We start from the raw sequence: 50,641 nt of genomic DNA, 5'->3' as shown, positions 1-50,641 counted from the left end.
CATGCACCGGCGACGCACCGATCGGCTTCTCGACCCGCCACCAGACAAACCCAGAAACCAAATCCAGATGGCCTTCCAATGGCCGCAAATTTAAACCGGACAGTAGTGGGCTTGTCCCGAGGATCCAACCACGTCGCGTTAAATCCGATCGGTTGCAGATGCTCGGGACAAGCACGAGCATGACGGGGGCGAGGTCTTGCGCCTTTCTCACCACTCTGATGGCCGGAGCCATCCGGCCATTCTCATGTCCATTCGCAGCAATCGAAAAAAGCCTGTTCCCGCCACCGTCCCGATCCGCTAGAGCTTGATCGATCATGATCATGCGGAGGGATCTATGCTGGAACTGATTTGGCGCGGCATTGCCATGGGCATCGGCGGCACCCTGTTTATGGATATATGGGCGATTGTGCTGCACCGGTTCTTCGGCCAGTCCGCGCCGAACTGGGCGCCGGTCGGCCGCTGGTTCTGGCATGTGCCGAAAGGTACGATGTTTCACGACAGCATCGCCACGGCTGAACCCTATGAACATGAACTGGCGCTCGGCTGGATTTCACATTACGCCGTCGGCATTCTTTATGGCATCGTTCTCGCGCTGGTAGTCCCGGCCGCATGGTTTGCCAATCCTTCGTTCATTGAGCCGTGGATCGTCGGCATCGTCACGGTCGGCGCGGGCTGGTTCCTGTTGCAGCCGGGGCTCGGCATTGGCTGGGCGGCGTCGAAAACACCGAACCCCACGAAGGTTCGCGTCCTCAACCTCGTGGCCCATACCATCTTCGCCCTCGGAATGTATGTGGTGGCGCTCTTGATGCGCTAAACGAAAAGGGGGCTGAAAAGCCCCCTCTCCTCAGATATTCGCCGAGAACGTATCGCAATCTTCGACACGGCCGCTCTGGAAACCGCGCTTGAACCATTCCGCGCGCTGTGCCGAGGTGCCGTGGTTGAAACTGTCAGGCACCACATAGCCCTGTGTCTGCTTCTGCAGCGTATCGTCGCCAATCTGGTGGGCGGCGTTCAGCGCTTCCTCGAGGTCGCCCGTTTCGAGAATACCCTTCTGCTCGGTGAATTTGCCCCAGATGCCGGCATAACAATCCGCCTGGAGCTCGACGCGCACCGACATCTTGTTGGCATCCACCTGGCTCATCGACTGACGGCGGCGGTTGAACTCCGGCAGAACGCCGGTCAGGTTCTGGATGTGGTGGCCGACCTCATGCGCAATCACGTAAGCCTGCGCGAAATCGCCGGCCGCGCCGAAACGCTGGTCGAGTTCCTTGAAGAAGCTGGTGTCGAGATAGACCTTACGGTCGCCCGGGCAATAGAACGGACCGCTGGCAGCGGAAGCATAACCACAGGCGGAAGACACCTGTCCGGAGAACAGAACCAGCGTCGGCTTCTGATAGGTCTCCCCGGCCGACTGGAAAATGCCGCTCCACGTATCTTCCGTCTCGGCAAGGACGGTGCGGACGAAGGCGGTCGTCTCGTCGGACGATTGTCCCTGTGGTCGCGTGCCGGACTGCTGGGTCCCCGATTGCGTCGTACCGCCGCCATCCATCGACAGGTCGCCGCCGGTCAGCAGCGTCAGCGGGTTGATGCCGAGCACCCAGCTGATCAATAGAATGACCAGAAGACCGCCAATGCCGATGCCGCCGCCGCGACGTCCGATCGGCACCCGCATACCGCCGCGGGAAAAAGGATCACCCGATCCCGCCGACATGCCGCGCCGATCCTCGATATTGTCCGACTGGCGACGCCCTCTCCATTCCATGCTCTTCTCCCGGCGGTTCCGCCTCAACAAGCTGCCTTATAACGGCACTATAATACATCTTGTTCCGGAAGAAAGCAGAGGTGGCAAACGGAGAGCCTCATGCGGCTCTGCGTCTTTGTTTCAGCACGGTCAGAAACAGGACGACAAACAGGAGAGCGCCGGCGGAAAGGACCACAAAACCGGCTTTTCCATCACCAAAAGCGACCTCATGCATGATGCGGCCGGGAACGAAGGTGAAACCTCCGGCAATCACGATGCCGCCGAGATAAACGCTCTGCATGATCCGCATATGGCGTCTGATATCGCCGCGGCGGGCGAAATAGATCGATTGCAGACACCCGTAGATGGTGAAGACGGAAAGAAGATGGATCGGGCTGAAACCATAAAACACCTTCAATTCATGGATGAAGAAGGTAGACGCCGCAGTCGCGACCATCAGCACCACCCAGATCTTGCCGAGCAGCCGGTGAATGGCGGTGCCCTTTGGGCGCAGGAAAATGAAGGCCCCAAGAAGGGCTGCGGGCACGACGGTGGCGACATGGAACTGCACGGCAAGCGGTGCATCTAACAAAGGCTGGAATGACATGGGCGCTGTTTCGGTTCGGTTGAAATCGAAGCCAATTTCGGCAAAACATGCGGAGAAGAAAAACGGATTGGCGCCATCAGCAGGAAAACTTCGTGGATCACCCGTATCTGCAATCCACGCTTCGTGAAATGCACGCCATGCTGCAATCGCGCAGGCTATGGCTGACATTTCTTGCCGTGCTGGCGATCTTCATCTTGACCGGGCCTTTCGGAACGAGCGAAACCATGAGCTTCGCCGACCGGTTGCTTTACTGGACTATCATTCAGGCGGGTGCCTGGATGCTCGCCATCACCTTTTCGGTCATCGCCAAGACGATCCTTTCAGGCCACATCGACAACATGCTGACACGCATGATGATCGGCTCGCTGACGGCGGCACTGCCGATCGGGCTGCTGCTCACCATCACCAATCAGATTTTCTACGGCAAGGAGATGGGTCTCACGCCGGTTCTGAAGAGCAGCCTCTCATCCCTGCCGCTCTGCGCGATCTTCTGCCTGTTGAGTTACCTTACGACCCGCCAGTCCTTCGAAAAGGTGGCGGACGCCGAAACGGACACAAAGGCAAATGCAGATAGGGACGTGAAAGGCATCATCCCCTTGCTGGAACGATTGCCGCCGCAAAAGCGCGGAGAATTGCTGCGGCTGTCGGTGCAGGATCATTACACGCAAATCGTCACCACGCGCGGGCAGCAGCTGGTTCTGCTACGTTTTGCCGATGCGCTGAAAGAACTCGGCCAGACGGCGGGTTTACAGGTGCATCGTTCCCACTGGATTGCCGATGCCGACTTTGTCTCCCTGCGCAAACAGGCCGGCCGTCTGCATGTCATGACCAGAGACGGCAGTGAAATCCCCGTCAGCCGCTCTTACAGTGCTGCGGTACAGGCCCGTTTCACCGCACACGCCCCTGCCCGTTAAGAGTTTCTGTCGATTCCGGAATTTATGGGGTTCCGTTCTCAAAAACATTTGCCTATAAGCCGCTTCTAGCCTGAAAACATTTGAATTGCGCCCCCCGACCGGTGATCCTTCACCCTGGCCGGTGTTTTGCGCAACCGAAAAGCGGAACGAGAGAGCCATGCCGAAGCGCCAAGATATCAAGTCCATCCTCATCATCGGCGCGGGACCGATCGTCATCGGTCAGGCATGTGAATTCGACTATTCCGGCACCCAGGCCTGCAAGGCGCTGAAGGAAGAGGGTTACCGGGTCATCCTGGTCAACTCCAACCCGGCGACGATCATGACCGATCCGGGCCTTGCCGACGCCACTTACGTCGAGCCGATCACGCCCGAAGTCGTGGCAAAGATCATCGCCAAGGAACGTCCGGATGCGCTTCTTCCGACCATGGGCGGTCAGACCGCGCTCAACACCGCGCTCTCTCTCAAGCGCATGGGCGTTCTCGACCGTTACAATGTGGAAATGATCGGCGCAAAGCCGGAAGCCATCGACATGGCCGAAGACCGCGCTCTCTTCCGCGAAGCCATGGCCCGCATCGGCCTTGAAACCCCGCGCTCCATGCTGGCCAACGCCACCGAAATCAAGGATGCCGACCGCAAGAAGCATGAAGCCGCCCGCACCGAGCTGAAGGGCAAGCTTTCCGGTCCCGATCTCGACAAGGCGCTGGACGATCTCGAAAACCAGTGGAACCTTGGCGAAACCGACCGCAAGCAGCGCTACATGGCCCATGCCATGGCGATTGCCGCTCAGGCCATCGATCATGTCGGCCTGCCGGCCATCATCCGCCCGTCGTTTACGCTTGGCGGAACCGGCGGCGGCATTGCCTATAACCGCTCGGAATTCTTCGATATCGTCTCGGGCGGTCTCGACGCCTCGCCGACGACGGAAGTTCTGGTCGAAGAATCGGTTCTCGGCTGGAAGGAATATGAGATGGAAGTCGTCCGCGACAAGGCGGACAATTGCATCATCATCTGCTCCATCGAAAACATCGATCCGATGGGCGTCCACACGGGCGACTCGATCACCGTTGCGCCGGCGTTGACCTTGACCGACAAGGAATACCAGATCATGCGCAACGCCTCGATTGCGGTGCTGCGCGAGATCGGCGTGGAAACCGGCGGCTCGAACGTGCAGTTCGCCGTCAACCCGAAGGACGGCCGCCTCGTCGTCATCGAAATGAACCCGCGCGTCTCGCGCTCGTCTGCTCTCGCCTCCAAGGCAACCGGCTTCCCGATTGCCAAGATCGCCGCCAAGCTCGCCATCGGTTATACGCTGGATGAGCTGGAAAACGACATCACCGGCGGCGCGACCCCTGCTTCGTTCGAACCTTCCATCGACTATGTCGTCACCAAGATCCCGCGTTTCGCCTTCGAGAAATTCCCCGGCGCTTCGCCGATCCTCACCACCGCCATGAAGTCGGTCGGCGAAGTCATGGCCATCGGCCGCACCTTCGCAGAATCGCTGCAGAAGGCGCTGCGCGGCATGGAAACCGGCCTCACCGGTCTCGATGAAATCGAAATCCCCGGTTACGAGGAAGGCGAAGGCTCCAAGAACGCCATCCGCGCCGCCATCGGCACGCCGACGCCGGACCGCCTGCGCATGGTCGCCCAAGCGCTGCGCATGGGCATGAGCGAAGAGGAAGTCCACGAGAACTCAAAGATCGACCCGTGGTTCATCGCCCAGTTCAAGGCCATCGTCGACATGGAAGCCCGCATTCGCGAGCACGGCCTGCCGCAGGATGCGGAAAACCTGCGCATGCTGAAGGCCATGGGCTTCTCCGACGCCCGCCTCGCCAGCCTGACGTCCAAGCGTCCGAAGGAAGTGGCCGAACTGCGCAACAGCCTGAATGTTCGTCCGGTCTTCAAGCGCATCGACACCTGCGCCGCCGAATTCGCCTCGCCGACCGCTTACATGTATTCGACCTATGAAATCCCGTTCGTCGGCGCCGCCCGTTCGGAAGCGCAGGTCTCCGACCGCAAGAAGGTCGTCATCCTCGGTGGCGGCCCGAACCGTATCGGCCAGGGCATCGAGTTCGATTATTGCTGCTGCCACGCCGCCTTCGCGCTGAAGGATGCCGGTTTCGAAGCGATCATGATCAACTGCAACCCGGAAACCGTTTCCACCGACTACGACACCTCCGACCGCCTCTATTTCGAGCCGCTGACGGCCGAAGACGTGATCGAGATCATGCGCGCCGAACAGGAAAAGGGCGAGCTGGTCGGCGTCATCGTGCAGTTCGGCGGCCAGACCCCGCTGAAGCTCGCAGAAGCGCTGGAAAAGAACGGTATCCCGATCCTCGGCACCGCGCCCGACATGATCGACCTTGCAGAAGACCGCGACCGCTTCCAGAAGCTCTTGATGAAGCTCGATCTGGCCCAGCCGAACAACGGCATTGCCTATTCGGTCGAGCAGGCTCGCCTCGTCGCTTCGGAAATCGGCTTTCCGCTGGTCGTTCGCCCGTCCTACGTTCTGGGTGGCCGCGCCATGCAGATCATCCATTCGGAAGGCCAGCTCCAGACCTATCTGCTCGACACGGTTCCGGGCCTCGTACCCGAGGACATCAAGCAGCGTTACCCGAACGACAAGACCGGCCAGATCAACACCCTGCTCGGCAAGAACCCGCTGCTGTTCGACAGCTACCTGACCAACGCCGTGGAAGTGGATGTCGATGCGCTGTGCGACGGCGAAAGCGTCTTCGTCTCGGGCATCATGGAGCACATCGAAGAAGCCGGCATCCATTCGGGCGACTCGGCCTGCTCGCTGCCGGTCCGTTCGCTGTCGAAGGAAATCGTCGACGAGCTGGAACGCCAGACGACGGCGCTTGCCAAGGCGCTCAATGTCGGCGGCCTGATGAACGTGCAATATGCCATCAAGGACGGCACGATCTACGTTCTCGAAGTCAATCCGCGCGCCTCGCGCACCGTGCCTTTCGTGGCGAAGACCATCGGCGCGCCGATCACCAAGATCGCCGCCCGCGTCATGGCCGGCGAGAAGCTCGATCCGGCGATTGCCGCTTACGGCGAAAAGCCCGATCCGCGCAACCTGAAGCACATCGCCGTCAAGGAGGCCGTCTTCCCCTTCGCCCGCTTCCCCGGCGTCGACATTCTGCTCGGACCGGAAATGCGCTCGACCGGCGAAGTCATCGGTCTCGACACCGATTTCGCGCTGGCCTTCGCCAAGAGCCAGCTCGGCGCCGGCGTCGACCTGCCCCGCTCCGGTGCGGTCTTCGTCTCGGTGCGTGACGAGGACAAGGAAGGCGTTCTGCCCGCCATCCGCATTCTCGTGGAAAGCGGTTTCAAGGTGCTGGCCACCGGCGGCACCCAGCGTTTCCTCGCCGAAAAGGGCATCAACGCCGAAAAGATCAACAAGGTGCAGGAAGGCCGTCCGCATATCGAAGACGCCATCCGCAATCGTCAGGTCCAGCTCGTCATCAACACCACCGACAGCAACAAGGCGATTTCTGACTCGAAGTCACTGCGCCGCGCGACGCTGATGCAGAAGGTGCCTTACTACACGACGATGGCCGGCGCGGAAGCGGCAGCGCTTGCCATCAAGGCGCTGAAGGCCGGCAATCTGGAAGTGAAGCCGCTGCAGAGCTACTTCCAGTAAGCTGCGGGTACCGCAGGTTCCAGCGTTGAATGAAAACAAGACGCCGCGGGTCACCATGTCCGCGGCGTTTTGCATCGCGTAATCCTGCTGCAATTCATTGCCGATATCAAAACATCAGGTTCGAACGAGGCCCATGATGTCCCTATTGCTCAATGACGGATCGCCCGCATCCATTCGCCACGCCGTTGCCAAAGCTCCGGTCAAACGCTCCATGAAGATGCTGAAGCGACGCGTCATCGGATCCCTGCTATGGGAACACCTGGCCCCGATACGCCAAACCACTGCCTTGAAGGACTGACCATGGCTGGACGTCCACCGGGACCGGAGCGGGTGGCTTTTCCGCTGCGGATCGAACCCGCAATATTGAACATGATCCGGCACACCGCGAGCGGCGAGTTGCGCAGCGTCAATGCCCAGATCGAGGTTCTTCTGAAAGAGGCCCTGTCCCGCCGCGCCACGGCGGATGAATCAGACAAGCCGCCCTTTTAGACCGAAGGGCAACAACGACGCTACACGACACGACGATGCGGTGCCGCCCTGCGGAAAGATCGACAGCCCGCAGCCCCGCCTATGCCGCCTGCGCCTCCCGAACGCAATTGCGCCCGTCCATCTTCGCGCGGTAAAGTGCGCGATCTGCCATTTCCGCGAGCGTCTGGAGATCGCAGCGCATCTCGCCAGTGGCGGCAACGCCGATGCTGATGGTGACGCCGACACGCAAACCGCCGCAATCGACCTCGGTTACCGCAATCGCATCGCGAATGCGCTCGCCGATCATGCAGGCTTTGCGAACGCCGGCGCCCGGCAGGTAGATGATGAATTCCTCTCCGCCGTAACGCGCCAGCACGTCCCCGCTGCGGACGCTGCCGCCGATGCGCTTCGCCACTTCCTGCAGCACACTATCGCCGACGGCATGGCCGAAACGGTCGTTGATCGACTTGAAGTGATCGATATCCAGCAACATGGCCGCATCGGTGGGATCGGGCGTCGCAGGCATGGTCTGGAAAAAGAAGCGCCGGTTCTTCACGCCCGTCAGCGGGTCGGTATTCGCAAGAACAAGCAGTTTTCGCTCCGACCGCTCGGCCACGAACATCATCACGAACAGGGCAATGGCGAAGTTCAGCATGATGATCAAGAAAAACGCATTGACCAGATTGATAGTGGCATAATCGGGCAAAAGCACGCTTTTCACCACCGATAGCGAAATGAGACTGGAGACGCCGGTGATGCCACCCAGCGCCAGGCGAGACAGCAGCGGCTCCCTGCGCCATCTGGCCAAAAGCACCGATGCCCCGGCGAGATAGGCAAGCGATGCGCAGCCATTGAAGAGCGCCGCGCGATACGCATTATTGTCCGCCACCTGCTGGGCGACAACCATCGCCAGCACGGAGATGACGCAGACAATGGATACCGTCCGTCGGTCGACGGAACGCCCGTCGCTCAACGCCTTCAAGCCGAGCCAGATCAGCGCGTAACCCACAATACCGAAAGCGACACTGCCGAGCCGCCACAGGGCCGGCGACAATATTCCCCATTCGCCATAACCAGCAAGCGTGGAACCAATCGTCATCGAGGCGAAACCCGCCGCAAGGGGGATGGGACCGCGCAAGCCGCGATTGGTCATTTTCAGATAGATAAAACTCAAAAGCCCAACGATATAAGAACACTTTTGCATCAGTATGACTGTCGCAAGGTCGAGTTCACCCAACATGATTTGTCCATACGGTAAATAAATTCGGAGGACTTAATTATAGTATTAAGTATAAAGTTTCAATAAAAATAACAGATAAATAATCAGTAAATGATACTACTGCAAGTTATGGCTCAAATATTGAATAAATCTCCAGCGCCCAAATGGAAATTTATTCGAATATTCTAATAAAACTTATATCCTTCTTGAACCGCATCATTTCCGCCTCTTTCACCTGCGCATCGGCAAGGCGCAGGAGGTAGGACGGATGCATGGTGACAAAAAGCGTTCGGCCTTCCTCCATCGGCAGAGGACGGCTCCGAATCTCCGAGAGCTTTTCCTTACCGCCGGTCAGCGCATAAAGCGCCGTCGCGCCCATGGCAACGATCAACTTCGGCCGAATAAGCGCGATTTCCTGATTGAGCCACCAGCGGCATTGCTCCACTTCGCCCGCATTCGGCCGCTGATGGATGCGCCGTTTGCCGCGCGTTTCATATTTGAAGTGTTTGACGGCATTGGTGACATAAAGCTTTTTGCGCTCGATACCGGCATCGGCAAGAGTCCGGTCGAAAAGCTGGCCGGCCGGACCGACAAAAGGCTTGCCGGCGAGATCCTCGTGATCGCCCGGCTGTTCGCCAACGATCATGATTTCCGCATCCTCCGGCCCCGAACCGAAAACCGTTTGCGTGGCGCTGCAATGCAGAGTACAGCGGGTACAGTGGGCAGCCTCCCGCGCCAGCGACGCGAGCGTGCCATCCGGCACGGGTTGCGTCGTCTCCCGGGCAGCGGCCGCAGCCTGCAGGCGATGGTGAAAGGGCCGCGGCTGGCTTGCCGCCCTGGCGGCCATCTCCAGCACCCGCGCCTCGGCACCGAGAACGAGACCGGGAATGAGATCAGCTTCCGGCAGGTTCTTCCAGTATTTCTTCGGCATCTCCGCCGTCATGGCTTTGATCTTGAGGCGCGCCGGATTGAATATATTGGCATAATAGGTCCGCCAGAGTTCATCCGTCTCGTCCGTCAGATCAGGCTTCGCCGCCGCCTCCCGTGAGCTTTGCAGCTCGCTTCCGTCCCATCGGGCGGACCCTTTCGGCGTGGCGATCAGCCAGTCCATATCGGTAAACCGTCGCTGGAAAAACGCTGCCGTTCGCTCGACGATGAAATGATCCGGCTCGAACCAGGCCATGAACCGCCGTCGCCCGCCCTGCCCCTGCGGCAAGGGCAATTCCTTGAAACGGACGAAGGCCGTCATCTTGTGACAATCCCGGCGCACCGATTTCTCGAGCAAGCGGGCCTCTGCAACATCCGGATCGGACTTGAACTGCAACAGGGCGCGATCCCGCTTCAGCCGCCACAATAACCGGTAAAGCAACGCAAACCGGCCGGGATCGCCATGGCAGATGACGGCCTGCGCCAGCGCCACGAACGAGGCCGGAACGGAAACCTGCCCATTGCCGGCATCGACGGTCGGCAATGGCTCGCCGGCGAAATCCAGCAGCCCCGCCCCGTCATCCCGCAACCGCCAGTCAATCGTCTCCGGCGGAATATCGGCGGCAAGGGCCGCACGCGCGACATCGCGCCACTCGCCGAAATCGCCCCGCCCTTCGAGAACCGGGCCATACATCACAACAGCGACAATTGTTCGGGCTGCGGCGCAAACATCGCCCGCAAATCCGGCCGCTCGGTCAGCTTGCCCGGCGTCCAGCCCTCGGCGACGATGAAAGCCTTCACCTTTTTCAGGGAAACGCCGAAACGCGCGATATCCTCCAGCCGCAGCCGCCGGAACCGCCGCGACGATAGAACGGAGGCCACCGTCTTGGTGCCGAAACCGGGCACACGCAGCAGCATTTCCCGCTCCGCCGCATTGACGTCCACCGGGAAACGGTCGCGATGTTTCAGCGCCCAGGCGAGTTTCGGGTCGATATCGAGATCGAGCATGCCGTCACCCCCGATCGCCGTTATCTCGCTGATATCGAAGCCATAAAAGCGATACAGCCAGTCGGCCTGATAAAGCCGGTGCTCCCGCATCAGCGGCGGCTTGATGAGCGGCAGGTTTTTCGACGAATCGGGAATGGGGCTAAAGGCCGAATAATAGACGCGCCGCAAACCGTAGCTGCCATAAAGCCGGGCGCTGGTGGAGAGAATGGTGCTATCGTCAGCGCCATCCGCCCCCACGATCATCTGCGTGCTCTGCCCGGCCGGTGCGAAGCGCCTGGTCTTGCGTGTCCGGACGGTAGGCTCTCCGGCCTCTTCGATCTTCAGGCGGATATCGGCCATGGAGCGGCGAATATTGACGGGCTGCTTTTCCGGCGCGAAACGGCCAATGCCGCTATCGGTCGGCAATTCGATATTGATCGAGAGACGATCCGCGTAAAGCCCTGCCTCCTCAATGAGCCTGGGCGATGCTTCGGGAATGGATTTCAGGTGAATATACCCGCGAAAACCATGGGTAACCCGCAACTCCCGCGCCACGCGCACCATCTCCTCCATCGTATGATCGGAGGAGCGGATGATGCCGGAGGACAGGAACAGCCCCTCGATATAGTTGCGCCTGTAAAACTCCAGCGTCAGCCAAACCACCTCTTCCGGCGTGAACCGTGCCCGCTCGACATTGCTGGAGGAGCGGTTGATGCAATAGGCGCAATCATAGATACAGAAATTGGTGAGCAGGATTTTCAAAAGCGAAATGCATCGCCCGTCCGGCGCATAGGCATGGCAGATGCCCGACCCTTCCGTGGAGCCCAGACCGCCCGATGCTGCGGAGTTGCGTTTTGTCGTGCCGCTGGATGCGCAGGAAGCATCGTATTTCGCCGCGTCGGAGAGAATGGCCAGCCGTTGCCTGATGGACTTCTTCATGGGTATGTTCACTATATGTTCCACAGACAAATGTCAATGACATAAGGTAACGCATTGATTACGTGAGAAAATATGTACGCCTCAAATTTGCTGGCATTTCGCTGTCGTCTTCTGATATAGTCGGCTCAGTTATGATTTTGGCATGGTTCCGGAGTTCCCCTCCGGAACCTGTTTCTTTTTGTGTCTGCAAGTAAAGCGACCGGAATGCGAAGGATAAAAAAATGGTAGAAAAAGTACCGATGACTCAGGGTGGATTCGTCAAGCTGCAGGAGGAGCTGCGCTGGCGCCAGCAGGAGGAACGCCCCCGTATCATCGAGGCGATTGCGGAAGCGCGCGCCCATGGCGACCTTTCGGAAAACGCCGAGTACCATGCTGCCAAGGAAGCACAGAGCCACAATGAAGGCCGCATCACCGAACTCGAAGACCTGACCGCACGTGCGGAAGTCATCGATCTTTCCAAGATGTCGGGCTCGAAGATCAAGTTCGGCGCCACCGTCAAGCTGGTGGATGAGGATAGCGACGAGGAAAAGACCTATCAGATCGTCGGCGATCAGGAAGCCGATGTGAAGGCGGGCCGCATCTCCATTTCCTCGCCCATCGCCCGCGCGCTCATCGGCAAGGAAGTCGGCGACAGCATCGAAGTCAACGCGCCTGGCGGTGCCAAGGGCTACGAGATTCTCGCGGTTCAGTGGGGCTGATGCCCTCACATGCAATGCGCCCCATGCGGGCGCATTGCTTTTTTGACGTCTTCATTCCCCGAATTAGCCGCAAAGACGGAAGCCCATCTTGTCCCACGTCAGTCTGAAAGATGTGCAGGTGCTTGCGCCGAACTTCAAACGCAGGCTCTCCGGCGTCACCTCCACCATTGTTCAGCTTATTCCGGTGCAGAACCGGCTGGGACAGAAGGTGGCCGTCATCGGCCCCGGCCTGCCGCCGCATCTGCCGCATGTGCGCTTCCGCGATCTCTGGCGGCTCTGGCAAAACGGCCCGCAGGGCGGCCCGCGTATCTGGCATGCCCGTCGCAACCTCGAAATGTTGCCGGGTCTTTTCATGCGTGACGTGCTGCGCATGAAGGTGAAGCTGCTTTTTACTTCGGCCGCACAGAGGCGGCATTCCGCCTATACACGGTTTCTGATTTCCAAGATGGACGCCGTGGTCGCGACCAGCACCCGCTCCGGCTCGTTTCTGGAAGTACCCAATCGCGTTGTCATGCATGGCGTCGATACCGACCTGTTCCATCCGGCAACCGGCCCGGAAGACACAATCGCGGCAACCGGCCTGCCGGGCCAATATCTCATCGGCTGCTTTGGACGGGTGCGCCACCAGAAGGGCACCGATCTTTTCGTGCGCGCCATGATCGAGCTTTTGCCCGCCCATCCGCAATGGACAGCCATTGTTTCCGGCCGGGTAACGGCGGAACACAAGGCTTTTGCCGAGGCACTTGAGGCCGATGTCAAGGCTGCCGGCCTTTCGGATCGCATCGTGTTTCAGGGTGAGGTGGACGACATCAAGCCGTGGTACCGGCGGCTGACGCTCTATGTCGCCCCATCCCGCAACGAAGGTTTCGGCTTGACGCCGCTCGAGGCCATGGCATCGGAGACGGCCGTCGTCACAAGCACTGCCGGCGCCTATGAGGAAATGATCGTCAGGGGTGAAACCGGCGCAGTCGTCGAGGCGGGTGACTACGCATCGCTCATGGATGCGATAAGGACCTATCTTGCTGACCCGGCTCTGGCCGAGAGCCATGCCCGTGCCGGTCTCGCGCATGTGCGCAGCACATTCCCGCTTGATAAAGAGGCCACGAGTCTCGGCGAAGTCTATGAGGCTTTGCGGCGCGGGTAACGCGTCTTAAGGCAGTAACGAAGCCTGCCGCTCAGATTTCCACGAGACCGACGCGCTTGACCTGCCGGATGGTGAGCATGGTGCGCACCGTATCGACATTTTCGTCCGCCGTCAGAACCTCGATGACGAAATCCTGAAATTCCGTCAGGTTTTTGGCCACGCAATGTAGCAGAAAGTCGCTTTCGCCCGACACCATCCAGGCCTGACGCACCAGCGACCAGCCGGCCGTTGCCGCCGCAAAAGCCTTCAGATTGCTGTCCGACTGGCGCTTGAGACCAACCATGCAGAAGGCGACGAGATCGAAACCGAGCTTCGGCGCGTTCAACATGGCGTGATACCCCTCGATCACGCCCGCCTCTTCCAGCTTGCGGACGCGCCGGAGGCAGGGCGGCGCGGAAATACCGACCCTTTCGGCCAGTTCCACATTGGTCATGCGCCCGTCGCGCTGCAATTCGCGCAGGATTTTCAGATCGATGGCATCGAGTTCGACGCTGGTCACGGAGGAGTACCTCGTTAAGCTGTGGAACTTCCTTGTACTATTCAGCGCGGGATTCGCAACATTATGCCACCGCCCGGTCACAAAATTGCGCGCGCATCCACAACTGCCTTGTTGGTAACGCAAGGCTGCCCTTGAATAAAGACACTAGACAACCTTAAATACCGGGCAACGAAGGGGTTGCGGCCTGTCCGCCGTCTTGCGGCCGGAGGGTTCTGGTGCCGAAAGTCACTGCTACCGAGAGGCCCCGCTATTGAAAGGAACGTTTCCATGTCTGCCCGCCACACCAAGGTATTGATCATCGGCTCCGGCCCCGCCGGTTATACCGCGGCGATCTACGCGGCCCGCGCAATGCTGAAACCCGTGCTGATCGCCGGCATGGAACAGGGCGGCCAGCTGATGATCACCACCGATGTCGAGAACTATCCGGGCTTTGCCGATCCGATCCAGGGTCCGTGGCTGATGGACCAGATGCTGAAGCAGGCGACGCATGTGGGCGCGGAAATCGTCAGCGACCTCGTCACCGAGGTTGAAACCAATGTTCGGCCTTTCGTGGTCAAGACCGATTCCGGTCAGGTCTGGACCGCCGATACGCTGATCATCGCCACCGGCGCCAAGGCCAAGTGGCTCGGCATTGAGAGCGAGCAGCATTTTCAGGGCTTCGGCGTTTCCGCCTGCGCCACCTGCGACGGTTTCTTCTATCGCAACAAGGATGTGATCGTGGTCGGCGGCGGCAACTCCGCCGTGGAAGAAGCGCTGTACCTCGCCCATATCGCCAAATCGGTCACCGTCGTTCACCGTCGCGATAGCTTCCGCTCGGAAAAAATCCTGCAGGAACGGCTGTTCGCCAAGGAAAACGTCAAGATTCTCTGGAACACGGAAATCGCCGAAATTACCGGTGCACCCGCAAAGCCGCCAATGCCGCCTTCCGTCTCCGGTGTGAAGCTGCGTGATACCAAGACCGGCACGATCAGCGAATTCCCCATCGACGGCGTCTTTGTCGCCATCGGCCATGCGCCGGCAGTCGAGCTGTTCAAGGGCAAGGTGAAGCTGAAAGACAACGGCTACATGTGGACCGCCCCCGATTCCACGGCGACCGACGTGGAAGGCATTTTCGCGGCTGGCGACGTCACCGACGACATCTACCGTCAGGCGATCACCGCCGCCGGCATGGGCTGCATGGCCGCGCTGGAAGCGGAACGTTATCTCACCGCGCATCAACCGCTTGCTGTCGCAGCGGAATAACCGAAAGGCAGGATAGGCATGGCAATGCCATTGGACTGGGATAAACTGCGCATTTTTCATGCCGCAGCCGAAGCAGGGTCTTTCACCCATGCTGCCGACAAGCTGCATTTGTCCCAGTCGGCCATTAGCCGTCAGGTCAGCGCGCTGGAGCAGGATGTCGGCGTCAAGCTGTTCCATCGCCACGCCCGCGGTCTCATCCTCACGGAACAGGGCGAGTTGCTGTACCGCACCGCCCATGACGTGCTGCTGAAGCTCGAAACGGTGAAGATGCAGCTCACCGAAACGACGGAGAAGCCGAGCGGCAAGCTGCGCGTGACGACGACCGTCGGTCTCGGCCAGGGCTGGCTGACGGACAAGGTGCAGGAATTCCTGCAGCTCTATCCGGAAATGTCGATACAGCTCATCCTCGACAATGAGGAGCTGGACGTGAACATGCGTCACGCCGATTGCGCCATCCGCCTGCGCCAGCCGCAGCAGTCGGACCTCATTCAGCGCAAGCTGTTCACGGTGCACATGCACGTCTACGCCGCGCCGTCCTATATCAACCGCCATGGTGAGCCGCAGTCGATAGAGGATCTGGACAATCACCGCATCATCTCCTTCGGCGAACCGGCGCCTAACTATCTGCTGGACGTCAACTGGCTGGAGAATGCTGGGCGGTCCTCCGACAATACGCGCACGCCGCATCTGCAGATCAACAGCCAGACCTCGATCAAGCGCGCCTGCCTGCTGGGAATCGGCATCGCCTGCCTGCCGGATTATATCGTCGGCCGCGATCCGGGCCTTATCCAGCTATCGCTCGCCGCAGATATTCCGTCCTTCGATACCTATTTCTGCTATCCCGACGAGATGAAAAACGCTGCAAAGCTGAAAGCCTTCCGCGACTTCATCGTGGCAAAGGCGCGGAACTGGAACTTCTGACGTTAAAATAATCGGCGCTCGGTTATAGTCTTTAAATTTCAATCACTTATCTTACGAAATACTCGAGCGGCGCGCCTGCGCCGCCCGGGAGCATTGCACATAAAATATACCGGAAATATCGAGGGCTGCGTGTTGCGCATGCCTGACCTGCACAAAAAAGAGTTGTTTCGTGCACAAAAAAGCACCATATCGCTCTCAGCTGATGCACACGGTGGCTTTTCCTCCCAGTTCCACCGCATCAGCTGTTCCCCTCTGGAGGTTTTTGACCTTCACACTTAAAGGGCCCTGGATCCATCCGGCGGCCCTCTTTTTTTACCCGCAAGAATTTTCTCCGAATTGGCGAAATATCACATGATGCAACCTTGTTTTGCATTATTCCCACACCCATATTTTAGTCAGCTGTCACGCTCGCTCAAGGCACGCGACAGCTGTTCCCCTCTGGAGGTTTTGACCTTCAAACTTATCAGGCCGCGGAGATATCCAGCGGCCTTCTTTTTTGGAAATGCCTGCCCGCCCCCTTGATCCTCACAGACGATCCTCACAGAGACGTGACTTGTATATCGATGATGACCGATATAAATATCGGACATGCCAGATATTGAAGAAGCACCGATGAACCCGGAGGAAATCCTCAAAGCCCTTTCGCACCCCGCAAGGCTGAAATTCCTGGAATGGCTGAAGTCTCCTGAAAGTCACTTCTGCCAGGAGCATCCCCTCAGCATGGGTGTATGCGCCAACCAGTTTCAGATCAGCGGCCTGTCGCAATCCACCGTCTCGTCGCATCTGGCGGTGTTGCAGGCAGCCGGCCTGATAAGGTCGAAAAAGGTCGGGCAATGGGTGTTTTTCGAACGCAACGAGGAAACCATCGACGCCTTCCGCAATTATCTGCAAGCCAATCTCTGAGCCTCCCAAGCTTTGAGCCTCGGGGTGTCGGACCGGAAACCGCAAGACGGTTTTCATTCCGGCACCCAGACAGAAAGACAGCGCGTCCCCCGCGCAATTTCGCCAACCGACCAGAAAGTGAAGTCGCATGACCAGTCTTTTCGAACCGGCACAGGCCGGCGATATCGCACTCGCCAACCGTATCGTCATGGCCCCCCTCACCCGCAACCGTTCGCCGGGCGCCATTCCCAACAATCTCAACGCCACCTATTACGAGCAGCGCGCCACGGCCGGGCTCATCGTCACGGAAGGCACGCCGATTTCCCAGCAGGGTCAGGGTTACGCTGACGTTCCCGGCCTCTACAAGCGGGAAGCAATCGCGGGCTGGAAACAGGTGACGGACAGCGTGCATTCTGCCGGTGGCAAGATCGTCGCGCAGATCTGGCATGTGGGCCGCATTTCCCACACCTCGCTGCAGCCGCATGGCGGCCAGCCGGTCGCGCCTTCCGCCATTCCGGCCAAGTCGAAGACCTATATCATCAATGATGACGGCACCGGCGCCTTTGCCGAAACCTCCGAGCCCCGTGCGCTCACCATCGACGATATCGGCCTCATTCTTGAGGATTACCGCAGCGGCGCGCGCGCAGCACTGGAAGCCGGTTTCGACGGTGTCGAAATCCATGCCGCCAATGGCTACCTGATCGAGCAGTTCCTGAAATCCAGCACTAACCAGCGCACGGATGATTATGGGGGCTCCATCGAAAACCGGGCCCGCTTCCTGCTCGAAGTTGTCGATGCCGTGGCGGAAGAGATCGGCGCAGGCCGCACCGGCATTCGCCTCTCGCCCGTCACGCCCGCCAACGACATTTTCGAAGCCGATCCGCAGCCGCTTTATAATTACGTGGTGGAACAGCTCGGCAAGCGCAATCTCGCCTTCATCCATGTCGTTGAAGGTGCAACCGGCGGCCCGCGCGATTTCAAGCAGGGCGACAAGCCTTTCGATTATGCCGCCTTCAAGGCCGCTTATCGCAATGCCGGCGGCAAGGGTCTGTGGATCGCCAATAATGGCTACGACCGTGAGAGCGCCATCGAGGCGGTTGAAAGCGGTAAAGTCGATGCCGTGGCTTTCGGCAAGGCCTTCATCGCCAATCCGGATCTGGTCCGCCGCCTGAAAAACGACGCGCCGCTCAACGAGCCGAACCAGCCGACCTTCTATGGCGGCGGAGCCGAAGGTTACACCGACTATCCGGCGCTTGCCTGATAATGGATAAAGCAAAGACGCCGCACTGCCCGAAAGCAGTGCGGCGTTTTCTTTCAGCGCAGGCTTCGCGCCTGCCGCGCGGCAAAATCGGAAAACGCGCCCATGACGAAGGCGTTAGGCACATGCAGCGCCTGCAGGAAGCCATTGCCCGTTTCCCGGCCGATGCTCATCAGGGCCACCTGAAGACAGTAAAGACCAAGCAGGGCCAGCGTGCGGGCAAGATTCGGCCGCAGATCGTCATATAGAGAAGCGAGAACCGCCAGCGACAGGATCGGAACGGCGATCAGAAAGCCGAGCCCCTTGTGCAGCGAAAGCAGCGATCCATCGTAATAGATCGACAGCCCGGCCAGCAGCACCTGCGCGAAGATCAGCACCGGCACGCTTGCCGAAATCACGGCAAACACGCGACGCCTCGCCGACATCCCATTCGCAATCGTGGCCATCACACCCTGCCCCCGGCATCGGCCGGATGAGAAAGGCTCGACGGCTGCGGCCTCTGCTCAAGGCAGTCGAGGCTCGCCAGTGTCGTCGCTACCGCAATGTCGATCGGTGTCCTGGGTTCCGTTCCGAGAAAATCCGTCAGCCTGCGATTGCTCATCCGGATCGGCATCTGCCAGAGATATTGCATTTCCAGCACTTCGCGGAACAGGGGAACGAAGGGAGCGGTCAATTTGATGCCCGACCAGGACAGCTGCCGCCTCTTGACCGGATGCCCGACAACCCGCTCGATGGCTTCAACCAGTTGCAGCCCGTCGAAATCCCAGAAACCTTCCATGTGATAGACGGCGAAAGCCGGAAGCTCGTCTGCGCGGTCCAGCAGCCGGCCAATGGTCTCGGCGACATCCGGCAGATAGGCCCATTGATGCCCGGCATATGGCGCGGCGGGATTCTGGACACTCCGGACCGGCTTTCCGGGTTTCACCAGCATCTGCGAAAACCAGTTGTTTCTCGCGTCCGGCCCAAAGAAATCCCCGGCGCGGACGATCAGTACCGGCACGCCGCGCATCGACGCCATTTTCAGCCGCCGCTCCATCTCCACACGCAATGCGCCCTTGCGGGTAAAAGGCTTTTGCGGACTGTCTTCCGTCAGAAGCGGAAAGGCGTCCGGGCCGAAATTATAGACGCTGCCCGGAAAGACGATCCGCGCCCCGCAGGCTTCGGCGGCGGCAATGGTATTGTCGAGCATCGGCAGCACCTGGCTTTCCCAGTTGCGATAGCCGGGAGGATTGACCGCATGGACGATGAGGCTCGCGCCTTTTGCCGCATCCATCACATCCTGCCGGTTCATGGCGTCCCCGGTCACACGTTCGACGCCATCCGTAGCGCCCGTTGACGTCCGCTGGCGCGTCATCGCCCTTACCTGCCATCCCCGTTGCTGCAGCATTCTGGAGACCTGACTGCCGACACCGCCATTCACCCCCAAAATCAGGGCCAGAGGCCGTTCATTCTGCGCTGTATTTGCGTTGTTTTCATATATCATCGCCGTACTCCTTGTTGTGGACTGGAGTATCGCCCCATTCCGCGGTATACGAAATTATCGAAATGAGTGGAGCGGCTATACAAAATCTTATGACACGAAACCGCGACATCAGCTGGGATTTCTATCGCACCTTCCTCAGCGTGCTGAGCGACGGTTCGCTGTCCGCCGCCGCCCGCGAGCTTGGCATCACCCAGCCGACGGCGGGACGTCATATCGGCGCGCTGGAAGAGGCCGTCGGCTTTCCGCTGTTCATCCGCTCGCCGCACGGGCTGATGCCGACGGAAGCAGCCCTTGCGCTCCGCCCCTATGCGGAAAATCTCGCGGCGACGACCGCCGCCCTCATGCGCGCGGCCTCCGGCGAAGTCGGTAAGATCGAAGGCACGGTGCGCATCAGCGCAAGTGATATCATCGGCGTGGAAATGCTGCCGCCGATCATCACGGCCATGCAGGAGGTTCACCCGCGGCTTGAAATCGAGCTTTCGCTTTCCGATACGCTGGAAGACCTTTTAAGACGCGAGGCGGATATCGCCATTCGCATGACCGAACCGCAGCAGGATGCGATCGTCATGCGTTATATCGGCAATTTCCGTCTGGGATTTCATGCGACGCGCGACTATCTGGCAAGAGCTGGCACCCCGAAGAGCATGGAAGATCTGAACCATCACCGAATGGTCGGTTTCGACCGCAAGACGCCTTTCATCCGGGCGGCCATCCAGCGGATGCGCTCGCTCGATCCGGACATACCCGATATTGAGGAAATTTCCTTTGAAATCCGCGCCGACAGCAATCTCGCCCAGCTTGCCATGATCCGCGCCAGCGCAGGCATCGGCGTCTGTCAGATAGGCCTGGCGCGCAAGGACCCCCGGCTCGTTCAGGTTCTTCCGAAAATCGACATCCCGCTCCACACCTGGGTCGCGATGCATGAAAATCTCAAGACCTCGCCGCGATGTCGTGCCGTGTTCAGCGCCCTCGTCGAAGGCCTCAAGGGTCATCTTAAAGAAACCGATCCGGGCGCACCGCCGAAACGGCGCTAATGCCGAACAACTCCCGGCAACGTGATCCCGGCTTTGCTGGAAATCCACGGATCGGTGATCAAAACGGTCTGGCCTGCTGCGTCGTCTTGTCGACCACCTCGGCTTCCGGCCGGTCGCCGCCCTGGCTGTATTCTTCATGCCAGTGGCCGCTCTCATCCTGATAGCTGATTTCCTCGTCATCGCCCCCCACCTGCTGTTCGGCGGCAACGATGCGCGCAGCCTCGACGGCATCCGCATAAGAAGGGAATGTTTCGGAATAAGCGCCGTTCATGCGGTAGGCAAAGCCTCCGTCATGTTCGACAATTTCATATACCACTTTGGTCATGCATGGTCCTCCTGCTTCGGTAGGCGACATGGCAACCACAACCGCGTTTCAAGCATTGCACCCGATGGGACACCGCGGCATGAGCAGCATGTCCTGCAACACCACTATCCTACCAAAAGCATTCAAGCGCAAATCCTGCTTGATCTGGGGGACGATACGTCACAGCCTGAGCCGATCAGGGGGAAGGGAAATCGATGGCGGGTTCTATTCTGAAACAGGAGCGCATGCTGCTGCTGGCGATACCGGCGGCAATCGCCGCCTATCTGGCCGAACATGCAATTTTCGAAGCCGGAAAAACAGCGGCGCTTATCGCCGCAGTCGTGCTGATAGGGCTCATCGTCCTCGTATCGATGCGGGTTGCCCATCACGCCGAAATCCTTGCCACCAAGGTCGGCGACCCTTACGGCACCATGATCCTGACGCTGTCGGCCGTTGCGGTGGAAGTGCTGATCCTCGCCATCATCATGAGCGAATCCAGTTCTCCCACTCTGGTGCGCGATACGATCTATTCCGCCGTGATGATCGACATCAACGGCATTCTCGGTCTCGCGGCGCTGCTCGGCGGTCTTCGCCACGGCGAGCAGCCCTATAATGACGATTCCGGCAAGACCTATGGCGTGATGATCCTCACCGCCATGGGTATTTCGATGATCGTGCCGGAATTCATCCCCAATGAAAGCTGGCATGTCTACTCCGCCTTCACCATCGTCGCGATGATCGCGCTTTACGCCCTGTTCCTCAAAATGCAGGTCGGCCCGCACAGCTATTTCTTCAGCTATGCCTATCCCCGCAAGGCGCATCCGGCCGGACAGGCATCGGACGGCCATGCGGAAGAGGAGGACGAAGGCAGCGTACCGCTCTCCATCGGCCTCATCATCGCCGGCGTGGTGCTGATCGGCGTGCTGGCGGAATTCATGTCGGCCTTCTTAAGCGAAAGCCTCGAGGGCACCAGCGCGCCGCCAGCGCTGATGGCGGTAGTGGTGGCGACGATCTCGGCATCGCCGGAAATCCTCACCGCGCTTCGGTCCGCCTTGCGAAACCGCATGCAGGCGGTGGTCAATATCGCCATGGGCGCATCGCTGTCGACGGTCATCCTCACCGTGCCCGTCATGGAGGGTATCGCGCTCTATACCGGCCAGCCCTTCATCATGGCAATGACCCCGGTTCAGACCGTCATGGTCTTCATCACCCTCATCGCCGCCGCCATCAATCTCAATGACGGCGAGACCAACGCGATTGAAGGAATGACGCATTTCATTCTCTTCGCCACCTTCATCATGCTGCTGTTTCTGGGGCTTTGACCAAAACGAAAAAAGCCCGGCATCGCTGCCGGGCTTCTTCATTTGAGATCACAACCGATCAGCGGCAATCGGCGCAGAAGCGCTGGATGCGCTTGCAGGCTTCTTCCAGCAGCGCTTCCGACGTGGCGTAGGAAATGCGGAAGTTCGGGCCGAGGCCGAAAGCCGATCCCTGCACGACGGCGACGCCTTCGGCTTCCAGAAGCTCGGAAACGAAATCCGTATCCGTCTCGATGACCTTGCCCGACGGCGCGGTCTTGCCGATCAGGCCGGCGCAGGACGGATAAACGTAGAATGCGCCTTCCGGAGCCGGGCAGCTGATGCCCTTCGCCTGGTTGAGCATGGAAACGACGAGGTCACGACGGCCTTCGAAGATTTTCTTGTTCGCCGGAATGAAATCCTGCGTGCCGTTCAAGGCTTCGACAGCGGCCCATTGCGCAATCGAGCTTGCGCCCGAGGTCTGCTGGCCCTGGATCATGTCCATGGCCTTGATCAGCGGCAGCGGGCCGGCAGCGTAACCGATACGCCAGCCGGTCATGGCATAGGCCTTGGAGACGCCGTTCATCGTCAGCGTGCGGTCATAGAGCGAAGGCTCCACTTCGACCGGCGTGACGAATTTGAAATCGCCATAGGTCAGGTGCTCATACATGTCGTCAGTCAGCACCCAGACATGCGGATGCTTGACCAGCACATCGGTCAGCGCCTTCAGCTCGTCGTGCGAATAGGCGGCGCCCGACGGGTTGGACGGCGAGTTGAACACGAACCACTTGGTCTTCGGCGTGATCGCCTTTTCCAGCGCTTCCGGCTTCAGCTTGAAATTGTCTTCCAGCGTGGCGTCGACGAAAACCGGCGTGCCGCCGCAGATCGCCACCATTTCCGGATAGCTGACCCAGTAGGGCGCCGGAATGATGACTTCATCGCCTGGGTTCAGGGTGGCCATGAAGGCGTTGAAGAGGATCTGCTTGCCGCCCGTGCCGACAATCGTCTGCTCCGGCTTGTAGTCCAGCCCGTTTTCACGCTTGAACTTGTCGGCAATCGCCTTGCGCAGTTCCGGAATACCCGAAACCGGCGTGTATTTCGTTTCGCCGCGCTTGATGGCGTCGATGGCCGCTTCCTTGATATTTTCGGGCGTATCGAAATCCGGCTCGCCGGCGCCAAGGCTGATCACATCGCGGCCCTTCGCTTTCAGCTCACGGGCTTTCTGGGTAACGGCGATGGTGGCGGATGGCTTTACGCGGGAGAGAATGTCGGCAAGGAAGGCCATTTTTAATCGGTCCTATTGGGGTTGACATCGGCAGAGGTTGGAAAACTCGTCATCTGCGGCATTTTCTATGTCGAAAGACAGGCCTTCTTTCAAGGTCAAAAGCCGGCTTATGTGCTGCATCGCAGAATTTAAACCTTCCTTAACCCGGAAGTAACGCTTGATACGCTACATTCGCGAGCCTAGAGGTCGTGTCTCTATAGCTGGTTGAAAAATGGCGCTCAAAAGCATCTTTTCCAGTCTTGTCCGCGAGGTCGATGGCACATGGTCCACGGCCTATAGCACCTTCAACCTGAAATCGGCCCTGCAGCCCATTTTCCGCCGCACGGCGAGCGGTATTCTCGACATCGATTCCTTTGAGGGTCTGGTGCGTCCCCATCGCAATGGCGAGCCGGTGACGCCGGGCGAATTCTTCTCGCTGGTCGCGCCGGAAGATATCGAAAATATCGACAGCATCCTGCGCACGATCCACATTCTCAACACCGGCCGGCTCAACCGGTCCCGCGCCCGCATCTTCGTCAATTTCCATCCGGGGCTGTTCCAGACTCCGGCCAAGATGCGCCAGGAAGTGGAGCGCATGCGTCTTGCCGCCCACGAAGCCGGCATGACGGCGGATCGCATCGTCTGCGAAATATCCGAGAAAAAAGCCTCCGATACGCAGATGGTCGCCGACTTCGCGTACCACATGCACGATATCGGCTTTCGCGTGGCGCTCGATGATTATGGCGCGGGCGATTCCGACATCGACCGGGTGAAGCTCATCAAGCCGGACTATGTGAAATTCGAAGCCGGCTGGGTGCGCGATTTCATGCAGAATTCGGCGGGCGCTGCCCTTCTGCGCGTCATCGTCAGCCAGTTTCGCGCCGATGGCATAGAGCCGGTCTTCGAAGGACTGGAAGCTGCATGGCAGGTCGATCTGTGCGAAGAACTCGGCGTCTTCTTGATGCAGGGCTACGTGCTGGCAAAGCCAGAACTTGCCCCGACTAGTTTCGACACACGTTTCCCGGAACTCGGCAGTGAATATTTCGCCTCGTCAAGGGTGGAAAGAGGCCCTGCGCCACCGGCATTTTTCCGGGAAGAACGCCCCGCCGATCCGCACCCGCTGCGCCAGACCCGGACCTTCGGAAAACGCGGCCTCTGACGCCAAATCCGCCCAAACGGCTCTCCTAACCGGCTTTGCCACAATATTGCCGCAATAAATGCCGCGGAACGCCAGAATTCGGTCTCCAAGCCGTCCATTTCGAAGCCTCTTTTATCCTTTAAGAACAGGGACAAGAGGCGACAGCCATGTTTACCAACGATCGGACTTCCGTTGAAAGGTTAAGGGCGCAGAGAACGCTGTTTTCCCTCTGGATGGCCGTTGCGGCGTTTCTTGTCATCGTCACCATGGCCGCCGGCATCGCAACCTCGGCCAATGCGGCTGCCCAGGCGGTCGATACCCTGCATACTTCCGCCATTCCGCAGGTGGCAGCGACGACGAAAGCGAGTCCCCACATCCTGCTCATCGTCCTTTCGGCCGCGGCCTTCATTGGCCTCGGCATTGGCGGCCTGACGCTCACCCGGCGCAGCCTGAAGGACGAGGCCCGCCGCTACAAATAAGCGGCCCTCCCCTCGACTTGCGGCATCGGCAGCTTGCTGCTAAAGCACCCGGAAACAGTCATCCGCATCGCGGATCGATATTTCAAAAATCCCCGAATTGCCGCGGCCGCGACTGAATGATCTTCCGGCCCTGCCGTGCTGGTGCCAACAATGACGCGTATTCAGGCCAATATGCTGCTTCTGCTCGCCGCAGCAATCTGGGGAGGCGGCTTCGTCGCGCAATCCTCCGCCATGGCGTCTATTGGCCCATTCTGGTTCGTCGGCCTGCGTTTCGCCATTGCCGCCATCGCCGTGCTGCCCTTCGCGTTCATGGAAACACGGTCGCTGAAATCGCCGCCGCGCCGGCGCGAAATCGGCAGCTTCATCCTCGTGGGTCTGGCCCTGTTCGGCGGCGCCACCACCCAGCAGGTCGGGCTCCTGACCACGACCGTCACCAATTCCAGCTTCCTGACCGGGCTCTACGTCATCTTCGTACCGGTGATCGCCGTCGTGCTTTACCGCCGTCATCCCCACTGGATCGTCTGGCCATGCGCGCTGATGATGCTGGGCGGCATATTCCTGCTCTCCGGAGGCGCATTCGAGGCGCTGACCACCGGCGATATTCTCAGCATCATCTGCGCCTTTTTCTGGGCGATCCAGATCACGCTTGCCGGGCGCTTCGTCTCTGAAAGCGGAAGGCCGCTGGCGCTTTCCTGCACCCAGTTCGCCGTTTGCTCCCTTCTTAGTTGCATGATCGGCGTCGTGTTCGAGCCGATCAGCATGGCCTCCATCGAGGCGTCGCTGGCGGAAATCCTCTATGTCGGCCTCGTCTCCTCCGGCCTCGCCTTCGTTTTGCAGGTCATCGGCCAGCGTTACACCACCGCCCCGCAGGCCGCGATATTCCTGTCCTCGGAAGCGCTTTTCGGCGCTTTGCTGGCTTCGGTCTTCCTGAAGGAAACCATTTCAAGCGCCGGCTACATCGGCTGCCTGATCATATTCGTCGCGATCCTGATCGTGGAACTGGTGCCGGAATTGACGCGCAAACGGCAAAAAACCATGGCTGGAACAGCCTGACGCAAAAAGAACTTATTTTTCTCTTTCCGCCATAAATCCAGATAGGGCATTCAAATTTTGCCGTGAAATCCTGCGGTAAACGGCAATTATTTCATCAACTGTCGCTTCTGCGGAAAAAATATGCGATTGCGCAATCTTATTCTACCGCAGGTTTTTTATCTGACAAAAAGCCCGTGAAAACTTTTGCTTGCCAATTTTCGATAAACGCATCACTCTACCGCGGTTCGGGCAATTTGCGAGCATGGGAAGGCCTATAATTTTGCGCACTGGGGACGCTATAAACCTCGGGCGGTGGGACGAAAAACGTTGGATGAGAACGCCATTACTTCCCGCTGCGAAGGTCCATTTTCTCAATAGTCAAAAACTGCCTGCCAACGCCCACGCGGGGCAAAACTGTAATGCTGCCTGTAGCTGAACGCGGGCAGAGCGAAAAGGACCTGATGCATGGCCGAAACTGGCACCGTAAAATTCTTCAATACAGACAAAGGCTTCGGCTTCATCAAGCCAGACAATGGTGGCGCTGATATCTTTGTTCACATCTCTGCCGTACAGGCTTCTGGCCTGTCCGGACTTTCAGAAAATCAGAAAGTGAGCTTCGACACGGAACCGGATCGTCGCGGCAAAGGGCCGAAGGCAGTCAATCTGCAGATTGCTGGCTGACCCTAAAACGGCTTTCTTTTCTAGTTGAAGCCCGGCAGGAATGCCGGGTTTTTTTGTGCGGTCCCGCAGGCCTTAGGGCATTTCCAGGAAAAGTGGAATCCGGTTTTCCGTCTGGAAATGCGGAAAAACTCTAATGGGCCGGCGCTCAGAGCCCCTTGAGATAGGGGTTGGTGAGCCGTTCCTCGCCCAGCCGTCCACCCGGACCATGGCCGCAGATGAAACCGACATCGTCACCCAGCGGCAAAAGCTTGTCGCGGATGGACGCCATCAATTGCTCGTGGTTTCCGCCCGGCAGGTCCGTGCGCCCAACCGATCCCGAAAACAGCACGTCGCCGACATGGGCGAAGTTCTGGTCGCGGTTGTAATATATCACGTGGCCGGGCGCATGACCTGGGCAATGATAGACCTCGAAGACGTGGTCTCCAAATGAGACCTTGTCGCCTTCCTTCAACCATGTATCAGGCACCACATTCTTCAGACCGCTGATGCCGTATTTATCCGCCTGCACCTCGATCCTCTCCAGCAGAGGCCGGTCGTCCTCATGCGGCCCGATAACCGGCAGCGACAGCTTTTCACGCAGTTCATCGGCACCGCCGGCATGATCGAGATGCCCGTGCGTCAGCCAGATTTCCTTCAGCGTGATGCCGTTTTCAGACACGACCTGGAGAATGACGTCAACATCCCCACCGGGATCGACGACGACGCCCTCTTTGGTGTCCTGATCGAACAGGATGGTGCAATTCTGCTCGAATGGCGTGACCGGAATAATGCCCGCCTGCAATTTTCCCATATCCTGTATCTCCTGTCTGAAAGCTCCAGCCTCCTATAGCCTGCGACCGGGTGCGGCACAATGGCGGCGGAAAAGACGGCGACTTCCGGCGACTGAAGCAGTCTAAAATATAATTGGAAACAGTGAGATAGCAATAAATCCTCGGCTGATGGCGGGAATTGCCGGCAAAAAATGTGGAACGCCCCGATGGTTGCGACGTTGTAGCTCCAGTCTTGAAAGGAGTGAGACACATGGACAAGACGCTTAAAATGCTCATGGCTGGCGGCGCCTTCGCCTTGATGGCCGGTTTCGCGAACGCCGCCATGGTCGCCACCACCGCATCGGATATTTCCGTTCGCTCAGGCCCCGGTGAAGACTATCCCGAAGTGGGACTGGCCACCCGCGGCAGCAATGCGGTTCTGGATGGCTGCATGGAAGGCAGCAGCTGGTGCCGGATCGAAGTCAACGGTCTGCGCGGCTGGGCCCACGCCGATTATCTGAATGTCATGTATGAGGGCTCTCCGGTCATTCTCGAACAGCGCCGCTCGGAACTCAGCGTGCCGGTTGTGACCTACGAAACGACCTCGAGCGTGCAGGCAGAGCCCAATCCCGGCGATCCGAACCTCGGCCGCGTCGGTGAGGTCGATCCGCCGCAATCGGTGATCACCTACATTGACGAACATCCCGCAGACACCGTCACCTATGACGGCGACATAGCCGTCGGCAGTGTGTTGCCGTCGGATACGCGTCTCGTCGAAATTCCGGACTATCAATATCGTTATGTCCGGGTGAACGACGTGCCGGTTCTGGTAGAACCTTCGACGCGACGGATCGTTTACGTCTATCAGTAAACGCACGGCGGACATCAAGAGACGGATGAAGAGCGCGGAGTTTCCGCGCTCTTTTCTATTTCCGGTAAAGGTCACTCAGGATTCCAGTTGCACCCGCACCCGCGCCATATTATCCACCGCAACAGAAAATGATCGCGGCATTCTCCCGAGCGGACGCATTTTCGGCTATGTTTACAGAATATTGGCGCATCGACGCCTGTCAGCCTATGATCAGACAGCCGCAGAATATGAAGGAACCGTAGTGCCACCGCAATCGCTTAAAACCGCAGCCGCCAGGCAGACACCGGCACTCCCGAAGGTTGACGACGGCAAGATCGACTTCGACACGATCGAGGCGCTGTTTTTCGCCTATCGCGATTTCGTCTCCGATCCAGATGTCATTCTGTCGAAGCTAGAATATGGGCGGGCGCATCACCGGGTGGTCTATTTCGTCAGCCGTCAGCCGGGCATGACGGTGGCGGATCTGCTCGATACGCTGCAGATTACAAAGCAGAGCCTTGCCCGTGTGCTGAAGCAATTGATCGACGACGGTTACATCCGCCAGATGGCGGGCCCGGAAGACCGCCGCCAGCGCAGGCTTTACCCCACGCTGACGGGCCGTGAACTGGCGCTGGCGCTGAGCGAGCCGCAATCGCGCCGCATCGACCGCGCGCTGGAAGGTCTCGGGCCGGACGCCCGCGCCTGCGTGCGCAAATTCCTGGCGCAGATGCGCAGCCCGACGACGACCACCACCGTGGAGGACGAGTGACGATGGCGACAGCACCGACAAAACGTCCACCGGCGGATGACGATGCGGCCCATCTCCTGATCGTCGACGACGATGCCCGCATTCGCGATCTCCTGCAGCGCTTTCTGGGCGACAAGGGCTATCGCATCTCCGTGGCGGCAGATGCCGCCGAAGCACGGCGCAAAATGGTGGGCATCCGTTTCGACCTGCTCATCCTCGACGTGATGATGCCGGGCGAAAACGGACTTTCGCTGACCCGTTCGCTGAACGAGGACAAATCCGTGCCGGTCATCCTTCTGACCGCCCGGTCGGAAGCGGATTCGCGCATCGCCGGGCTGGAAGCCGGAGCGGACGATTATCTCGCCAAACCCTTCGACCCGCGCGAGCTCGTCCTTCGCATCAACAACATCCTGCGGCGCAATACCTCGCCCGATACGCCCAAGATCGAACAGATCATGTTCGGCCCCTACAGCTTCTCCATCCCCAAAAAGGAATTGCGGCGCGGCCCCGAAACGATCCGCCTGACGGATCGCGAGCAGGAGATCATGCTGCTTTTTGCGCTGCGCGCCGGCGATACCATTCCCCGCCACGAGCTGGTGGAAGCGGAATCGGAAGTGGGCGAAAGAACCATCGACGTGCAGATCAACCGTCTTCGCCGAAAGATCGAGGACGACCCTGCCAATCCTGTCTATCTGCAAACGGTGCGCGGCATCGGTTACCGCCTGAGCGTGGACTGACGAGCACCCAACGAAGGGCGAACGCACGGCCATGGCGAGCCTCGATTTTCTCAGCACGGTCAGAAACAGCGGCGTGGCCAAGGCCTGGCGCATGTCGGGCAGATGGCTGCGCCACTGGCTGCCGACCGGCCTCTACACCCGTTCGCTGCTCATCATCATCCTGCCGATGATCCTGCTTCAGGCCGTGGTCGCGGCCGTTTTCATGGAACGTCATTGGCAGCTCGTGACAGAGCGCCTCTCCTCCGCCGTGACGCGCGATATCGCCGCGATCATCGAGCTTCTGCAGACGGACCCGGAGGAAGACGACTATCAACGCGTCATCCGCATCGCCCGCGACAAGCTGGGTTTGAGCGTCTATATCGAACCGAAGGCGGATCTGCCTGCTCCAAGACCTGAGCCGCTGTTTTCGATCCTCGACAGGATTCTGGCGGATCAGTTAACGCAGCAGATCGGCCGACCGTTCTGGATCGACACCTATGGCAATGGTTCATTGGTCGAAATCCGCGTCCAGCTGGAAGACAAGACCCTGCGCGTCTTCACCAGCCGCAGCGCGGCCTATGCCTCCAACACCCATATCTTCCTTGTCTGGATGGTCGGGGCATCGCTGGTGCTGATCGCCATCTCCATCCTCTTCCTGCGCGGGCAGATCAAACCCATCGAAGCGCTCGCCAAGGCGGCGGAAAACTTCGGCAAGGGCCAGAAGATCAGCGGCTATTCCCCGCGCGGTGCGGATGAGGTGCGGCGCGCCGGCCTCGCCTTCATATTGATGCGCGAGCGTATCGAGCGGCAGATGGAGCAGCGCACCGCCATGCTGAACGGCGTCAGCCACGACCTGCGCACCATCCTCACCCGCTTCAAGCTGCAATTGGCGCTCGCGGGCGACAATCCCGACCTCGAAGGGCTCGACAAGGATGTCGAGGACATGCAGTCGATGCTGGAGGCCTATCTGACCTTTGCCCGTACCGATGTCGAAGAGGATGTCGGCACGCTGGAGCTTCCGGCCCTTCTCGAAAAAATCAGCCATGATTTCGAGCTGCACGGCAAGAAATTCAGCTACGAACTCTATAATATCGAGCGGATCATCGCGCGGCCGAACGCGCTGTCCCGGCTCGTCGCCAATCTTGCCGAAAATGCACGGCGCTACGCCGGCAATCTCCACATCGATATCCGCAAGGCGCCGCGTTCCATCATCATGACCTTTGACGATGACGGGCCGGGCATTCCGGAGAACTCACGCGAGGACGTGTTCAAGCCGTTCTTCCGGCTGGACGAGGCGCGCAACCTCAATGCTTCGGGCACCGGCCTTGGCCTTTCCATCGTTCGCGATATCGCCCGCAGCCACGGCGGCGATGTGACGCTCGATGAAAGCCCGATGGGTGGATTGCGGGTAATCGTCAAAATTCCGGCTTAAAGCACCGGATCGGAAAGTGTGACCCGGACTTGCCGTTTCCATTTACTCCGGCACTGAGCCGTCGTGTTCCATCAGCACATTTTCTCGCCGTTCGGTACTGGCCGTTCAACGGCGGCAAGCACGATATCGCCATTGGCATCGGCAAAACCGAGCGTCAGAACCTCGGACCGGAAAGGGCCGATCTGGCGCGGCGGAAAATTCACCACGCCCAGAACCTGCCGGCCGACAAGGCTTTCCAGCGTATAATGCACCGTGATCTGCGCCGAGGATTTCTTGACGCCGATCTCCGGCCCGAAATCGATCTTCACCTTGAAGGCAGGCTTGCGCGCCTCGGGAAAAGGCTCGGCTTCGATGATGGTGCCGACGCGGATATCGACCTTCTCGAAATCGGCATAGGAAATTTCACCGCTCATGGCCCGCCCCTTCAGCCCGCCAGCTCTTCGGCGCGCGTTTTCGCGGCAGCGACCGCCCTGTCGAACAGGGGCTGCATGCCGTCTTCGGCCATCAAAACGGACAGCGCCGCAGCCGTGGTGCCGCCCGGCGAGGTGACGTTCTGGCGCAGGCGCGCCGCTTCGTCGGAGGATTGATGCAGAAGCTCACCGGCGCCGGCCACGGTCTCGCGCGCCAGACGCATGGCCACATCCGCGGGCAGACCGGCCTTGCGACCGGCTTCGGCCATGCATTCCACCAGGTAGAAGACATAGGCCGGGCCGCTTCCCGAAACCGCGGTCACTGCGTCGATATCGCTTTCGGCATCCACCCATTCAACCGGGCCGCTGACTTTCAGCAGCCCGTCCACCACCGTTTTAAACTCCGGCGTCACCAGCTCGTTGGCATAGGCCCCCGTGACGCCGCGGCCGACCATGGCCGGTGTGTTGGGCATGGCACGCACGGCGGCAACCTTGCCGAAATGCGAAACGAACGTGCCGATGGTGGTGCCCGCCGCAATGGAAACGACGACCGTATGCGGGCCCAGCAGGGGTTTCAGTGAGGGCAGTACGGCTTCCATCATCTGCGGCTTCACCGCCACGAAAAGAATTCCGGCCTTTACACCCTCGGGCACGCCTTCGCTATGGGTGGCTCCGGCTTCCGCAATCGTCGTCCGCATCGCGTCGGAAGGGCGCGGATCGATCACGATGACCTGCGATCCCGGCACGCCCTTTTTCAGCCAGCCTGAAAGCAGAGCGCCGCCCATATTGCCGGCGCCCACCAGGACGAGCGGCCCGGAAGCCTTATATACCATCTTACGCTTCTCCGACGGTCTCGAACATGACCGCTTCGATTGCACTTTTCGCATCCAGCCCCGACCAGACGACGAACTGGAATGCCTGATAATATTGTTCGCAGGCTTCCAGAGCGCTGGAAAGCAGCACTTCCACCTGCTGGTTGTTCGGTTCGGCGCCGCCCGCCAGAAGCAGGGACTGGCGGAAGATAACCACATCTTCCTGCCGCCACAGATCGAAATGCCCCATCAGCACCTGACCGTTGACCTGGGAGAGCAGACGAATGACTTCGTTGACGCGCTGGTCCGGCACCTTGATGTCGAAGGCGCAGGCAAGATGCAGCGCCTCGAACTCTTCCATCCATGAAAAGGAAACGTGATAGTCGGCCCAGTGACCGGCGACTGTCATGGCGATCTCATCTTCGCCCGAACGTTCGAACGACCAGTCGTTCGAGGCCGCGACGATCTCGATCATGTCCACGGGATTGGACTGACGCTCAATTTCAAATTCTATCAGACTCATGCGGCACCTTCTCAGCCGGTAGGAATGTCCTGTTTTGAACGCCGGGCACAAAACGCACATACAAACCGGGATAAACATTTGAGACGATTGCCCGACACCACCAGAATTACGCATTCACCCTGTCTGGAGCTTACCAGGTCTTTTCGAATCATCATTTAAAATCAGTGTATAATGGCCGAGTCCTGCTGCCACCCCTTCCCCGCCATTTTTGCTTTTTGAACAGTGGATATCTCCTCCCCCATCACCTCAGGCGAGATACATAAGCGACTCTGCCGATTGCGTTTTTTGGAAGTGTCCACAGGCCCAAAAAATTCGCGCCGGAGGGATGTTTTTAACAACCGGGAGTCATTTCGGGCGGAATGGGCCGAAAACAAAAAGTCCCGGAATCGCAAGCGATCCGGGACCCGTCGAAAAAAGCGTTAAAAAATCAGTCCTTGGCGGCGGAAAGCTTCGCTTCCAGAGCCTCGATACGGGCGCGCAGCGCGTCGTTTTCATCACGCGCCTGAATGGCCATTTCGCGAACGGCATCGAATTCCTCGCGCCGGACGACGTCCAGACTGTTCAGCCAGCGATCCGCCTGGGCGTGAAAAGCGGCTTCGGCTTCCTTGCGCACACCCTGCGCCGCGCCGGCCGCATCGGTCATTAGCTTGGCGAATTCATCCAGAAAGCGGTTGGTGCCTGTCGTGCTCATGGCGCTCATCCTTCGTCGGTTCAGGGGCATCGTCTTGCCCGCTGTTGCTAGCCTTCAGGTAGGCACTCCATCGCCGCCTTGCAAGCGAAATCGAAAAATCGCAAGAGCTTGCATGGCCTTTGCTATCTTAAGCCGCAGCTTGAAGAATAACCTTGACCGCCGCCATCGCAATCGCCATTTTCCTTGGCGTCAGGGAGACCGGTGAGCATCATCGCCCGGCCCCTTGAGGCAATGGCTCGTTCCGTTGTCCGCCCCGCAACGATGACGGAATATACGGATTGTTAGCCGCTCCCACCCAACTCGCCATCATGCCCTTCCCCAATATCGATCCGGTAGCGCTGTCCCTCGGCCCGCTCTCGATCCACTGGTACGGTATCGCCTATGTCGCCGGCATCATGCTCGGCTGGTTTTATGCCCGTCGCCTCGCCCGCACGGATCGCCTGTGGCCGAACGAGACGTCGCCGATTTCGGCGCAGCATCTTGACGATTTCATCCTCTGGGCAGCCGGCGGCATCGTGCTCGGCGGGCGCATCGGCTACATCCTGTTTTACGATCTCGCCGCCGTCGCCGCCAATCCCATCAGGGCAATCGAGATATGGAATGGCGGCATGTCGTTCCATGGCGGCCTGATCGGCACCACCATCGCCATGATCCTTTTCGCCCGCAAGAACAGCATTCCGGTCTGGAGCATGTTCGACATCGTCGCGGCCGTAGCACCCATCGGCCTGCTGTTGGGGCGCATCGCCAATTTCATCAATGGCGAATTGTGGGGGCGCATCGCCGACGTGCCGTGGGCGGTCGTCTTCCCGACCGGCGGCCCCTTCGCGCGGCACCCGAGCCAGCTTTATGAAGCGGGCCTCGAAGGCCTTGTGCTCGTCATCGTTCTTGCAATCGCCATCTATGCCCTCAGGGCGCTGAAGACGCCCGGCGTCGTCACCGGCATCTTCGTCTGCGGTTACGCGCTGTCGCGCATCTTCGTGGAGTTCTTCCGCGAACCGGACGCCCAGATCGGTTATCTCGCCGGCAACTGGCTGACCATGGGCATGGTGCTCTCCACGCCGATGTTCGCCCTCGGCCTCTGGGCGGTTCTGCGGGCGCGCAGCGCGGCAAAAAGCGCCTGAACGGTATGACCCGCCATGACGACACCGCTCGCGCAACGCATCAAATCACTTATCCGGCTCAACGGTCCGCTTAGCGTTACCGACTTCTTCTCGCTCTGCCTCGCCGACCCGGAGCACGGTTATTACAGGAGCCGCGAGCCCTTCGGCCGTTCGGGCGATTTCATCACCGCACCTGAAGTCAGCCAGCTTTTCGGCGAAATGCTCGGCGTTTTCGTGGTCCATGCCTGGCAGAGGCACGGCGCGCCCATGGAAACCCAGCTGGTGGAAATCGGCCCCGGCCGCGGCACCATGATGTCGGACATGCTGCGCGTCATCCGCCGCATCGCACCGCCGCTTTACGAGACGATGCGGGTGCATCTGGTCGAAACCAGCCCCCGCCTTTCCGCCATCCAGAAGGAAACACTGGCCGCACATGCGGGCAGACTGACCTGGCATGACAGTTTCGACGACGTGCCGGAAGGTTTCCTGCTCCTCGTCGCCAACGAGCTTTTCGACGCCATTCCGATCCGGCAATTCATAAAGACGCCGCAGGGTTTCCGCGAAAGGGTCGTCAGCCTCGACGCCAATGACGAACTTGTGTTCTCGACCGGGCTTGCCGGCATAGACCCGGCTTTGCTGCCGCCGCAGCCGGAACGGCAGCCGATTGGAGCCATAGTCGAGATTTCGCCTGCCCGCGAAGCCGTGATGACCGCGATCTGCCAGCGCCTCTCCGCCCATGGCGGCACGGCGCTCGCCATCGATTACGGCCATCTGGTCGCCGGTTATGGCGATACGTTGCAGGCCATGCGCAACCATACCTTCGACCCGGCGCTTGCGCATCCCGGCGAAGCCGATCTCACCAGCCATGTCGATTTCGAAAGCCTCGTGAAAACGGCCGAAGCAACCGGCGTACACGTCAACGGCACCCTGAGACAGGGCGACTTTCTCTATGGTCTCGGTCTCAAGGAGCGTGCGGCCGCACTTGCCGCCAAGGCCACGCCCGACCAGACGCTGGAAATCGCCGAAGCGGTCAACCGCCTCGCCGGCGAAGGGGCCGGCAAGATGGGGGAACTTTTCAAGGTCATCGCCGTTTCAAGTCCCGCGCTTCATCTCCTGCCGTTTCGCGCGGTGGATTGACAGCGCAATCACCTCTGGGCCAACATCGCCGCGACACACGAAGCAGGCACACTGCATCACACACGCCGCGCAACGCCGCGGCAACCGGAAACATCTCGCTTAACCGTATCTCACTGGCCAACAGCGATATTCTCCAAGGAACTCCCGCACCATGCAGAACGCAACGCTGCCGCTCCCCATCCAGAGTCCCCTGCTCGCCGACTACAGCAAAAACCGTATCCGCCACGGTTTTTTCACCCGACAGGGCGGGGTGTCGGAAGGGCTTTATCAGGGCCTCAATGTCGGCCTCGGCTCGCATGACGAACCGGAACGGGTGCAGGAAAATCGTCGGCGCGTAACGCAATGGTTCGGCCTGTCGGCGGAGCGCCTCGCCACCGTGCACCAGATCCATTCCCCCGATGTTCTCGTGGTCGATGAAACCTATGACGGCAGCCGCCCGCAGGCCGACGCCATGGTAACCGCGACACCGGGTTTCGTGCTTGGCGTGCTGAGCGCCGATTGCGGCCCGATCCTGTTTGCCGATGCGGAAGCCGGCGTCGTGGGTGCGGCCCATGCCGGCTGGAAAGGCGCGCTGTTCGGCGTGCTCGAAAACACCATCGAGACCATGACGACGCTCGGCGCCAGCCGGGAGCGCATCGCCGCCTCGCTCGGCCCTTCCATCAGCCAGAACAATTATGAGGTCGGTCCGGAATATGTGGCGCGTTTCACCGATATCGATCCGGCCTATGCGGATTATTTCGCCGCGACGGAGAAGGAAGGCCACGCATTGTTCGACCTCAAGCAATTCACCATCGACCGGCTGACGAAAGCCGGTGTGAGGGCGGAAAATCTCGGCCTCTGCACCTATCCCGACGAACATCGCTTCTATTCCTACCGCCGCACCACCCACCGCGCCGAACCCGATTATGGCCGGCAGATTTCCGCAATCGCAATTCTGGAGGACTGACATGGCCCTGCATTTCGAGCTTTCGGAATTCGATGCCCGCCGCGAGCGTCTGCTCGCCAAAATGGCCGAGGAGAAGCTGGACGCCCTGCTGCTTTTCGCGCAGGAAAGCATGTATTGGCTGACCGGCTATGACACGTTCGGCTACTGCTTCTTCCAGACGCTGGTGGTCAAATCGGACGGCTCCATGACGCTTCTGACCCGCTCGGCGGATCTGCGCCAGGCCCGCAATACCTCCATCATCGAGAATATCCTGATCTGGGTCGACCGGCCCAATGCCGACCCGACGCTCGATCTGAAGAACCTGCTGAGCGATCTCGACCTGCTGGGTGCAAAGATTGGCGTCGAATACGACACGCACGGCATGACAGGCCGCGTCGCCCGTCTGCTGGACAACCAGCTCGCCAGCTTCTGCCAGATGAGCGACGCTTCCTATCTCGTCAGCACACTGCGGCTGGTCAAAAGCCCGGCCGAGATCGCCTATGCGCGCAAGGCGGGCCAACTGGCCGATGCGGCTCTGGACGCGGCGCTGCCGCTCATCAGGCCCGGCGCGGACGAGGCCGCAATTCTCGCGGCAATGCAGGGAGCGGTTCTGGCCGGCGGCGGCGATTACCCCGCCAATGAATTCATCGTCGGTTCCGGCGCGGATGCGCTGCTGTGCCGTTACAAGGCCGGCCGCCGCAGGCTCGACGACAAGGATCAGCTGACGCTGGAATGGGCCGGCGTCAGCGCGCATTACCATGCCGCCATGATGCGCACGGTGGTGATCGGCGAACAGGACTTCCGCCAGAAGGAGCTTTACAGCGCCTGCCTGCAAAACCTCACCGCCATCGAAGAGGTGCTGCGACCGGGCAAGACCTTTGGCGATGTCTTCGACGTGCATGCCCGCGTGATGGACGAACGCGGCTTGACCCGCCACCGGCTGAACTCCTGCGGTTATTCGCTGGGCGCGCGCTTCTCGCCGTCCTGGATGGAGCATCAGATGTTCCACGCCGGCAATCCGCAGGAGATTACCGCCGACATGACGCTTTTCGTGCATATGATCGTGATGGATTCCGATTCCGGCACGGCCATGACGCTCGGCCAGACCTATCTGACCACCGACGGCGCACCGGAGCCGCTCTCGCGCCACAACCTCGATCTTCTCACAGCTTAAATCGCTGCCGGGTTTGACAGAGCGGGAAAACCGCCCTTACATTGCGCCACCTTGGGCAAGAAGGAGCGGAACATGAGAGGGAAAATCGCATGAGCCGGACGGGGTTCACCCCCCTTTTTCCGGCCATCATTGTTCCAGCGATGATGCTGGCCCTGTCAGGCTGCAACACGACGGAAGCGCTTACACCGCAGGTGGATGTCGGCCACAATGCCTCGCAGTCGACACCCGTGACCCAGGGCGATCTCGACCAGATGGCCGCCGCCGCCGACCGCGCGCCCACGGGCGCTCCGGCAACCGCAACATCCGTTCCCGCCTATGCGCCGCAAAACTCGTTGCAGGCGCAGGCACAGGCGCTGTCCAACGGCAGCCAGTATGGCGAGCCGCTTCGCCAGAACCAGACCGCAACCCAGCCACCGGCGGCCGCTCAACCCGCTCCCGCGCAGCAGACGGCATCGCTTGCGCCTGCCTCTTCCGCAAACTCCATCCGCTTCCTGCCGATCATCGGAGCGCCGGTTCAGGCGGTGACGCCGCTGTCGCGCCAGCTCGGGGCCGAAGCGCGGGCGAAGGGGCTGACCATCCGGGCCTCAAACGACAATTCGGCCGAAAACATCCTGAAGGGATATTTCTCCGCCTTTGCCGATGGCGCCAAGGTCAATGTCGTCTACGTCTGGGACATTCTGGACGCCAATGGCGTGCGGCTTCACCGCCTGCAGGGGCAGGAAACGGTGGCGGCAAAAGGCAGCGATCCATGGGCCGCCGTGACCGACAGGGTCATGCAGGATATCGCTGCAAAAACGCTCAACGACTATTCGTCATGGAAGCAGTCTCAACAGGGATGAGGTGAAAACGGCGGGAGAAGTCACAGAGATTTCACGAAAATCATTGCGAAAGCGCGGAGTCCTCTTGCAATCGGAAGCAACAGCGCTATTAAGGCGCGCATGGCAACAAGGCGTATCCGGCAAAGGCTTTTCAGCCGGATGTTCCTCCCCTTGAACGACGCTTGGTTACGGTGGATTGAGCCCCGTGATGCAAGGCGATGGCATGGAAACAGGCGGCCGCAATGAAGGTTTTCGCAGGCAATTCGAACCGGCACCTTGCCGAAGCGATCTGCAAGTATCTTAACGTTCCTCTCGGAAATGCCACTGTAAAGCGGTTTGCTGACCAGGAAATATTCGTAGAAATCAGCGAGAACGTGCGCGGCGAAGACGTTTTCATCGTCCAGTCCACCTCCTTCCCGGCAAATGATCATCTGATGGAACTGCTCATCATGATCGACGCCATGCGCCGCTCCTCTGCCAAGCGCATCACCGCGGTGCTGCCTTATTTCGGTTACGCCCGCCAGGACCGCAAGGCCGGCCCCCGCACCCCGATTTCCGCCAAGCTCGTCGCCAATCTGATCACCGAAGCCGGCGCCGACCGCGTTCTCACCCTCGATCTCCATGCCGGCCAGATCCAGGGCTTCTTCGATATCCCCACCGACAATCTCTTCGCAGCGCCCATTCTCGCCCGCGACGTGAAGGACCATTACGACACCAACAATGTCATGGTGGTTTCGCCCGACGTTGGCGGCGTGGTTCGCGCCCGTGCACTCGCCAAGCGTCTCGACTGTCTTCTGGCCATCGTCGACAAGCGTCGTGACCGTCCGGGCGAATCCGAAGTCATGAACGTCATCGGCGATGTCTCCGGCAAGGACTGCATCCTCATCGACGACATCGTCGATTCCGGCGGCACGCTCTGCAACGCCGCTGAAGCGCTGCTGAAAAAGGGCGCCACCAGCGTTACCGCCTATATCACCCACGGTGTGCTTTCCGGCGGCGCGGTTGCCCGTGTTGCTTCCTCGAAGCTGCGCGAACTCGTTATCACCGACAGCATACAGCCGACCACCGGTGTCCAGTCCGCGCATAATATCCGCGTGGTCAGCACCGCAGGCCTGCTCGGCGAAGCGATCAACCGCACCGCACAGGAACAGTCGGTTTCCGGCCTGTTCGACTGAGCAGCTGCGGCAAACCTCGACAACCGTTCTACGGATTTCCGGGCAGTTTGCGTTCCATGTTGAAATCGCTGGTTGCCTCGACGTCGTCCTCGGCCCTGCGCCGAGGACCTAGTCACGTTGAATAAGATCAACAGGTCGCAGATCCTCGGAGACCCGAGGATGACGCAGGAGCGTCTGGCGCGCTTCGCCATTCACCTCATCGAAGCGAACCTTCGAAGTTCCTCTTAAGACGATGCCGCACCCGCATCCGGCGGCCGTTGCAGGCGTGAGGCTGCGGCCTTGATTTTCGGCCACCAGCGCCGAACCCGGGCCAGGACAGCATGGCGACCGTTACGCCAGATACTGACCGTATCGGCCGTGACCGCATCGCCGGTAAACAGATGGCGATGACGCCCGATCACCAGCGCCCGGTAGAGAAACAGGGTCGTGAGGGCGGAAAACAGGATGGACATCACCACATCGCTGAGGAAATGCCCGCCGGCCGCGATGCGCAAGCCGGACATGAGGACGATCATGCCGGCGGCGATGCTTCCCATCGCCAACCGTCCGCGCCGTTGCAGCCGGGGCCAGACGAGCACGCAGAGCGGCAGGAAGAAACTGGCGATCAGCGCGGTTTCGCCGGAAGAAAACGAGCAGTTCGAATAACATTGCGCACTGTACTGAAAAGGCGGCGTGAAAAGCTGCTGCCCGCCGAATTCGGTGACGCTGAATGGGCGCGCGCGACCGATGGTCGCCTTCAGCACACCATTGACCAGAAGCCCGGCACAGAGGATCACCGGCCCACACAGGAAGGCCCAGACCCGCCAGCCGGTTCTCTGCAGCGTGCCCAGCCGAAGATTACCGACAAGGATCACGAAAGCCAGAAGGGTGGCAAGCTCCGTACCTTCGCGCAGCGTATCCCGCAACCATTCGGGAAACGGCTCACGGCCGGACCATGGCTGCTCGACGGGCGAGAAAAACAGGGCGGAGAATCTGAGATCGATCGAGGGAAAGGTCGCGAACAGGATGACGAGCGCCAATGTGGCGAGTGTCACCCAGATCGTGATCCGCATATGCGAAAGATCATTGTCCATTGCTGCCCTCCGGCATGCATCGTGGCAGCAGGCGCCAGAGTCCGATTTCCCTGCCCTCGAGGAAACCCGGCCCGGCGGTCCAGCGGGCGACCGGAGCTTCGCCGGCAAGGCAGGCCGGCAGGCCGTCCGCACTTGCCAGAAACAGGGGATTTTTCGCCTCGCCGGGTTTCAGCGGGTAAAGAAGCGCATAGTGACTGGAAGGCACGCCGGTTTCAGGCAGCGCGCGCGTCATCACCTGCTTCTCATCCCGAAGCTGATAAAAAAGCTCGGCAAGTATCGAACGGTCGGTAGCGACGATGGCGTCCGCACTCGCCTCGCGCGCCCGTAACAGACCGGTCGACACCAGCTCGGCGCGCCCGAGATACCGCGCCATCGCCAGTTCACCTTTCGGCAGGCGCAATTGCGTTCCGGCAATGGTCATCAGCGGCAGCGCGATGGCCACGATGCTACCAAGTACAAGGGTGGACACGGTGAGCCAACGCCGCGACGCCAGGACCGGCACCGCCAGAAGCACGCCGGCCGCATAGGCCCCGACCGCCCAGTTGGCGAGCGCCCGTGACATCAAACCCTGCGCGGTGATCAGCAGAACGATCGGAACCGAAAGAGCGACCAGCGCCCGGGTTTCGGCATTCTTCGCACGAATTGTTGCGACGATCATGCCGACGAAAACGAATGGTCCGACCACACCCGCCTGCGAAAAGAAGAACTCCAGCGCGGAGCCGATCTTCAGCTGGACGCCATGCCAGTTCGCATTATCCGCCGTATGACGTGCGGTCATGAAATCATGCGCCGCGTTCCACCACAGATTGGGCGCGATGACGGCGACGCAGACGAGCGCAGCAATCGCCGCGTCACGCAGCCGGATGCGCCATGCCTCACAGAGCCAGCCGGCGGCGATGAAGCAGGGTAGAAAATAGATCATCGCATATTTCGACATCAGCCCGAGGCCGAAGCAGAGACCGAGGGCGATGCTCCAGCCCAACGCCGCCCTGCCCTCGCGGCGGGCGAGCGCAAGCTTCCGCACGGAGATCATCGACAGCACGATGAACAGCATCATCGGCGTATCGGTCGAGATCAGCAGGCTGCCGAGCGTTACGGCCGGCAAGGTCAGATAGATAAGGGCGGCCAGGGATGCCAGCCTGACATCATAGATCATGCGGCCGAGCGCAAGGATGGCCGCCGCCGCGACGCCATGCACCACGGGCGCGGCCAGCCGAACCTGAAACGTGCCCTCGCCGCCACCCAGAATGGTTGCCGCGCGAATGAGCCAGCCGATCAGGGGCGGCTTGGAATAGGCGCCGAGCGCCATCTCCCTACCCCATAGCCAATATTGCGCCTCATCGACGAAAAGGTCTGTGCGGTTGAAGGCCAGCCCAAGGATGCGCAGTGCGGTGACGAGGACGATCGCCACGAATGCAAATGTCAGCCATCGGCGCTCATCGCCTGCCTGCGCATAAGGCAGGGTCGCCGCCTCATGCATGCTGGCGGCGTTCTGCATGAATCAACCAGAGATTTCGGGCATAGATGAAAAGGCCGGACGCCTGGCCCAGAATGAAGACCGGATCGCGCCGCCAGATGGCGTAGGAAAGCAGCACCAGACCGCCAAGAACGGAAAAATACCAGAAAGCCACCGGAATGACCGAGCGGTTCGCCCGTTCCGAAGAAATCCATTGAACCAGAAAACGCATGGTAAACAGCATCTGGCCCATGAAGCCGGTGCAAACCCACAGAAATTCCTTCCAGCTGTTCACATGCAGCATGGACCATAAAGCCGGTGCATTCACGGCGATGTCTCCGTTTTGAAAGTTTCAGCCCAGCTTGACCGCTTTCGCCGGCGCAGTAGCCAGGCGACGCCGATCAGGTCGTGGATGCCGACAAGCGCGCGGCCGATATTGGTGTAATGGGAATTTCCGTGCAGCCGCGCCCGGTGTGTGACGTCGACATGGGTGACCTGCCAGCCGTCGCGATTGAACAGCGCCGGGAAATAGCGGTGGTGATGATCGAAATAGGGCAAGGCGAGATAGGCGTCGCGGCGGAAGGCCTTGAGCCCGCAGCCGGTGTCGCGCGTGCCGTCCTTTAAGATCCGCGCCCGAAGCCCATTGGCGAAGCGGGAGGAAAGACGTTTTCCAAGCGTATCGCGCCGACCGACACGCTGGCCGGCCACAAGACCGAGCCGGCTGGGAGCGCTGGCGGAGAGAAGCGGCGCGAGAAGAGCCGGCAGATTGTCCGGCGGGTTCTGCCCGTCTCCATCCAGCATGCAGATGACAGGCGCACGCGCCGCCTGCACACCGCTGTGGATCGCCGCAGACTGTCCGCCCTGACGATCATGCCGGACGAGCCGCAGCATCGGGTAACGATCGCCAAGCGCAAGCACCGCATCGACCGTGCCGTCGGAAGATGCGTCGTCCACCACCACGATCTCGAAGGCGCCGACGGGCTGGCAGGCGGCAAAAATCTCCGCCACGAGCGTTTCCACACTCGCTTGCTCATTGTGCATGGGCACGACAACGGCGAAATCCGGCCTCGGTTTCACGCTGGCTCCGTCATATCCGTCCGCACTCAGTCCGCAGACATCATTGATATTGGCGAGAGAAGGAGCGCGGAAAGCTTGCATGAACATGAACAGCCGTTGAACTTCACTCGATATGCGCCCGTTCTATTGCAGTTTTATTACGGGAAACGCGTCAGTGGCGGCCGGCTATTTTTTCACGGCATGCGGGAAACAATCGTACAATTCCCAGCACTTTTAACGCGGCCGTAAACAATTTTTGCCACGGTATGGCCACGTTTTTTGGGGGGAGGAAACAGGATGCCGGGTGTAAATCCGACTGCTGTCAAAGCTAAATCATTGTCGATAAAGGCCAAATTCGCAGCGCTCGTCACGGGCGCAACGCTGGTTTCATGTCTTTCCGTGGGGCTGTTGTCCTACGAGATGGGGAAGTCGGGACTGATCGACGCCAGCGAAATCAGGCTCGAAACGGTTGCAGGCAACCAGTCCAAGCAGCTTGATGCCTATACTTTGCGCGTCGAACAGAGCATTTCCGAGCTGTCGCAGAACGCCGCGGTCGCACAGGCGCTGGAAACGATGACCACCGTTGTACCGACGGAAAGGGATGCGATCATCCAGGCTTTCCGGCGCGAGGGCGTCTCCGAAGAGGAGCGCGCCTCCTTCAATGGCGAAGGCCTGCGACTGCTTTACGCCATTCGCCACGCCACCATCAACGCCGCCATCGCCAGCGTCTGGCGCAACACCCGTGTCAGCGACATCTATGTGATCGACAAGACCGGCCTCATTATTTACACTGTGACCAAGGGGAAGAACTTCCTCACCAGCGTGACGGAACCGCAGAACGCCGCGATCAAGGACCTGTTCGACCGCATCGAAGCCGGCAAGGACGGCGTCGTCAGCACCACAGGTTTCACTGGCGGCGAAAATGATTCGGCCATGATCGGCATGCCGCTCGCCGTCTCCAACTGGGGCCAGCTCCAGCGCAAGGGCGCCGTCATCATGCGCATCGCCGCTGATCGCATCGGCGCGGTGGTGACGCCCGAGGAAACCGGCAAGACCATCGATGACGCCGTTCTCCTGAGCGCCGACGGCAAACGTCGGGCCGGCGTACTGTCGGGCGGTGCTGACGCTGCGGTTTCCGAAAGCCTCGCCGCCCTTTCCAACGCAAACAACGCCGGAACGGTGATGGCGCAGACACCTGCGGGCAACATCTTCTATGCCTACCGCCCGGTCTCCGTCTTCGGCCAGAAACATCTTTTGGCCATCGGCCAGCAGGAAAGCAAGGTCCTCGCCGCCGCCAACGATCTCGCCTTCTGGGCAACGGTCGCGACGCTGGCCGTGCTTGCGATCATGACGCTGATCGGCATTTTCGTTTCCGCGAGCCTTACCAAGCCGCTGACCGGCCTTGCGGGGCTGATGGAGCGCCTGAACGGCGGTGAAAACAACATTGAGATCAAGGCCGTTTCCCGTGGCGACGAGATCGGCATCATGGCGCGCGCGCTGGAATCCTTCCGTCAGGGCATTCTGGACAAGCAGCGCATGGAAGCCGAATCCCATCGCAAGAGCGAAGAACTGGACGAAGAACGCGCCCAGCGGGAAATGGAAAAGGCAAGAAGCGCGAAAGAACTGGAAGAGGCTGTTGACGCACTTGCCACCGGTCTTGCCAATCTCGCGGCCGGCAGGCTCGATCTCCGCATCGACAAATCCTTCGTGCCGTCGCTCGATCATCTCCGCATCGACTTCAACAACTCCATGGCAGGCCTGGAAGCGACCATCTCCAACATCGGCGAAAGCGCCAATGCCATCCGCTCCGGCTCCGGCGAACTGAAAAGCGCATCGGAAGACCTGTCGCGGCGCACCGAACGCCAGGCCGCAGCCCTTGAGGAAGCGGCAGCGGCACTCGGAGACATGACGCAGGCCGTCAATCTCTCGCTGTCGCGCTGCAATGTCGCCGTCGAGGCGACGGCGGGCACGATGCAGGATGCGCACAAGTCCACGGCTGTCGTTAAAGAAGCGATCGTGGCGATGGAACGCATCGAGACCTCGTCGGCCAAGATCCGCCAGATCATCGATGTCATCGACCAGATCGCCTTCCAGACCAATCTGCTGGCGCTGAATGCCGGTGTGGAAGCCGCCCGCGCCGGCGAAGCCGGCAAGGGCTTTGCCGTTGTGGCGCAGGAAGTTCGCGAGCTTGCCCAGAAATCGGCAGCCGCCGCCCGGGACATCACGACGCTGATCGCCACCTCGGCGGGCGATGTGGAAAGCGGCGTGGCGCTGGTGCTGAAGACGGGTGAAAGCCTTGAGCAGATTCAGAAACGCATCCAGTCGGTCAACGACCAGATCGGCGAGATCGCCACCGCATCGCGTGAACAGTCCGGCCGCCTCAGCGAAATCAATGCCTCCGTCAACGAACTCGACCATGTAACGCAGCAGAACGCGGCCATGGTGGAGGAAACGACGGCGGCCGCTTTCTCGCTATCCAGCGAGGCGGACGGCCTGACCGAACAGGTGGGGCAGTTCTCGGTCGGCGGCCTCCGCCAACGGGACCAGCGTTACGCGGCATAAACCGCAACGAAAAAAGGCCGGAGGCAAAACCTCCGGCCTTTCTGTTTGAAGCCGGGCTCCCAGGGGCCGAAGCCCCTGGGAACACGCCGGCGATCTGGCACCACAGCCCCTCGCCGGCTTCCGGGGAGGACCTCAGAAGAAACCGACCTTGTTCGGGCTGTAGGACACGAGCAGGTTCTTGGTCTGCTGGTAATGATCGAGCATCATCTTGTGGGTCTCGCGACCGATGCCCGACTGCTTGTAGCCGCCAAAGGCAGCGCCCGCCGGATAGACGTGATAGCAATTCGTCCACACGCGGCCCGCTTCGATGCCCCGGCCGGCCCGATAGGCAATGTTGGTATCGCGGCTCCAGACGCCTGCGCCCAGACCGTAAACCGTGTCATTGGCGATTTCGAGCGCCTCTTCCAACGTCTTGAAGGTTGTGACGGAAACGACCGGGCCGAAGATTTCCTCCTGGAAAATCCGCATCTTGTTGTTGCCTTCGAAGACGGTCGGCTGGATGTAATAGCCATCCTTCAGATCGCCCGTCAGCGTCTTGCGGTCGCCGCCGGTCAGAACCTTGGCGCCTTCCTTCTTGCCGATCTCCAGATAGCCCATGATCTTGTCGAACTGTTCCTGCGAGGCCTGCGCGCCCAGCATGGTCGACGGATTGAGCGGATCGTCCTGGCTGATCGCCTGAACCCGCTTGATCGCCTTTTCCATGAAGCGGTCATAGATCGATTCATGCACCAGCGCACGCGACGGGCATGTGCAGACCTCGCCCTGATTGAGCGCGAAGAAGGCGAAACCTTCGAGCGCCTTGTCGAGGAAGGCATCGTCCTCGTTCATCACATCGGCAAAGAAGATGTTCGGCGATTTGCCGCCCAGCTCCAGCGTGATGTTGGTGACGTTATCGGCCGCATAACGCATGATTTCCTTGCCGACCGAGGTGGAGCCGGTAAAGGCGATCTTGGCGATGCGGTTGCTCTGCGCCAGCGGCTTGCCGGCTTCGAGGCCCGTGCCGTTGACGATGTTGAGGACGCCGGGCGGCAGCAGGTCTTCGATCAGTTCCATCACGATGAGAATCGAGGCCGGTGTCTGTTCCGCCGGCTTCAGCACCACGCAATTGCCGGCGGCAAGTGCCGGTGCAAGCTTCCACGCGGCCATCAGGATCGGGAAGTTCCACGGAATGATCTGGCCGACGACGCCGAGCGGCTCATGGAAGTGATAGGCGACCGTATCGTTGTCGATTTCGCCGATCGTGCCTTCCTGGGCGCGGATGCAGCCCGCGAAATAACGGAAATGGTCGATGGCGAGCGGAATATCCGCATTGGTGGTTTCGCGCAGCGGCTTGCCGTTATCCCAGGTTTCGGCACGGGCGATGAGATCGAGATTGTCTTCGATGCGCTGGGCGATCTTGAGCAGGATGTTGGAGCGCTCCGTCACGCTCGTCTTGCCCCATTTATCGCGAGCCTTGTGGGCCGCGTCGAGCGCGAACTCGATGTCGGCTGCATCCGAACGCGGCACTTCGCAGATCTTGTGGCCGGTCACCGGCGAGAGATTGTCCATGTAGCGGCCGGATTTCGGCTCCACCCATTTTCCGCCGATGTAATTGCCGTATTTCAGCTTGAAGGGCGCTTCGCCCGCTTTCTGCTGAACCTGAATGTTCATGATTTCATCCTCCCTGATGAAAACGATCCGCAACGGACCGCATGGGAGGAAGGTGGGCCTAGATGGCACGGTTCGGTAGAGGGGCGGCGCGGTTCCGCAGCGCACATTGTCTCACATCTGCGACAAAGCCGCCGCGATCCGGCGTGATTGTCCGGATCGCCCCCGCACGCACCTCAATGCACGTCGAATTTCTTCATCTTGCGGTGAAGGGTGGCGCGGCTGATGCCGAGCAGCGAAGCGGCCTGCGTGACATTGCCGTTGGTGCGCGACAACACGCGCCGCAGCGCCGAACGCTCCGCTTCCGCGAGGTCGGAACCGCCATCGTGGCGCTGTTCCTGAAGAACATCGGCGGCGGGCAGACCCTGCGCGATGCGGGCATCGTCCAGCTTCAGCGCGAGACGAGCGGCACGGGTCGCGCCCAGCACGAGATCGTCCTGATCCACCGCGAGCAGCGACAGCGCCGCGCCGAAACCGCTCGGGACGACGACGATGCGCGCACCCGGAAAGGCACGGCGGAACAGATTACCCTCGATGCGCTGCGCCGCGTCCTTCACCGCCTGGGTGACAAAAGAAAAGGTCATCTCGTTGATGTCGTCGCGGCAGGTGGAAATATCGAGCGCGCCGGTCACCCGGCCGGTATGATCGCGGATGGGAGCCGTGGTGCAGCAGAGTTCGGTATTCGACGTGAAGAAATGCTGATCGCGGTAGACCACCACCGAGCGCTCATCCACCAGTGCTGTGCCGATACCGTTGGTGCCCACGCTTTCTTCACTCCAGACCGCCCCGGACCAGAGGCCAAGCGCCCGGAAATCACGATCATCGCCAGAGGCGCCGCGCCGCTCCAGCGCAACGCCCTGCGCGTCGGTCAAAAGCAGGCAGCAGCCGGATCTGCCGACGCTTTGGAAAATGCGGTCGAGTTCATCCGTGCTTTCGGCAATCAGGCCGGCCGCACTTTCGCGGGCGCGGCGGAACTCATACTCGCTGAGGAAGATCGGCTTGCGGTTTTCCTCCGGTGCAAGATGATGTTTGACCATGCAGCGACGCCAGGAGGCGACAATCGGAGAACTTGCGGCTGCGGAACGATGGCGCGCGGTTTCATACACGCGTTCCGCATGGGCGATGTCTGTCGGCATACGCTCCTCCCAAAGCTTTTCGGCGATGGTGCGCTGGAAGCGGCCATGTTTCAACAAAAAATTTCGCGACCGGCCTTGCCGGGCGCAGCCGCAGGTGCCGCCGGACTATCGGACCGCCTTGAAATAACGCCGGCCGGCGGTCACGTCCGTTTCATCCTCGGCCGAGAGGAACGTATCGTCCACGAGATTGGCGATGGAAGTCAGCGGACCGGGCTTGCCAAAAAAGAAGCCCTGCACCTGCAGGCAACCTTCACGCCGCAGGAACTCGATATGGGCCTTGGTTTCAACGCCTTCCGCAAGCACCGGAATATTGAGGCTGTGCGCCAGAATGAGCGTCGAGCGAACGATCGCCTCCGACTGCACGTTGGTCGACAGGCCATCGATGAAGGCGCGGTCGATCTTGATCTTGTCGAAGGGGAAGCTCTGCAGCGTCGAAAGCGAGGAATAGCCCGTGCCGTAGTCGTCCATGGCGATCTTGACGCCGAGCGACTTGAGTTTGCGGATGGTGACGAGGGCGTGGCGATGGTCGGCGATGATGCTGCCTTCGGTAATTTCCAGCTCGAGCCTCTCCGGCGCAAGTCCCGTTTCGGCAAGAATTCTCTCAACCTTGTCGGGGAAATCATTATCCGCAAGCTGCTGCGGCGCGACGTTAACGGCAATGGCGAGTGACTTTTTCCACCGCGCAGCCTGCCCGCAGGCTTCTCTCAGAACCCATTCGCCCAGTTCGACGATAAAGCCGGTCTGTTCGGCGATCGGAATGAATTCGGTCGGCGAGACCATGCCCCGTTCGGGATGGTTCCAGCGCAAAAGCGCTTCGAAACCGACGATGCTGCCGCTTTTGGTGTCGTTCTGCTGCTGGTAATAAAGCTCGAACTCGTTATTGGCGAGGCCGCTGCGCATGGCGATGGCCAGCACGTTGCGCTCACGCGCGGCCTCGTCCATGGATTTGTCGTAAAAGCATATGGTGTCCGAAGTACCGCTTTTTGCCCGGTACATGGCGACATCCGCCTGGGCCATCAGCGTATCGGCATCGATGGAGCCGGTATTGCGAACCGATATGCCGACGCTTGCGCCGACCGAAAATGTCTGTCCGTTCCATTCCACCGGCTTGCTGATCTGCTCGATCAATCGCTGGGCGAATTCCGCGCCGTCGGCGCGGGTGTAATAGGAATGGGTCATCGCCACGAATTCATCGCCGCCCATGCGGGCCAGAAACTCTCCGGTCTTCAGCACGGAACTCGCGCGGTCGGCGATGGCGCGCAGCACGGCGTCGCCTGCCGCATGGCCATGCACGTCATTGATTTCCTTGAAACGGTCGAGATCAATGGAAAGGAGCGCGGTGTGTGCGCCCAGCGAGACATGGCGTGTGCGGCGATTGAGATGCTCGATGAATGCCGCCCGGTTGGGAATACCAGTCAGCGGATCGTGCAACGACAGATGGCGATAGCGGGCAACCGCCTGCTGGGTGGACTGCGCATCGATGACATAAGTGGAGAGCCCGAGCGCCAGAAGCAGAAGCGTCACCGCAATGGCGCCTCCGCCCATGATGGCCGGCGGAAGCAGGTTTTCCGGAATGACAATGCGCGGGTCGAAGGCGAAGGACATCGACGCCATGCCGGTATAATGCATCGAGGCAATGGCGAGGA

The 50,641-nt window shown here is 60.1% G+C and carries 50 protein-coding genes (1 of these 50 cut by a window edge); 27 read left to right on the top strand and 23 right to left on the bottom strand.

Translation table 11 applies throughout. The features are described 5' to 3' along the window. On the bottom strand, positions 1-322 hold a 322-nt coding region (locus PH605_RS16550; protein ID WP_205125162.1), incomplete at its 3' end, for a hypothetical protein. 12 nt (positions 323-334) lie between these two features. On the opposite strand from PH605_RS16550, the gene PH605_RS16545 reads away from it, so the two are divergent. After that, positions 335-814 (top strand): DUF2938 domain-containing protein, encoded by a 480-nt coding sequence (locus PH605_RS16545; protein WP_142845469.1) that lies wholly within the window; start codon positions 335-337, stop codon positions 812-814. Positions 815-844: 30 nt separating this feature from the next. Here the strand turns inward: PH605_RS16545 and ypfJ are convergent, their stop codons facing one another. Together ypfJ and PH605_RS16535 are read right to left on the bottom strand one after the other, a co-directional pair. Beyond that, positions 845-1,762, bottom strand: coding sequence for a KPN_02809 family neutral zinc metallopeptidase (gene ypfJ / locus PH605_RS16540; protein WP_142845468.1), 918 nt, complete (start codon positions 1,760-1,762; stop codon positions 845-847). Between the two features lie 97 nt (positions 1,763-1,859). After that, positions 1,860-2,348, bottom strand: coding sequence for a DUF2306 domain-containing protein (locus PH605_RS16535; RefSeq protein WP_142845467.1), 489 nt, complete (start codon positions 2,346-2,348; stop codon positions 1,860-1,862). Positions 2,349-2,395: 47 nt separating this feature from the next. Here PH605_RS16535 and PH605_RS16530 point away from each other — a divergent pair, with 47 nt between their 5' ends. From PH605_RS16530 to PH605_RS16520, 3 genes are all read left to right on the top strand, one after another. Then, positions 2,396-3,262 (top strand): LytTR family DNA-binding domain-containing protein, encoded by an 867-nt coding sequence (locus PH605_RS16530; RefSeq protein WP_161987923.1) that lies wholly within the window; start codon positions 2,396-2,398, stop codon positions 3,260-3,262. A gap of 157 nt (positions 3,263-3,419) precedes the next feature. Next, positions 3,420-6,908, top strand: a complete 3,489-nt coding sequence (gene carB / locus PH605_RS16525; RefSeq protein ID WP_142845466.1) for a carbamoyl-phosphate synthase large subunit — start codon at positions 3,420-3,422, stop codon at positions 6,906-6,908. 300 nt (positions 6,909-7,208) lie between these two features. Then, complete coding sequence (locus PH605_RS16520; protein ID WP_142845465.1) at positions 7,209-7,397, top strand: hypothetical protein; 189 nt, start codon at positions 7,209-7,211, stop codon at positions 7,395-7,397. A gap of 79 nt (positions 7,398-7,476) precedes the next feature. Here PH605_RS16520 and PH605_RS16515 read toward each other — a convergent pair whose 3' ends face one another. The 3 genes from PH605_RS16515 to PH605_RS16505 form a co-directional block, all read right to left on the bottom strand. After that, positions 7,477-8,616 carry a GGDEF domain-containing protein gene (locus PH605_RS16515; RefSeq protein ID WP_142845464.1) on the bottom strand — a complete coding sequence of 380 codons (1,140 nt, stop codon included), beginning with the start codon at positions 8,614-8,616 and terminating at the stop codon, positions 7,477-7,479. A 151-nt stretch (positions 8,617-8,767) separates the two neighbouring features. Continuing rightward, complete coding sequence (locus tag PH605_RS16510) at positions 8,768-10,216, bottom strand: UdgX family uracil-DNA binding protein (RefSeq protein WP_142845463.1); 1,449 nt, start codon at positions 10,214-10,216, stop codon at positions 8,768-8,770. Then, positions 10,216-11,448 carry a putative DNA modification/repair radical SAM protein gene (locus PH605_RS16505; protein WP_142845462.1) on the bottom strand — a complete coding sequence of 411 codons (1,233 nt, stop codon included), beginning with the start codon at positions 11,446-11,448 and terminating at the stop codon, positions 10,216-10,218. The genes PH605_RS16510 and PH605_RS16505 overlap by 1 nt, the downstream gene beginning before the upstream one ends. Before the next feature lie 221 nt (positions 11,449-11,669). Here PH605_RS16505 and greA point away from each other — a divergent pair, with 221 nt between their 5' ends. Next, entirely contained in the window at positions 11,670-12,146 is a 477-nt protein-coding gene (gene greA / locus PH605_RS16500; RefSeq protein ID WP_003522847.1) for a transcription elongation factor GreA, read from the top strand. A gap of 88 nt (positions 12,147-12,234) precedes the next feature. Beyond that, positions 12,235-13,290 (top strand): glycosyltransferase family 4 protein, encoded by a 1,056-nt coding sequence (locus tag PH605_RS16495; RefSeq protein ID WP_142845461.1) that lies wholly within the window; start codon positions 12,235-12,237, stop codon positions 13,288-13,290. Positions 13,291-13,321: 31 nt separating this feature from the next. On the opposite strand, the gene PH605_RS16490 is transcribed toward PH605_RS16495, so the two are convergent. Then, complete coding sequence (locus tag PH605_RS16490; RefSeq protein ID WP_020811379.1) at positions 13,322-13,789, bottom strand: Lrp/AsnC family transcriptional regulator; 468 nt, start codon at positions 13,787-13,789, stop codon at positions 13,322-13,324. 267 nt (positions 13,790-14,056) lie between these two features. Here PH605_RS16490 and trxB point away from each other — a divergent pair, with 267 nt between their 5' ends. The 4 genes from trxB (at position 14,057) to PH605_RS16470 (ending at position 18,095) form a co-directional block, all read left to right on the top strand. Next, the gene (trxB, locus tag PH605_RS16485) at positions 14,057-15,031 is read left to right on the top strand and encodes a thioredoxin-disulfide reductase (protein WP_003522850.1); all 975 of its coding nucleotides are present in this window, start codon (positions 14,057-14,059) and stop codon (positions 15,029-15,031) included. 24 nt (positions 15,032-15,055) lie between these two features. Further along, entirely contained in the window at positions 15,056-15,952 is an 897-nt protein-coding gene (locus PH605_RS16480) for a LysR family transcriptional regulator VtlR (RefSeq protein ID WP_020011327.1), read from the top strand. 612 nt (positions 15,953-16,564) lie between these two features. Then, positions 16,565-16,855 (top strand): ArsR/SmtB family transcription factor, encoded by a 291-nt coding sequence (locus PH605_RS16475; protein WP_003522852.1) that lies wholly within the window; start codon positions 16,565-16,567, stop codon positions 16,853-16,855. 127 nt (positions 16,856-16,982) lie between these two features. Continuing rightward, a complete protein-coding gene (locus PH605_RS16470) occupies positions 16,983-18,095 on the top strand; it encodes an alkene reductase (RefSeq protein ID WP_065655738.1) in 1,113 nt (370 codons plus the stop codon). Between the two features lie 53 nt (positions 18,096-18,148). Here PH605_RS16470 and PH605_RS16465 read toward each other — a convergent pair whose 3' ends face one another. Both PH605_RS16465 and PH605_RS16460 read right to left on the bottom strand, forming a co-directional pair. Further along, positions 18,149-18,538, bottom strand: a complete 390-nt coding sequence (locus PH605_RS16465) for a DUF6220 domain-containing protein (RefSeq protein WP_142845460.1) — start codon at positions 18,536-18,538, stop codon at positions 18,149-18,151. Further along, entirely contained in the window at positions 18,538-19,575 is a 1,038-nt protein-coding gene (locus PH605_RS16460; RefSeq protein WP_142845459.1) for an NAD-dependent epimerase/dehydratase family protein, read from the bottom strand. Before PH605_RS16460 ends, PH605_RS16465 begins: the two co-directional genes overlap by 1 nt. Before the next feature lie 89 nt (positions 19,576-19,664). On the opposite strand from PH605_RS16460, the gene PH605_RS16455 reads away from it, so the two are divergent. Beyond that, a complete protein-coding gene (locus PH605_RS16455; protein ID WP_003522856.1) occupies positions 19,665-20,609 on the top strand; it encodes a LysR family transcriptional regulator in 945 nt (314 codons plus the stop codon). A gap of 58 nt (positions 20,610-20,667) precedes the next feature. Here the strand turns inward: PH605_RS16455 and PH605_RS16450 are convergent, their stop codons facing one another. Beyond that, positions 20,668-20,934 (bottom strand): DUF2188 domain-containing protein, encoded by a 267-nt coding sequence (locus PH605_RS16450; RefSeq protein WP_003522857.1) that lies wholly within the window; start codon positions 20,932-20,934, stop codon positions 20,668-20,670. Positions 20,935-21,128: 194 nt separating this feature from the next. Here PH605_RS16450 and PH605_RS16445 point away from each other — a divergent pair, with 194 nt between their 5' ends. Beyond that, positions 21,129-22,235 (top strand): calcium:proton antiporter, encoded by a 1,107-nt coding sequence (locus tag PH605_RS16445; RefSeq protein WP_142845458.1) that lies wholly within the window; start codon positions 21,129-21,131, stop codon positions 22,233-22,235. A 58-nt stretch (positions 22,236-22,293) separates the two neighbouring features. Here the strand turns inward: PH605_RS16445 and PH605_RS16440 are convergent, their stop codons facing one another. Continuing rightward, entirely contained in the window at positions 22,294-23,496 is a 1,203-nt protein-coding gene (locus PH605_RS16440; protein WP_003522859.1) for a pyridoxal phosphate-dependent aminotransferase, read from the bottom strand. Positions 23,497-23,707: 211 nt separating this feature from the next. Between PH605_RS16440 and PH605_RS16435 the strand changes: the two genes are divergently transcribed. The 4 genes from PH605_RS16435 to PH605_RS16420 all read left to right on the top strand — a co-directional run bounded on the left by PH605_RS16435 (position 23,708) and on the right by PH605_RS16420 (position 26,805). Next, positions 23,708-24,634, top strand: a complete 927-nt coding sequence (locus PH605_RS16435; RefSeq protein WP_142845457.1) for an EAL domain-containing protein — start codon at positions 23,708-23,710, stop codon at positions 24,632-24,634. Between the two features lie 146 nt (positions 24,635-24,780). Further along, positions 24,781-25,092, top strand: coding sequence for a hypothetical protein (locus tag PH605_RS16430; protein WP_078051800.1), 312 nt, complete (start codon positions 24,781-24,783; stop codon positions 25,090-25,092). Between the two features lie 150 nt (positions 25,093-25,242). After that, positions 25,243-26,145 carry a DMT family transporter gene (locus PH605_RS16425; protein WP_142845456.1) on the top strand — a complete coding sequence of 301 codons (903 nt, stop codon included), beginning with the start codon at positions 25,243-25,245 and terminating at the stop codon, positions 26,143-26,145. A gap of 444 nt (positions 26,146-26,589) precedes the next feature. Further along, the gene (locus PH605_RS16420; protein ID WP_003494703.1) at positions 26,590-26,805 is read left to right on the top strand and encodes a cold-shock protein; all 216 of its coding nucleotides are present in this window, start codon (positions 26,590-26,592) and stop codon (positions 26,803-26,805) included. Positions 26,806-26,950: 145 nt separating this feature from the next. Here PH605_RS16420 and PH605_RS16415 read toward each other — a convergent pair whose 3' ends face one another. After that, positions 26,951-27,595 carry an MBL fold metallo-hydrolase gene (locus tag PH605_RS16415; protein ID WP_065655731.1) on the bottom strand — a complete coding sequence of 215 codons (645 nt, stop codon included), beginning with the start codon at positions 27,593-27,595 and terminating at the stop codon, positions 26,951-26,953. Positions 27,596-27,825: 230 nt separating this feature from the next. On the opposite strand from PH605_RS16415, the gene PH605_RS16410 reads away from it, so the two are divergent. From PH605_RS16410 to PH605_RS16395, 4 genes are all read left to right on the top strand, one after another. Next, the gene (locus tag PH605_RS16410) at positions 27,826-28,425 is read left to right on the top strand and encodes a DUF1236 domain-containing protein (RefSeq protein ID WP_065655730.1); all 600 of its coding nucleotides are present in this window, start codon (positions 27,826-27,828) and stop codon (positions 28,423-28,425) included. A gap of 241 nt (positions 28,426-28,666) precedes the next feature. Next, entirely contained in the window at positions 28,667-29,173 is a 507-nt protein-coding gene (locus PH605_RS16405; RefSeq protein ID WP_031234081.1) for a MarR family winged helix-turn-helix transcriptional regulator, read from the top strand. A gap of 2 nt (positions 29,174-29,175) precedes the next feature. Continuing rightward, the gene (locus tag PH605_RS16400; protein ID WP_003522866.1) at positions 29,176-29,889 is read left to right on the top strand and encodes a response regulator; all 714 of its coding nucleotides are present in this window, start codon (positions 29,176-29,178) and stop codon (positions 29,887-29,889) included. Positions 29,890-29,920: 31 nt separating this feature from the next. Further along, complete coding sequence (locus PH605_RS16395; protein ID WP_065655728.1) at positions 29,921-31,300, top strand: ATP-binding protein; 1,380 nt, start codon at positions 29,921-29,923, stop codon at positions 31,298-31,300. A gap of 71 nt (positions 31,301-31,371) precedes the next feature. Here the strand turns inward: PH605_RS16395 and PH605_RS16390 are convergent, their stop codons facing one another. The 4 genes from PH605_RS16390 to PH605_RS16375 all read right to left on the bottom strand — a co-directional run bounded on the left by PH605_RS16390 (position 31,372) and on the right by PH605_RS16375 (position 33,736). Continuing rightward, entirely contained in the window at positions 31,372-31,713 is a 342-nt protein-coding gene (locus tag PH605_RS16390; RefSeq protein ID WP_003522868.1) for a tRNA-binding protein, read from the bottom strand. Positions 31,714-31,724: 11 nt separating this feature from the next. After that, positions 31,725-32,543, bottom strand: a complete 819-nt coding sequence (proC, locus tag PH605_RS16385; protein WP_142845455.1) for a pyrroline-5-carboxylate reductase — start codon at positions 32,541-32,543, stop codon at positions 31,725-31,727. 1 nt (position 32,544) lies between these two features. Continuing rightward, positions 32,545-33,045: a YbjN domain-containing protein gene (locus tag PH605_RS16380; protein WP_003522870.1), complete on the bottom strand. Its 501-nt coding sequence runs from the start codon at positions 33,043-33,045 to the stop codon at positions 32,545-32,547. A 427-nt stretch (positions 33,046-33,472) separates the two neighbouring features. Continuing rightward, positions 33,473-33,736, bottom strand: coding sequence for an accessory factor UbiK family protein (locus tag PH605_RS16375; protein ID WP_003522871.1), 264 nt, complete (start codon positions 33,734-33,736; stop codon positions 33,473-33,475). Positions 33,737-34,044: 308 nt separating this feature from the next. Here PH605_RS16375 and lgt point away from each other — a divergent pair, with 308 nt between their 5' ends. From lgt to PH605_RS16345, 6 genes are all read left to right on the top strand, one after another. Further along, entirely contained in the window at positions 34,045-34,857 is an 813-nt protein-coding gene (gene lgt / locus PH605_RS16370; RefSeq protein WP_161987927.1) for a prolipoprotein diacylglyceryl transferase, read from the top strand. 15 nt (positions 34,858-34,872) lie between these two features. After that, the gene (locus PH605_RS16365; protein WP_142845453.1) at positions 34,873-35,973 is read left to right on the top strand and encodes a class I SAM-dependent methyltransferase; all 1,101 of its coding nucleotides are present in this window, start codon (positions 34,873-34,875) and stop codon (positions 35,971-35,973) included. Positions 35,974-36,124: 151 nt separating this feature from the next. Further along, a complete protein-coding gene (pgeF, locus tag PH605_RS16360; RefSeq protein ID WP_142845452.1) occupies positions 36,125-36,919 on the top strand; it encodes a peptidoglycan editing factor PgeF in 795 nt (264 codons plus the stop codon). 1 nt (position 36,920) lies between these two features. Continuing rightward, positions 36,921-38,072: a M24 family metallopeptidase gene (locus tag PH605_RS16355; RefSeq protein ID WP_142845451.1), complete on the top strand. Its 1,152-nt coding sequence runs from the start codon at positions 36,921-36,923 to the stop codon at positions 38,070-38,072. Between the two features lie 89 nt (positions 38,073-38,161). Further along, positions 38,162-38,911 carry a hypothetical protein gene (locus PH605_RS16350; RefSeq protein WP_065655721.1) on the top strand — a complete coding sequence of 250 codons (750 nt, stop codon included), beginning with the start codon at positions 38,162-38,164 and terminating at the stop codon, positions 38,909-38,911. A gap of 221 nt (positions 38,912-39,132) precedes the next feature. Beyond that, positions 39,133-40,065: a ribose-phosphate pyrophosphokinase gene (locus PH605_RS16345; RefSeq protein ID WP_003522877.1), complete on the top strand. Its 933-nt coding sequence runs from the start codon at positions 39,133-39,135 to the stop codon at positions 40,063-40,065. 224 nt (positions 40,066-40,289) lie between these two features. Here the strand turns inward: PH605_RS16345 and PH605_RS16340 are convergent, their stop codons facing one another. Genes PH605_RS16340 through PH605_RS16325 form a run of 4 tightly spaced genes read right to left on the bottom strand, consistent with a single transcriptional unit; the run spans position 40,290 to position 43,758 of the window. Further along, entirely contained in the window at positions 40,290-41,138 is an 849-nt protein-coding gene (locus PH605_RS16340; RefSeq protein ID WP_142845450.1) for a phosphatase PAP2 family protein, read from the bottom strand. Further along, entirely contained in the window at positions 41,128-42,636 is a 1,509-nt protein-coding gene (locus tag PH605_RS16335) for an ArnT family glycosyltransferase (protein WP_161987922.1), read from the bottom strand. The genes PH605_RS16340 and PH605_RS16335 overlap by 11 nt, the downstream gene beginning before the upstream one ends. Beyond that, complete coding sequence (locus PH605_RS16330) at positions 42,611-42,898, bottom strand: lipid-A-disaccharide synthase N-terminal domain-containing protein (RefSeq protein WP_031233742.1); 288 nt, start codon at positions 42,896-42,898, stop codon at positions 42,611-42,613. The genes PH605_RS16335 and PH605_RS16330 overlap by 26 nt, the downstream gene beginning before the upstream one ends. 20 nt (positions 42,899-42,918) lie before the next feature. Beyond that, positions 42,919-43,758, bottom strand: a complete 840-nt coding sequence (locus PH605_RS16325; RefSeq protein WP_065655719.1) for a glycosyltransferase family 2 protein — start codon at positions 43,756-43,758, stop codon at positions 42,919-42,921. Positions 43,759-43,947: 189 nt separating this feature from the next. On the opposite strand from PH605_RS16325, the gene PH605_RS16320 reads away from it, so the two are divergent. Further along, positions 43,948-46,212 carry a methyl-accepting chemotaxis protein gene (locus PH605_RS16320; RefSeq protein ID WP_142845449.1) on the top strand — a complete coding sequence of 755 codons (2,265 nt, stop codon included), beginning with the start codon at positions 43,948-43,950 and terminating at the stop codon, positions 46,210-46,212. Positions 46,213-46,344: 132 nt separating this feature from the next. Here the strand turns inward: PH605_RS16320 and adh are convergent, their stop codons facing one another. From adh to PH605_RS16305, 3 genes are all read right to left on the bottom strand, one after another. Further along, complete coding sequence (gene adh / locus PH605_RS16315; RefSeq protein WP_142845448.1) at positions 46,345-47,862, bottom strand: aldehyde dehydrogenase; 1,518 nt, start codon at positions 47,860-47,862, stop codon at positions 46,345-46,347. A 173-nt stretch (positions 47,863-48,035) separates the two neighbouring features. Next, the gene (locus tag PH605_RS16310; protein WP_065655946.1) at positions 48,036-48,995 is read right to left on the bottom strand and encodes a helix-turn-helix domain-containing protein; all 960 of its coding nucleotides are present in this window, start codon (positions 48,993-48,995) and stop codon (positions 48,036-48,038) included. 105 nt (positions 48,996-49,100) lie between these two features. Beyond that, positions 49,101-50,641 carry the 3' portion of a putative bifunctional diguanylate cyclase/phosphodiesterase gene (locus PH605_RS16305; RefSeq protein WP_142845477.1) on the bottom strand. It continues 544 nt past the right edge of the window, so only the last 1,541 of its 2,085 coding nucleotides appear in the window; its start codon lies off the right edge, out of view; it ends in the stop codon at positions 49,101-49,103.

This window comes from Agrobacterium sp. CFBP 3001 (assembly GCF_027871605.1).
In the GTDB taxonomy this organism is placed as follows: Bacteria; Pseudomonadota; Alphaproteobacteria; order Rhizobiales; family Rhizobiaceae; genus Agrobacterium; species Agrobacterium leguminum.
This window is presented reverse-complemented; position numbering and strand designations above follow the sequence as displayed.

What these genes read in the sequence shown, in the direction of transcription:
- PH605_RS16545 (WP_142845469.1), top strand. Translation starts at nt 335, where the DNA reads ATGCTGGAACTGATTTGGCGCGGCATTGCCATGGGCATCGGCGGCACC.
- ypfJ (WP_142845468.1), bottom strand. Translation starts at nt 1,762, where the DNA reads ATGGAATGGAGAGGGCGTCGCCAGTCGGACAATATCGAGGATCGGCGC.
- PH605_RS16535 (WP_142845467.1), bottom strand. Translation starts at nt 2,348, where the DNA reads ATGTCATTCCAGCCTTTGTTAGATGCACCGCTTGCCGTGCAGTTCCAT.
- PH605_RS16530 (WP_161987923.1), top strand. Translation starts at nt 2,396, where the DNA reads ATGCGGAGAAGAAAAACGGATTGGCGCCATCAGCAGGAAAACTTCGTG.
- carB (WP_142845466.1), top strand. Translation starts at nt 3,420, where the DNA reads ATGCCGAAGCGCCAAGATATCAAGTCCATCCTCATCATCGGCGCGGGA.
- PH605_RS16520 (WP_142845465.1), top strand. Translation starts at nt 7,209, where the DNA reads ATGGCTGGACGTCCACCGGGACCGGAGCGGGTGGCTTTTCCGCTGCGG.
- PH605_RS16515 (WP_142845464.1), bottom strand. Translation starts at nt 8,616, where the DNA reads ATGTTGGGTGAACTCGACCTTGCGACAGTCATACTGATGCAAAAGTGT.
- PH605_RS16510 (WP_142845463.1), bottom strand. Translation starts at nt 10,216, where the DNA reads ATGTATGGCCCGGTTCTCGAAGGGCGGGGCGATTTCGGCGAGTGGCGC.
- PH605_RS16505 (WP_142845462.1), bottom strand. Translation starts at nt 11,448, where the DNA reads ATGAAGAAGTCCATCAGGCAACGGCTGGCCATTCTCTCCGACGCGGCG.
- greA (WP_003522847.1), top strand. Translation starts at nt 11,670, where the DNA reads ATGGTAGAAAAAGTACCGATGACTCAGGGTGGATTCGTCAAGCTGCAG.
- trxB (WP_003522850.1), top strand. Translation starts at nt 14,057, where the DNA reads ATGTCTGCCCGCCACACCAAGGTATTGATCATCGGCTCCGGCCCCGCC.
- PH605_RS16480 (WP_020011327.1), top strand. Translation starts at nt 15,056, where the DNA reads ATGCCATTGGACTGGGATAAACTGCGCATTTTTCATGCCGCAGCCGAA.
- PH605_RS16475 (WP_003522852.1), top strand. Translation starts at nt 16,565, where the DNA reads ATGAACCCGGAGGAAATCCTCAAAGCCCTTTCGCACCCCGCAAGGCTG.
- PH605_RS16470 (WP_065655738.1), top strand. Translation starts at nt 16,983, where the DNA reads ATGACCAGTCTTTTCGAACCGGCACAGGCCGGCGATATCGCACTCGCC.
- PH605_RS16465 (WP_142845460.1), bottom strand. Translation starts at nt 18,538, where the DNA reads ATGGCCACGATTGCGAATGGGATGTCGGCGAGGCGTCGCGTGTTTGCC.
- PH605_RS16460 (WP_142845459.1), bottom strand. Translation starts at nt 19,575, where the DNA reads ATGATATATGAAAACAACGCAAATACAGCGCAGAATGAACGGCCTCTG.
- PH605_RS16455 (WP_003522856.1), top strand. Translation starts at nt 19,665, where the DNA reads ATGACACGAAACCGCGACATCAGCTGGGATTTCTATCGCACCTTCCTC.
- PH605_RS16450 (WP_003522857.1), bottom strand. Translation starts at nt 20,934, where the DNA reads ATGACCAAAGTGGTATATGAAATTGTCGAACATGACGGAGGCTTTGCC.
- PH605_RS16445 (WP_142845458.1), top strand. Translation starts at nt 21,129, where the DNA reads ATGGCGGGTTCTATTCTGAAACAGGAGCGCATGCTGCTGCTGGCGATA.
- PH605_RS16440 (WP_003522859.1), bottom strand. Translation starts at nt 23,496, where the DNA reads ATGGCCTTCCTTGCCGACATTCTCTCCCGCGTAAAGCCATCCGCCACC.
- PH605_RS16435 (WP_142845457.1), top strand. Translation starts at nt 23,708, where the DNA reads ATGGCGCTCAAAAGCATCTTTTCCAGTCTTGTCCGCGAGGTCGATGGC.
- PH605_RS16430 (WP_078051800.1), top strand. Translation starts at nt 24,781, where the DNA reads ATGTTTACCAACGATCGGACTTCCGTTGAAAGGTTAAGGGCGCAGAGA.
- PH605_RS16425 (WP_142845456.1), top strand. Translation starts at nt 25,243, where the DNA reads ATGACGCGTATTCAGGCCAATATGCTGCTTCTGCTCGCCGCAGCAATC.
- PH605_RS16420 (WP_003494703.1), top strand. Translation starts at nt 26,590, where the DNA reads ATGGCCGAAACTGGCACCGTAAAATTCTTCAATACAGACAAAGGCTTC.
- PH605_RS16415 (WP_065655731.1), bottom strand. Translation starts at nt 27,595, where the DNA reads ATGGGAAAATTGCAGGCGGGCATTATTCCGGTCACGCCATTCGAGCAG.
- PH605_RS16410 (WP_065655730.1), top strand. Translation starts at nt 27,826, where the DNA reads ATGGACAAGACGCTTAAAATGCTCATGGCTGGCGGCGCCTTCGCCTTG.
- PH605_RS16400 (WP_003522866.1), top strand. Translation starts at nt 29,176, where the DNA reads ATGGCGACAGCACCGACAAAACGTCCACCGGCGGATGACGATGCGGCC.
- PH605_RS16395 (WP_065655728.1), top strand. Translation starts at nt 29,921, where the DNA reads ATGGCGAGCCTCGATTTTCTCAGCACGGTCAGAAACAGCGGCGTGGCC.
- PH605_RS16390 (WP_003522868.1), bottom strand. Translation starts at nt 31,713, where the DNA reads ATGAGCGGTGAAATTTCCTATGCCGATTTCGAGAAGGTCGATATCCGC.
- proC (WP_142845455.1), bottom strand. Translation starts at nt 32,543, where the DNA reads ATGGTATATAAGGCTTCCGGGCCGCTCGTCCTGGTGGGCGCCGGCAAT.
- PH605_RS16380 (WP_003522870.1), bottom strand. Translation starts at nt 33,045, where the DNA reads ATGAGTCTGATAGAATTTGAAATTGAGCGTCAGTCCAATCCCGTGGAC.
- PH605_RS16375 (WP_003522871.1), bottom strand. Translation starts at nt 33,736, where the DNA reads ATGAGCACGACAGGCACCAACCGCTTTCTGGATGAATTCGCCAAGCTA.
- lgt (WP_161987927.1), top strand. Translation starts at nt 34,045, where the DNA reads ATGCCCTTCCCCAATATCGATCCGGTAGCGCTGTCCCTCGGCCCGCTC.
- PH605_RS16365 (WP_142845453.1), top strand. Translation starts at nt 34,873, where the DNA reads ATGACGACACCGCTCGCGCAACGCATCAAATCACTTATCCGGCTCAAC.
- pgeF (WP_142845452.1), top strand. Translation starts at nt 36,125, where the DNA reads ATGCAGAACGCAACGCTGCCGCTCCCCATCCAGAGTCCCCTGCTCGCC.
- PH605_RS16355 (WP_142845451.1), top strand. Translation starts at nt 36,921, where the DNA reads ATGGCCCTGCATTTCGAGCTTTCGGAATTCGATGCCCGCCGCGAGCGT.
- PH605_RS16350 (WP_065655721.1), top strand. Translation starts at nt 38,162, where the DNA reads ATGAGCCGGACGGGGTTCACCCCCCTTTTTCCGGCCATCATTGTTCCA.
- PH605_RS16345 (WP_003522877.1), top strand. Translation starts at nt 39,133, where the DNA reads ATGAAGGTTTTCGCAGGCAATTCGAACCGGCACCTTGCCGAAGCGATC.
- PH605_RS16340 (WP_142845450.1), bottom strand. Translation starts at nt 41,138, where the DNA reads ATGGACAATGATCTTTCGCATATGCGGATCACGATCTGGGTGACACTC.
- PH605_RS16335 (WP_161987922.1), bottom strand. Translation starts at nt 42,636, where the DNA reads ATGCAGAACGCCGCCAGCATGCATGAGGCGGCGACCCTGCCTTATGCG.
- PH605_RS16330 (WP_031233742.1), bottom strand. Translation starts at nt 42,898, where the DNA reads ATGCTGCATGTGAACAGCTGGAAGGAATTTCTGTGGGTTTGCACCGGC.
- PH605_RS16325 (WP_065655719.1), bottom strand. Translation starts at nt 43,758, where the DNA reads ATGTTCATGCAAGCTTTCCGCGCTCCTTCTCTCGCCAATATCAATGAT.
- PH605_RS16320 (WP_142845449.1), top strand. Translation starts at nt 43,948, where the DNA reads ATGCCGGGTGTAAATCCGACTGCTGTCAAAGCTAAATCATTGTCGATA.
- adh (WP_142845448.1), bottom strand. Translation starts at nt 47,862, where the DNA reads ATGAACATTCAGGTTCAGCAGAAAGCGGGCGAAGCGCCCTTCAAGCTG.
- PH605_RS16310 (WP_065655946.1), bottom strand. Translation starts at nt 48,995, where the DNA reads ATGCCGACAGACATCGCCCATGCGGAACGCGTGTATGAAACCGCGCGC.